Origin of the sequence: Pseudomonas sp. MYb185 (assembly GCF_002979975.1) — a bacterium.
Lineage (GTDB): Bacteria > Pseudomonadota > Gammaproteobacteria > Pseudomonadales > Pseudomonadaceae > Halopseudomonas.
Genome location: NZ_PCQD01000005.1, coordinates 121,133 through 178,803 on the forward strand (window position 1 = coordinate 121,133; position 57,671 = coordinate 178,803).

A 57,671-nucleotide genomic window follows, 5' to 3' on the forward strand; every position below is an offset into this window, starting at 1 on the left:
CCGCAGATATCAATCCCGTTCAGGATCTTGGTTTTATGTATAACCGTAACCTTGCTGATCCCGACAGCCACGTCTGGGAGGCAATGTGGATGGACCCGGCGGCGATGCCTCCGAAAGACCCAGCAAGCTGAAGTGAACGCGCATAACATCGCGCTCCGGCCGACCGCTTTACGTTACATCAGAGGAGGGTGCTGCATGAATCTCCGGGCCTCCCGTCCGGCTACAAATCAAGGGTAATTGACGGGTTTCCCAGCGTTAGCACGGCAAGCAGCTTTCCTGCCACCTCGCAGCCCAAGCTGGCCCAGGAGGCGGGCGGTTAGGTACAACTGAGTCGTCGCCAGATGGTACCATCACGCCCCAACACGGCACCTTCGCCTCCTCCATTGCCTCAAGCTACAACCCCGGTACCCCGCCCATGGAAATCAAAGTCAATTTTCTCGACAATCTCAGACTTGAAGCCAAGTTTGACGATTTCACCGTTATCAGCGATCAGCCGATCCGTTACAAGGGCGAGGGCTCGGCGCCTGGGCCGTTTGATTACTTCCTGGCGTCGTCGGCGATGTGCGCGGCGTATTTCGTGAAGGTGTACTGCAACGCGCGCAATATTCCCACCGAGAACATCCGGCTGTCGCAGAACAACATCGTTGATCCGGAGGATCGCTACAAGCAGATCTTCAAGATCCAGGTCGAGCTGCCGGAGGATATCTCCGACAAGGATCGCCAGGGCATTCTGCGCTCGATTGATCGCTGCACGGTGAAGAAGGTGGTGCAGACCGGGCCGGAGTTCCAGATCGAGACGGTGGGCAATATCGATGAGGATGCCCAGGCGCTGCTGATGGTGGGGGCTGCGGGGGAGGGCAGCACCTGGGTGGAGGGCAAGGACCTGCCATTGGAGCAGACCATCGCCAATCTGACCGGCGCGCTGGCGAATCTGGGCATGAAGATCGAGATCGCGTCCTGGCGCAATATCGTGCCGCATGTGTGGTCTCTGCACATTCGCGATGCCGCCTCCAACATGTGCTTCACCAATGGCAAGGGCGCTACCAAGGAGAGCGCGCTGTGCTCGGCGCTGGGCGAGTTTATCGAGCGGCTGAGCTGCAACTTCTTCTATAACGACCAGTTCTTCGGCGAGGAGATCGCCGGTAGTGCCTTCGTTCACTACCCCAACGAGAAGTGGTTCCAGCCGGGCCCGGATGACGAGCTGCCGTCGGATATCCTCGATGACCATTGTCGGGAGATCTACGATCCGGAAGGTGAGCTGCGCGGTTCGCACCTGATCGATACCAACTCGGGCAATGTGGCGCGGGGTATTGTTTCCCTGCCTTTCGTGCGGCAATCGGACGGTGAGGTGGTGTATTTCCCTTCGAACCTGATCGAGAACCTCTACCTCAGCAATGGTATGAGCGCCGGTAATACCTTGTTCGAGGCCCAGGTGCAGTGCTTGTCGGAGATCTTCGAGCGGGCGGTGAAGAAGCAGATCATCGAGGAAGAAATCGCGCTACCGGATGTGCCGATGGCGGTGCTGGAGAAGTACCCGGATATCCTCGAGGGTATCCAGGCGCTGGAGGCCCAGGGCTTTCCGGTGCTGGTCAAGGATGCCTCGCTGGGCGGGCAGTTCCCGGTCATGTGCGTCACCCTGATGAACCCGAGAACGGGCGGCGTCTTCGCCTCCTTCGGCGCGCACCCGAGTTTCGAGGTGGCACTGGAGCGCAGCCTCACCGAGCTGTTGCAGGGGCGCAGCTTCGAGGGCCTGAACGACTTCCAGCCACCGACCTTCAACTCCCAGGCCATCACCGAGCCGAACAACTTCGTCGAACACTTCATCGATTCCTCGGGGTTGGTTTCCTGGCGATTCTTCAGTGCCAGGGCGGACGTCGAGTTCGTCGAGTGGGATTTCTCCGGGACCAACGAGGAGGAGGCGGCGACCCTGTTCGGCATTCTGGAGGAGTTGGGGCTGGAGGCATACATGGCCGTGCATGAGGACTTGGGCGCGCCGGTGTGCCGTATCCTGGTGCCGGGCTACTCCGAGGTGTATCCGGTGGAGGACCTGATCTGGGACAACACCAACAAGGCCCTGGATTACCGGGAAGATATCCTCAACCTGCATGTCTTGAGTGACGATCAACTGGCCGCTTTGCTGGACCGTCTGGACGAGAGCCAGCTTGACGAGCATATGGATATCAGCACCCTGATCGGTATCGAGTTCGACGAGAACACCGTCTGGGGGCAGCTCACCATCCTCGAGCTGAAGCTGTTGATCAACCTGGCGTTGCGGCAGCATGAAGAAGCGCTAGAGCGGGTCGAGATGTTCCAGCAGTACAACGACAATACTGTCGAGCGTGGGCTTTTCTATCAGGCCATGCAGGCGGTGCTGGAAGTGGTGCTCGATGACGAACTGGAGCTGGAGGACTATCTGCATAACTTCGGGCGCATGTTCGGCGCGGTGACCCTGGAGGCGGTGGTGGGCTCGGTGACGGGGGCGGTGCGCTTCTATGGCCTGACGCCGACCAATATGCAGCTCGAGGGTCTGGACAAGCATCTGCGCCTGATCGAGAGTTACAGGAAGCTGCATGCGCACCGTGCGGCTGGGGCAGCCCGGAGTTAACCGGAATGATGGATCCTCGGCCTTCGCCGAGGATGACGTGCAGTGGGGCCGAGGATGACATGTACGAAAACAAGAATGAGCCTTTGATTGCCCGGCGGGACTTCAGTAGACGCATGTTCTTGCATGTGCTCGCGGCACTGGTGCTGGTGCTTGCGACATTGGTGGCCGGCATTGCGGGGCATATGTACTTCGACAATATGGAGCCGGGCAGGGCGCTCATCGCCTCGGTTACGCTGAGCAGTGGGCTGGGACTATCCATTTTTCCCGAAAGCACCTCGGGGCAGGTGTTTGCCAGTCTCTATGGGTTCTTCTCCAGCTATGTGTTCATTGCCACCAGCACGATAGTCATTGCGCCGGTCCTGCACCGGATTCTGCACAAATTTCATCTGGATGAAGAGTGATCTACCGCCTGAGCGTCGCTGCGGTTGAGTCGCGGGCGGGCTGATACGGTATACTCCGCGCAGCCATTCACTACCGGGGCATTTCCATGTATTCCACCTTGCGTTCCCTGATGTTTCGCCTGCCGGCGGAGACCTCCCATGATCTGGCGCTGGACCTGATCGGCGCTGCCGGCCGCCTGGGCCTGGCGTCTCGCCTGGCGCGTCCGGTGCAGTCTCAGCCGGTGCGTTTGCTGGGGATGACATTCGATAACCCGGTAGGTCTGGCAGCAGGTCTGGACAAGAATGCGGTGGCGGTGGATGGCTTCGCTGCCCTGGGCTTCGGTTTTCTGGAGGTGGGCACGGTCACGCCGAGGCCGCAGCCGGGCAACCCCAAGCCGCGCCTGTTCCGCCTGCCGGAGGCCGACGCCATCATCAACCGCATGGGTTTCAACAACCTGGGCGTGGATGCCATGGTGGAGCGCATTGCCCGGGTGCGGTACAAGGGCGTGCTGGGCATCAACATCGGCAAGAATGCGGTAACGCCGGTCGAAAACGCGGTGGACGATTATCTCTACTGTCTGCGCAAGGTCTATCCCCACGCCGGCTATGTGACGGTCAACCTGTCGTCACCGAATACCCCCGGTCTGCGCACGCTGCAGTACGGTGACACGCTCAAGGTGCTGCTCGGGCAGATCAAGAGCTGCCAGCAGGAGCTGGCCAGCCAGCATGGCCGCTATGTGCCGATTGCCATCAAGATCGCACCGGACATGACGCCGGAGGAGTTGGTACTGGTGGCGCGTACGCTGCGCGAGCAGGGTATGGATGCGGTGATCGCCACCAATACCACGCTGGATCGCCAGCGGGTCGAGGGGCTGGAGCATGCGGATGAGGCGGGCGGTCTGTCCGGAGGCCCCCTGACCGAAGTATCCACCGAGGTGATTCGGGTGCTCGCCGGGGAGCTGAATGGCCAGATGCCGATCATTGGTGTTGGCGGTATTCTCACTGGTGCCGATGCGGCAGCCAAGATTGCCGCCGGGGCCAGCCTGGTGCAGTTGTACAGCGGCTTCATCTATCGTGGGCCGGAGCTGATCCGTGAGTGCGTGGATGCGATTGCGGCGATGAGGCAGGAGCAGGCTGAATAAAATGGCCCCCGGTGTACGGGGGCCTTGGGCCTCGCAGGCCCGACGCTTGGAGTAAGCGCCCTGGGAGAAAAGAGGTAGCGAGGGGATTACCCTACAGCACGCATCTCGTTAAGGCGATGCACGCCAGAAATTCCGGTATAACCTGCCCAGTGATCGGCTCTGCCTTCACGCCAGCCATTGATCCAGTTCTGTCTGGTGGCGCTACTGTTAAAGGGACAGGAGTCTTGAGACTTGCCTTGAACGCCGTTCTGATATCCGCGCAAAAATGCTCGTTCCATCGGATCACGCTTTAGTCTTCTCATAAAGTACAGCCCTCGTGTGGTATGACAACCCGTTCCATCCGGAACGGGGTTTGGTGCCGGGATTGCCCTCAGCACCCCGGAGTCCGCGCGGATCGCGGGCTCCTTATTCGGTTTACCAACGCAAAGTCTTGGGTCTGTTGTACCCTATTGCGTGTGGATGAGAAAGATCAAATCGGCATACCAGGCTCGATGCTTAGAAGCCTGGATGTAACATGAATGCAATACACCTGTGGAAATCAATGAGATGCGCCAGACCCTTGAATTTTTTATTACCTGTCCGAAGGGCATCGAGGGCTTGCTGCTCGACGAGTTGCGTGAACTGGGCGCTGAGTCGGCGAAGGAAACCGTAGCCGGTGTCCATGTGCAGGGGGATCTGGAGCTGGGTTACCGCATCTGCCTGTGGTCACGCCTGGCCAATCGGGTGTTACTGATCCTGCAGCGCTTTGCCGCCAGTGATGCCCAGAGCCTGTATGACGGCGTGGCGCAGGTCGACTGGGCTGAGCAGATGGCGGCGGATGGCAGCCTGGCGGTGGATTTCAGTGGTCAATTGCCGGGTGTCGACAATACCCATTTCGGTGCGCTCAGGGTCAAGGACGCGATCGTCGATCGGCTGCGCACTCCCGAAGGCACGCGTCCTTCGGTGGACAAGGTCAATCCGCACCTGCGCATCAATGTGCATTGCCGTAACGGCGAGGTGCAGCTGGCGCTGGACCTGTCCGGCAACAGTCTGCATCAGCGTGGCTATCGCCTGCAGCAGGGCGCGGCACCGCTCAAGGAAAACCTGGCTGCGGCGGTGCTCATTCGTGCCAACTGGCCAGCGCTGGCGGCCCAAGGTGGCGCGCTGGCCGACCCCATGTGCGGCTCCGGTACCTTCCTGGTCGAAGCGGGCCTGATGGCGGCCGATATCGCGCCGAACCTGCACCGCCAGCAATGGGGGTTCAGCCGCTGGTTGCAGCATGTGCCGGCGCTGTGGCAACGCCTGCATGACGAAGCCACCCAGCGTGCCGAGGCCGGATTGGCCCGCCCGCCGCTGTGGATTCGTGGCTATGAAGCCGACCCGCGGTTGTTGCAGCCGCTGCGCAACAATATCCAGCGCGCCGGGCTGAGTGAATGGATCAAGGTCTACCAGGGTGAGCTGGCGACCTTTGCGCCCAGTCCTGATCGCGGTCAGCACGGCCTGATCGTATGCAACCCGCCCTATGGCGAACGCCTGGGGGATACCGCGAGCCTGGTCTATCTGTACCAGAAACTCGGGGAAGTGCTGCGCCGCGAATGTACCGGCTGGCAGGCGGCGGTGTTTACCGGTAATCCGGAGCTGGGGCGGCGTATGGGCATTCGCAGTCACAAGCAGTACGCGCTGTTCAATGGTGCGTTGCCGTGCAAGCTGCTGATGATGGATCTGCAACCGGAGCGCTACATTACCGGCAGCAGCCCGACCCCTGCCGAGCGGAGCGGGGAGGCCGATGTCGACAAGGCAGCTCAGCCGGTGGAGGCCACTGCGCGCCTGAGCGAGTCGGCACAGATGTTCGCCAACCGTCTGAAGAAGAATCTCAAGACCCTGGGCAAGTGGGCCCGCCAGCAGAATATCAGTTGCTACCGGCTGTACGATGCGGACATGCCGGAGTTCGCCGTGGCGATCGATCTGTACGATGGGTGGGCGCATGTGCAGGAATATGCGGCGCCAGCCAGTATCAGCGAGGAGAAGGCCCAGGCGCGCCTGCAGGATGTACTGGTGGCGCTGCCGCAGGTGCTGGGAATACCAGCCAGCCGGGTGGTGCTCAAGCAGCGCCAGCGCCAGGCCGGCAAGCAGCAATACCAGCGCATGGACCGTCGTGGTGAGTTCCTGACCGTGCAGGAAGGACAGGTGAAGCTGCTGGTCAACCTGACCGACTACCTGGACACCGGGCTGTTTCTCGATCATCGCCCGATCCGCCTGCGCATCGCCGAGGAGGCGCGCGGCAAGCGCTTTCTCAACCTGTTCTGCTATACCGCCAGCGCCACCGTGCATGCGGCGGTGGGTGGGGCGCGCAAGACCACCAGTGTCGATCTGTCGAAGACCTATCTGGACTGGGCGCGACGCAATCTGTCGTTGAATGGGTTGTCCGACTTGCATCAGCTGGTGCAGGACGATGTGATGAAGTGGCTGGAGCAGGACCGGGGCGAGTACGAGCTGATCTTCATCGATCCGCCGACCTTCTCCAACTCCAAGCGCATGGACGATGTGTTCGATGTGCAGCGCGATCACGTGCAACTGCTGCAGATGGCCATGGCGCGCCTGGCGCCGGGCGGGGTGCTGTACTTCTCCAACAACTTCCGCCGTTTCCGGCTGGACCCGGTGCTGGAAGAGACGTACCAGGTGGAGGATATCTCGCCGCAGACGCTGGACCGGGACTTCCAGCGCAATGCGCGGATTCATCGTACCTGGCGCTTGACGCGCTGACCTGAGGGCTGGCCCGGGTTGTCGAGCGCCGCTCGACGACGGAGCCCCAGCGTGCTGCGGGTCTGCCGGCGTAGCGCAGGCGCGCTACACCCCGTTGAACTCTGCATCGACTGTCAGACTCGAGGGGTGTCTTGGGTTGTCGAGCGCCTCGGGCCGCGATCGGACTCGACGACGGGCTTCCAGCGGGCTGCGGGTCTGCCGGCGTAGCGCAGGCGCGCTACACCCCGTTGAATTCTGCATCGACTGTCAGGCTCGGGGGGGCTTGGGTGTCGAGCGCCTCGGGCCGCGATCGGACCGGGGCGCGATCGACTCGACGACGGGCTTCCGGTGGGCTGCGGGTCTGCCGGCGTACGCAGGCGCGCTACACTCCGTTGAACTCTGCATCGACTGTCAGACTCGGGGGGGCTTGGGTTGTCGAGCGCCTGCTCGACGACGGGGCCCCAGCGTGCTGCGGGTCTGCCGGTGTAGCGCAGGTGCGCTACACCGGCAAGTATCAGCGGCGGTCAGCCACATCCGTCGGGCCGCGGCGGTAGACGTCGCCGAGCAACTGGTCCAGTGCCTCGCGGCTGGCACCGGCGGAGGGGTGGTTGACGATGGCGGTTACCGCCCAGCTCTGGCCATTGTTGTCCCGGGTAATGCCGGCAATTGCCCGGACATTGCGCAAGGAGCCGGTCTTGATATGCGCCTGCCCGGCCACCGGGGTGTTGCGCAGGCGTCGACGCATGGTCCCATCCATTGCCGCCAGCGGCATGGAGGCGATGAATTCCGCAGAGTAGGGGCTGTGCCAGGCATGGCTCAACAGTTGCGCCATGTCGCGTGCGGTCATGCGTTCCAGGCGCGACAGCCCCGAACCGTTATCCAGTACCAGCCCGTTGGGCTGAATGTCCTTGTCCGCCAGCCACTGGTTGATGATGCGGGTGGCCGCCTTGTGGTCGTCGGTGTCCGCCGCGCTGCGCTGCTCGCGGCCAATGGTCAGGAACAACTGCCGGGCCATGGTGTTGTTGCTGTACTTGTTGATATCGCGCACTACCTCGACCAGATCCGGCGAGGTGCTACGCGCCAGCAGCCGGGCTTCGGCCGGGGAGGGCCCGATACGGTTGCCGCCATGGATGCGCCCGCCCATTTCGTGCCACAGGGTACGGATCAGGCTGGCGGTGTATACCGGGGCGTCGAGTAGCGACAGATAGCGTTCGGCGTTACAGCCCTGGTGCAGCGAGCCTGTCAGGGTGATGGTGGCGCGCTTGCCATCATCCTTGATGGCATAGGCCACGTTTGGCCATGGGCAGCTCTTGGCTGCTGGCAGCAGGGTCAGCTGGTTATCGATACTGACTTCAGGCAGGGCTGGTTCCAGATGGATGCGCACGCCGCCGGCTTCGGCATAGCTTTTCAGCGACAGCAGCTTGAGGTTGGTCAGCAGCGGATCGGGCTCGACCAGAAAGGGTTTGCTCGGATCGTTGCCATCATCCTGAAAGGGTGCCAGGTCCTTGGGCAGGCGAATGTCCGCTGGTTGCAGCACCAGGTCGCCACGCACTTCGCGCACGCCGGCGGCGCGCAGGTCGCGCAGCAGCAGCCATACGCGCTCCATGGTCAGCTTGGGATCGCCGCTGCTGCGAAACACCAGGTCTCCCTGCAGTTCGCCGCCGCTGATCGGTCCGGTGCCATACAGGTCGGTATTCCATTGGTAGTTCGGGCCAAGCAGCTCCAGGGCGGCGTAGGTGGTCACCAGTTTCATGGTCGAGGCCGGGTTGACCGGTTGATCGGCATTCACATACTGCGCCAGCCCCTGGCCTTCCAGCGGAATCACCGCCAGGGACATGGCATTGGCCGGTATCTTGGCCGCCGTCAGTGCCGAGCTGACCTTGGCGGGCAGGGTACCGCGATCGGTTTCAGCGAAAGTGGCGCCACTGGCAAGCAGACCGGCAAGGGAAAGGAAGCAGCACAGGGATAGTTTTTTTAGACGCAGCATCGAGCGCGACTCCCAGGGAAAGGCGGGTGGGGCTGCGCGGAGTGTCCCTTCCCATGCTGACAGCCAGTTGCCTGACAGGATAGCGCAAGCACGGGCTGGAAAACTACCGGTGGGCGGCGGTTGGGTTGTTTTGGGACGAGGGGGGGGCTTTGCTGAGACCTGATTTATTCCCCTGGGGCAGGGACGTGTCTTGGAGGTACCTACGGCAGCCGAAAGAACTCCCGCGCCGTGGCCGTGGTATGTGCCGCCAACTGTTCCAGGCTTTCCCCGCGACATTGAGCAACCATGCTCGCCACTTCCGGCAGCCAGACCGGTTCGTTGCGGCGGTTCTTCGGCTTCGGTGACAGGGTGCGCGGCAGCAGCCAGGGGGCGTCGGTTTCCAGCATCAGGCGACCGGTGGGAATATCCCTGACCAGCGACTGCAGGTGGGTACCACGACGTTCGTCGCAGATCCAGCCGGTAATGCCGATGTGCAGATCCAGATCGAGGTAGCCGTACAGGGCCTGCTGGTCGGCGGTAAAGCAATGCACCACCGCGGCCTGCAGCCGGTCGCGGAAGTCGCGCAGGATACCCACCAGGGTGTCGCTGGCTTCGCGTTCATGCAGGAATACCGGCAAGCCCAGCTCCACAGCCAGCTCCAGTTGCTCTTCGAGCGCCTTGATCTGTTGTGGGCGGGGAGAGAAATCCCGGTTGTAGTCCAGCCCGCATTCACCGATGGCCCGCACAGAATCCGCACCGGCCAGCAGGCGCAGGTCGGCCGCCTGGGCATGGTTCCAGTGGCGTGCTTCGTGGGGGTGGACACCGGCGGTACAGAAAAGGCGGAGCGGGTTTTCAGCGCACTGGGCCTGGATGGCGGTGCAGCTGTCAACCGAGGTGGCGGTCAGTATCATCTGACTGATACCGGCCGCCCAGGCTCGTTCGAGAACGGCTTCACGGTCCTTGTCAAAGGCGGCGTCAAGCAGGTTGACGCCGATATCGACCCATTCCATGAGGAGCCCCTCGCTCAGCTGCGCCGTGGCGGCTTGGCTGAGCGGGGTTTGCCGGCAAAGTCCTTGCGCGGCGGACGGGGACTGCGGGGACGCTCGGTTTCACCGGGCGGCAGCGGCCAGGCACGGATCTGCAGGGCCACGCCGTTGATCTCGATGCCGGCCAGCTTGGCCAGCGTCGCTTCGTCCAGCGGCGGCAGATAGACACCGGTATGCTCGGTGAACATCTTGATGTGCCCGATCTGCTGACGCTGTACGCGACCATGCTTGACCAGCGCATCGACCAGCGGCTTGGGCATCAGGCCATTGGACCGACCACCTTGCACCTTGTAGCGCACCAGCCCACTGTCGCGGTCATCGCTGACTTCGCGGCGCGGTGGGGCGACGGGCAGGTCGACTACCGGCTCGACCAGGGTCTTGGCGCTGGGCAGGATGGCCAGCAGGCTGGCAGCCAGTTCCAGTGGGTCCATGTTGGTCAGTTGCAGCAGGTCGTCGACCAGTTGCTGATGCAGCGAGCCGGTGGATTCAGCAGCTTTCTGCAGGCGCGTACCCAGTTTGCTCAGGCGACCGTTGCGTACCGCGTCGGCGCTGGGCAGGGCTTGCTGTTCGATCTTCTGGCCGGTGGCCTTTTCCAGCACGTGCAGCATGCGCCGCTCGCGTGGAGTGACGAACAGGATCGCGGTGCCCGAGCGACCGGCACGACCGGTACGGCCGATGCGGTGCACATAGGACTCGCTGTCATGCGGCAGGTCGTAGTTGAGGACGTGGGAAATACGCTCGACATCCAGACCACGGGCGGCCACGTCGGTGGCGACGACGATATCCAGCAGGCCGCGCTTGAGGCGGTCGACCACCTGCTCACGCAGTTGCTGGCTGAGGTCGCCGTTCAGCGCCGCAGCGGCGAAGCCACGGGCTTCCAGGCGCTCGGACAGCTCCAGGCTGGCGGTCTTGGTGCGCACGAACACGATCATCGCTTCCACCGGCTCGACTTCGAGCAGGCGGGTCATGGCATCCAGCTTGTGGTGGTTGGCCACTTCCCAGACTTTCTGGGTAATGGTATCCAGGCTGCTACTCTTGCCACTGTGCAGGCGGATTTCCTTCGGCTCGCGCATGTGCTTGCGGGCCACGGTACGTACACCGGCAGGCATGGTGGCGGAGAACAGCGCCTTCTGGGTTTGCTCCGGGACCTTTTCGAATACGGCGTCGAGGTCGTCGGCAAAGCCCATCTTGAGCATCTCATCGGCTTCGTCGAGCACCAGGAAACGCATGTTGTCGAACTTGATGCTGCCCCGACGCATATGGTCGGTCAGTCGTCCGGGGGTGGCCACGACGACATGTGCGCCGCGCTCCAGCGCCTTGAACTGAGGAGCGAAAGGGGAGCCGCCGTACAGCGCCAGCACGGAAAAGCCGGGCAGGAACTGGGCATAACGCTGCAGCGCTTCGGCGACCTGCAGGGCCAGCTCACGGGTGGGGGTCAGGATCAGCGCCTGGGTGGCGCGCATGCTCACGTCGATGCTTGCCAGCAGCGGCAGCGCGAAAGCGGCGGTCTTGCCGGTGCCAGTCTGGGCCAACCCCAGCAGATCATCACCGGCCAACAGAGTCGGAATAGCCTCGGCCTGGATAGGAGAGGGTGTTTCATAGCCGAGGCTGTTCAGAGCCTCAAGGAGCGGTGCAGGCAAGCCGAGATCGGCAAACTGCGGTGCCGCCGGAGCGGTATCGGACATACGGGAAGTAAACCTTGGGGGATTGAAGATCGCGTAGTATACGCTCATTCAGCGCAAATTGCCGCAAGGATTTTCATATCGTGCCGCAGTGGTTGCCGCACTCCAGATCAACGATGCAAGGAGAACGGATATGGGACGCCTGGTAAAGGGTACTTGGCATGACGAGTGGTATGACACCCGCTCCACCGGCGGTGCCTTCGTACGCGAAGACACCGGTTATCGCAACCGGATCGAGGAGGGTGGTCGCTTCACGCCGGACAGTGGCCGTTACCATCTGTACGTATCGCTGGCCTGCCCCTGGGCCCACCGTACGCTGGTGCTGCGCAAGCTCAAGGGCCTGGAACCGCACATCGATGTGACCGTGGTGCATCCGCACATGCTCGACAAGGGCTGGACCTATGACCCGGTCGAGCCGCTGTATGGCTTCGAGTTCCACTATCAGCTGTATACCCTGGCCAAGCCGGACTACAGCGGTCGGGTGACGGTGCCGGTGCTCTGGGACAAGCAGGAGAAGACCATCGTCAATAACGAGTCGGCGGAGATCGTGCGTATCTTCAACAGTGCCTTCAACGGCCTGACCGGTAATACCGATGACTATTATCCCGAGGCGTTGCGCGGGGAAATCGATCGGCTGAACAAGCGTATCTACGACGAGGTGAACAACGGCGTGTACAAGGCCGGTTTCGCCACTGCCCAGGACGTCTATGAACAGGAATGTGCGACGTTGTTCGCTGCGCTGGATTGGCTGGATGAGCTACTCGGTGAGCGTCGCTATCTGGCTGGCGAGCGCATCACCGAGGCGGACTGGCGGCTGTTTACCACGTTGGTGCGTTTTGATCCGGTCTACCACGGCCATTTCAAATGCAATATCCGGCGCATCCAGGATTATCCGCACCTGTCCGGCTATCTGCGCGAGCTGTATCAGTGGCCCGGTGTGGCGGAGACGGTCGACTTTCACCACATCAAGCAGCATTACTACTACAGTCACGAGACCATCAACCCGACGCGGGTCGTGCCCCTGGGCGAGGGGCAGGATCTGACGTTGCCACATGGGCGTGGGGTGCGGCCAGCGGAGTGGCTTGGGTTGTAGGTTCTGGTTTCTGGCCGGATCTGTTGGTGTTCTGTGCATGGCCTGGGGTAAGGGACAGGTCATGCCGACACGCTGCAAGTACATCCCTGTAAGCTCGTTGATGACATCCCTGTCATCAAACGGTCGGCCTGACCTGTCCCTTACCCCAGGCCGGAGACAATGGTGCTGCTGATGAACAAGCCTTACTGTTCCAGGGGAGTGCGTCAGTACTGGATATCGACTACCCAATACAGCCGCTCACCCGCCGGCGCCTGCACCAGCACCTCGTCATCCACCCGCTTGCCCAGCAGTGCGCGGGCCAGGGGGCTGTCGATGCTGATGTGCTGTTGCTTGGGGTCGATCTCGTCGGGGCCGACGATGCGGACCTTCAGTGGTTGGCCGTCTTCGTCCTCCAGTACGACCCGGGCGCTGAAGAAGATCTTTTCGGGGTCGCTGGGCGGCTGGTCGATGACTTTGAGGTTTTCCAGCCGCTTGCGTAGAAAGCGCACGCGGCTGTCGATCTGGCGCAGCATCTTCTTGCCATAGGTGTACTCGGCATTCTCCGAGCGGTCGCCCTGGGCGGCAGCTTCGCTGACCGCGCGGGTGACTTCCGGGCGTTGCACATTCCATAGCTGGTGCAGTTCATCGCGCAGGCGTTGTGCGCCCTCGGCGGTGATCAGTGGCGTGCCGGCAGTACGGGGCGGGCGATAGCGGCTCATGTTCAGGCTCCCCGGTTGATCAGTTTCATCGGGCTCTGGTTGACCACGGCACGAGTGCCCAGGGCACCGGCGAAGCCGATCAGCAGGGCACCGGCCAGTGGCACCAGCAGCCACAGCAGGAAGTGGGGTTGCCAGGGCAGATCCAGGGCAAAACGATACAGCAGCCAGGTAACCAGTTCGGCGGCGACGATTGCCAGCAGGCCGGCGAGGGCGCCCAGCAGACTGAACTCCAGCCGGTTGGCCTGGCGCAGCAGCTGGCGTCGGGCGCCCAGGGTGCGTAGCAGTGCGCCTTCGTACAGGCGGGTATCCAGGGTCGATTGCAATGAGGCGAACAGCACGGTGAAGCCGGCCAGCAGTACGAATATCAGCACGTACTCCACGGCCAGGGTGACCTGGTCGAGGATGTCGCGCAGTTGCTGCAATATGGCTTCGACCTCGAGCAGCGTCATCGCCGGGAAGGTCCGGGTCAGTTCGCGCAGGCCGTCGCGCTGGTCGGCGGGCAGGTGGAAGCTGGTCAGCAGGGTGCTGGGCTGGCCTGCCAGTGCGCCGGGGGAGAACACCATATAGAAGTTGGGGGTGAAGTTATCCCAGTTGACTTCGCGGATGCTGCTGACCTCGGCCTCCACTGTGGCACCGCCGATGACGAAGCTGAGCTGGTCGCCGAGCGCCACGCCGAGGCTGTCGGCCAGTTCCGCCTCGACCGATACGTGATGGCCATCGCCGGGTGGCAACTGGTCCCACCACTGGCCTTCCCGCAGCAGGTTGTCGGGCGCCAGTTCGGCGGCCCAGGTCAGGCTGAGATCACGGTTGATGGCGCGTTCGCCGGGGCTGTCCTTGGTGACCTGCTCGCGTACCGGCTCACCGTTGATCGCCGTCAGCCGGCCTGGGGTGACCGGATACAGTGGTGCACTGCGGGCACCGATATCATCCAGGGCCTGGCGGAATGCCGGTTCCTCGTCGGGCAGAATATTCAGCGCGAAGTGGTTGGGTGCATCGTCCGGCAGCTGTGTCTGCCAGGTCTCCAGCAGTTCGGTACGCAGGATGAAGATCACCACCATCGACATCAGGATCAGGCCGAAGGCCAGGATCTGGCCAGCGGCTGCGGCGGGTTGCTTGAGCAACTGGCCACTGCCCAGGCGCCAGGCCAGTCCGGCATTGCGCAGGCGTTTGCTGCTGGCGCGCAGCAGCAGCCAGGCCAGGGAGCCGAGCAGCAGTGCGGCAATGGCGCCGCCGAAGATCACCGCCAGGGTCATCGGCAGGTTGCCGGTGAATTGCCACATCAGCAGGCTCAGGCCGGACAGCGCCAGACCGTAGATCAGCCAGGCGCTGCCGGGTAGCGGAGTCAGCTCGCGGCGCAGTACCCGCAATGGCGAGACCCGGCCCAGGCGCAGCAGGGGCGGCAGGGCGAAGCCCAGCAGGCCAACCATGCCGGTGGCGGAGCCGACCAACAGCGGCTTGAGCCCGGCATTGGGCAGGTCCGGTGGCAGCAGTTCGCGCAGCAGATGAATCAGACCCCATTGCATCAACCAGCCGGCGAACAGGCCGAGCAGGGTGGCGATGATGCCCAGCCCCAGCAACTGGATGAGGAACAGGCGTAGGGTGCGTCGGCGGCTGGCGCCGAGACAGCGCAGGAGGGCGCTGGTGTCGTAGTGGCGGCTGGCAAAACGGCTGGCCGACAGCGCCACTGCCACGCCGGCCAGCACCACCGCGGCGATGCTGGCCAGACCGAGGAACTGGTTGGCGCGCTGCAGGGCGCTGCCAATCTGGCGGTTGTCATCGGCTACCGAGGTTAGGCGCTGATGGCTTTCCAGGCGTGGCTCCAGCCATTGACGATAGCGTTGCAGGTCCGCTTCGCTGCCGCTGAGCAGCAGTCGATAGCGTACCCGGCTACCGGGCTGCACGACACGGGTGGCGGGCAGGTCGTCCAGGTTCATCAGCACCCGGGGAGTGAGACTGTAGAAGTCCCCGGCGCGATCCGGCTCATGGGTCAGCAGTGCGGCGATCCGAAGCTGTGCATAGCCGATCTCCAGGGCATCGCCGACCTGCAGTTCCAGCACATTGAGCAGGCGCGGCTCGATCCAGACGCTGCCGGCATCGGGAATGCCGGTGGCGACCTGCTCGGTGCCGAACGGCTGCTGGCTGGTGCGTACTTCACCGCGCAGCGGATAGCCGGGGCCGACGGCCTTGATGCTGGATAACTGCATCTCGGCTTCACTTGAAGTGACGCTGGAAAAATCAACCAGATCAGTATGTTGCAGGTTGTTGTTGAGAGCTTCCTGAAGAAATTCCTGCGGTAGCGGCTCGCGTGATGAGATGCGCATGTCGGCCCCGAGGAACTCGGCGGCGCGGGTCGCCATGCCTCGTTGCAGGCGATCGGTGAAGAAGCTGATGGCGGTACTGACCAAGACGGCGATCAGCAGCGCCAGCAGCATCACCCGCAATTCGCCGGCACGCCATTCGCGCAGCAGCAGGCGCGAGGCCAGGGGCAGGTCGCGTCCGATCATGGCTGGTCTTCCTTGAGGCGGCCGGCTTCCAGATGCAGGGCCGCGGCACAGCGCGCGGCCAGGCGTTCGTCATGGGTGACCATGATCAGGGTGGTGCCCTGTTCGCGGTTGAGCTCGAACAGCAGGTCGGTGATATGCGCCCCGGTTACCGCGTCCAGGTTGCCGGTGGGCTCGTCGGCGAACAGGATGGCCGGTTCGCTGGCGAAGGCGCGGGCAATCGCCACGCGTTGCTGTTCGCCGCCGGACAGTTGCCGTGGGTAGTGGCTGAGACGGTGGCCCAGGCCGACACGTTCAAGCAATTGCCGTGCACGTGCCGAGGCATCCCGGCGACCTTCCAGTTCCAGCGGCAGCATGACGTTTTCCAGGGCGTTGAGGCTGTCCAGCAACTGGAAGGACTGGAATACGAAACCCACCTGTTCGGCGCGCAGGGCGGCGCGCTGGTCCTCATCGAGGCTGGCGAGCGACTGCCCGGCCAGAATGACCTCGCCACTGCTCGGCAGATCGAGCCCGGCGAGCAGGCTGAGCAGGGTGGACTTGCCCGAGCCGGAAGCGCCGACGATGGCCACGCTGCCGCCAGCGGCGATGCGCAGGCTGACATCATCGAGGATGGTCAGCTTCGCTTCCGGGGCATCGACGACTTTGCTAAGGTGGCGGGCAATGATAACGCTGTCTGACATGGGTATCGGCCTTGATGAATGTCTGGAAAAAATGCGCTGCCGGGCTGTTCTGTTGTGTGCTGGCATTGCCGGCCCTGGCACAGAATGTTCTGCTGGTCGGCGATAGTATCAGCGCCGCCTTCGGTCTGGAAATCGAGCAGGGCTGGGTAAAGCTGCTGGAACAGCGTCTGGCCGAGAACAATCAGCCCTACTCGGTGGTCAACGCCTCGGTCAGTGGCGATACCACCGCAGGCGGCCTGGCCAGGCTGCCCGCGCTGCTGGAGCAGGTCGAGCCGGAGCTGGTGGTGATCGAGCTGGGTGGTAACGACGGGCTGCGAGCGCTGCCGGTGGGCAATATGCAACAGAATCTTTCCGCCATGGTTCGGCTGAGCCGGGAGGCCGGCGCCGATGTGATTCTGCTGGGTATGCGCATTCCGCCGAATTATGGCCCACGCTACTCCGATGCCTTCGAACAGGCCTTTGTCACTGTGGCCGAGGAGCATGATGTGCCACTGGTACCCTTTCTGCTGGAGGGCATAGGCGGGGTGGAAGGCAAGATGCAGAGCGATGGCGTGCATCCAACCGCTGCAGCCCAGACGCTTTTGCTGGATAATGCCTGGCCGGCCATCAGCCAGTGGCTGAAGTCACGGTGATGGCGTTGATTCAGTGTGAGGAGCAGGTTGGTGACAGTGTCCTGGATGGCCAGACGATGGTGTGTAGTTGAGCAGGACGAGCAGCAAGACCTGTTCGTGGGAGATCCCTGGCATGTGCATCTGGTGGATATCAATTTGCGGTTGGATGCGCCGCTGGAGCGTTCGTTGTGTGGTGATCTGCTGCCGTCGCGCCCGGTATACCGGGAATTGCAGCGCAAACTGTTGAAAAGCCTGTGCCCACAGTGTGTGGACATGGCGCAGACGCTGCGTGATGCCGGTCGGCGCCCGGCTGCCCGAAGGGGAACTGTGGCAGCGCCAATGGTTCAACAGTTTGATCTGTATGCGGCGGCCGGAGGGTGAGGGCATGAGGTTGCTTGGCGGGATGACGGCAGGTGCTCTGGGTCTGTGGCTGGCGGTCACGGCGACGGCTGCCGATTACCCGCTGGATTCGGCCGAGCAGCAACTGGTCGGTTCGCTATCCAGCGTACAGGCAGTCTACGAGGATACCTTTGCCGACCTGGGCGACCTCCATGGTTTCGGTTTTCTGGAAATGCAGGCGGCCAACCCCGGCGTGGACCCCTGGTTGCCCGGTGCCGGCACCACCATCCGCCTGCCCGGCCAGCACATCCTGCCCGACGCCCCGCGCAGCGGCATCGTGATCAATCTGCCGGAGTACCGGCTCTATCATTACCCGGATGATGGGGGCAGGGTCAGCACCTGGCCGGTGGGTATCGGCCGTGAGGGCTGGTCCTCGCCGATCGGCCAGACCCGGGTGGCGCGCAAGGAGGCCAACCCGTCCTGGTACCCGCCGCAGTCGATCCGCGAGGAACATGCCGCAGCGGGAGATCCGCTGCCGGCGGTGGTGCCGCCGGGGCCGGACAATCCCATGGGGCCGTTCAAGATGAACCTGGCGATGAGCGGCTATGTGATCCACGGCACCAACAAGTCATTCGGTATCGGCATGCGGGTCAGCCACGGCTGCTTTCGCATGAACAATCGGGATGTCACCGAATTGTTCCCGCAGGTGCCGGTGGGGACGTCGGTGACCATCGTCAATCAGCCCTACAAGCTCGGCGTACTGGACGGCAAGCTGTATCTGGAGGTGCATACGCCGCTGGATGAGCATGGTTTCCCCTCGTCGCTGGACAAGCTGGCGGCGATCCAGGAGCTGTTGCAGGCGCGCAGTGAACTGGTCAGTGGCTACCGACTGGATTGGCAGAAGATACGTGACATGGTATTCGCCGAAGAGGGCATTCCGGCGGTGATCGGCGAGCCATATAGCTCAACCGGAGCGTTCTGAAAAGCTGCGAAGGCGCCATGGCCGCAGCTGGGCGCCTTCGCAGTGGTGCTGCCTGGTGTTACTTGCGACTGGCTCTTTCGAGCATGCGCAGCGCACGCTCGTTGGCTTCATCTGCAGTTTGCTGGGCGCGCTGTGCGGCAGCCAGGGCTTCTTCGGCCTTGCGGTTGGCCTCGTCAGCGGTGGACTGCGCACGGGCCGCGGCATTCTCATTGGCGGACAGGCGGGTGCCAGTTTCTTCCTGATACTGGTTGCTGCTGCAACCCACAGCCAGCAGCGCGACCAGAGACAATGCCGAAAGTTTCAGTGCAGTATTCATTTCGATACCCCTTTGTTGACGATAGTGTCGTTTTGCCGACATAGGGTCTGTTCCCGTTTCATTTGCCACCGCGTTGCTGCGTAAAAACTCGCCAGGCTAGGCGTGGGACGCAGGGAATGGTATTCCCTTGCCAAGTCCCACAACGACGCATGGCGAGTTTTTACGCGCAACCCGAAGGGCCGGGCCTGTTTTTGCGCGATGCTGCGTTACTCGTCGTTCATTTGGAATAACCAAATCTCTCTCCTCGCGCCTTGCCTCGCGCAAAAACAGGCGCCGGCGCGGTGGCAAATGAAACGGGAACAGACCCAACAATGCTAGCAGTTTTCGGACGGATGGTGATTGACGGGCGTCATAACTCCCATGCCTTTGTCGACATTCAGCACAGTGACTGGACGCCTGGTGGCTTTGTTCCCATTCGGGGCTGGGTTAGTGTGTTCGGCGCAACATCATAAAAATACAAAAGGATTGCATCATATGCTGGGATACCTGGGTTTGTTCGCGGGGCTCGCACTGCTGATCTGGTTTGCGCTCAGGGGTGTGAACATCTTTCTGGCTTCGGTTATCTGCGCTCTGGTGGTGGCGATTCCCAACGGTATTCTGTTGCCCGCGGCGCTGCTCGAGCACTATCCGTTCGGCCCGCTCGGTGCCTTCACCTTCGCTGGCAAATTCTTCCTGTTGTTCCTCTGCGGCGCCATCTTCGGCAAGGCCATGGCCACCAGCCAGGCGGCCAAGAGTATTGCGGTGGCCATTACCCGGGGGCTGGGCGTCAGGCACACGCTGTTGGTCGGCATGGTGGTGTGTGCGCTGCTGACCTATGGCGGGGTCGTGGTGTTCGTGGTGGTGTTTACCATGTATCCGCTGGGCATCACCCTGATGCGCGAAGCCAACCTGCCGAAGCGTATCTGGTGTGCGGCTACCGCGATTGGCGCCGGTACCTTCACCATGACCGCGCTGCCGGGCTCTCCTTCGATCCACAACGTGATCTCCGCCAGTGCCCTGGGTACCGACCTGTTTGCTGGCGGCTGGATCGGCTTGTTTGCGGCGGCCATGATGGCCGGCCTGGGCATGTGGTACGTGGAGCGGGAATGGCGCCTGGCGCGGGCCAGTGGTGAAGGCTTTGTGGAAAATGCGCAGGACCTGCGCATGGAGCAGTTGATCGGTGATCCGAACGAGGCGCCACCCTGGGGATTGGCGCTGGTGCCGCTGATTCTGGTGTTGGCGGTGATCATGTTGCCACGCCTCATTCTGGGGATGGCCGACTGGTCGGAAACTGAAGGGTTATTCGCTCAGTTACTGCGTTTCAGTGCCAGCCAACCGATCATCTGGCCGAGCATCGCGCTGATCGTCGGCTCGCTGGCCTGCGCGGCGCTGTTTGCCAATGCACGGCGTCAGATCGGTCAGGTCTTCGGTCAGGGGGCTGAGGACTCGGTCATGCCGCTGCTCAATACCGCTGCGGTGATCGGCTTCGGTGGGGTGGTTACCCAGACCGCCGGTTTTGGTGAGTTCGCCCAATGGATCCTCGGCGTGGACCTGCCGCCGCTGCTGTCGGTATTTGCTTCGATCAGCACGCTGTCGGCCATTGTCGGCTCCTCCTCGGGCGGCCTGCAGATATTCATGCAGACACTGGCTCCCAGCTATCTGGAGATGGGCATACAGCCGGAAATCCTGCATCGTATCGCGGCGATTGCCTCGGGTGGCCTGGACTCCCTGCCACACTGTGGGGCGGTGATCGCCACCTTCATGATCATGGGCCTGACCCACCGTGAGGCCTACAAGGACATGTTCGTGGTCACAGTGGCAGTGCCGGTGGTGGCCTGTCTGCTGTCCATTGCCCTGCTGATGGTGCTGGGTGTGGGCGTCACGCCGCCGGCATGATGCTCAATCTGACGGGGGTGGAATCTTCTGCTAATGTCGCAGGTCAATGGTATTCCAGCAAACCCGGGGTGGGAGGCAGCCCATGACGTCCGATGTTGCGGTTCGGCACGACCCTCAAAACAAGATGTTCTATATCGATGGCGATGGTGGCCGGGCTTACCTCAGCTATATGGATCTGGGCAAGCAGACCATGGACATCTACCGGACCTTCGTCCCCGATGCCCGGCGTGGCCATGGGCTGGCAGCCAGGCTGGCGGCAGAGGCGCTGAACTATGCCCAGGAACGGGGCTACACGGTGATTGCCTCCTGTTCCTATGTCGAGCGCTACATGCAGCGTCAGCAGGAGCGTGGCTGAAGGCATGAAAAAACCCGCCGCGGCGGGTTTTTCAGTCGCGTGGAATCACTGCCCGCGCTTGCGCGTCGGCAGTACATCCTTGATCTTCGCGTGCATGCTGCGTACCGCCTGGACGGTGGTATCCCAGTCGATGCAGGCATCGGTGATGGAGACCCCATATTCCAGCTGCGACAGGTCCTTGTTGATCGCCTGGTTACCCCAGCCAATGTGGCTTTCGACCATCAAACCGACGATCGAGCTGTTGCCCTCGACGATCTGGTTGGCGACGTTGTCCATGACCAGCGGCTGCAGGGCCGGATCCTTGTTGGAGTTGGCGTGGCTGCAATCGATCATGATGTTGGGCACGATGCCGGCCTTGTCCAGTTCCTTCTCGCACAGCGACACGCTCACCGAGTCGTAGTTGGGTTTGCCATTGCCGCCGCGCAATACTACATGACCGTAGCGGTTGCCACGGGTGGTGACGATGGAGACCTGGCCTTCCTGGTTGATGCCCATGAAGCGGTGCGGGCTGGAAACCGACTGCAGGGCGTTGATCGCCACGCCGAGGTTGCCGTCGGTGCCGTTCTTGAAACCGACCGCCGAGGACAGCCCCGAGGCCAGCTCGCGGTGGGTCTGGGACTCGGTGGTACGCGCGCCGATCGCCGACCAGGAAATCAGATCCTGCAGATACTGCGGAGAGATCGGGTCCAGCGCCTCGGTGGCGGTGGGCAGACCCATGTCGGTCAGATCGCAGAGCAACTGGCGGCCGATATGCAGGCCGTCTTCAATCTTGAAGGTGTCATCCAGGTAAGGGTCGTTGATCAGGCCCTTCCAGCCCACGGTGGTGCGTGGCTTCTCGAAGTACACGCGCATCACCAGATACAGGGTGTCGCTTACCTCGGCCGCCAGCGTCTTCAGGCGCTGCGCATAGTCCTTGGCCGCTTCCACATCATGGATGGAGCAGGGGCCAATGACGATGAAAAGGCGGTGGTCCTTGCCATCAAGGATATCGCGAATGACCTGGCGGCTTTCCACTACGGTAGTTTCCGCTGCCGGGCTCATGGGGATCCTGGCCTTGAGTTGGGCAGGGGTAATCATCACTTCGTTGGAAGCAACGTTCAGATCATTGATAGGTAAATCGGCCATCTTCCTTCCCAGCGAGTCTGCAAGGCCGGCAACCTGCCAGCCTGTCAATAATGGGCGACAGCTTAAAGCATGGATGGCGGCTCCGGCTACCCTGTAACGTGCTATCGGAGGGATTGACCCTGGTTATCAGAAGGTTATCGCCCGGTTTGTCGCCTGGCTGACTGTTGCCTGTGGTGCGCAGCGATTACCATGGGACGGATTTTTGCGCATCGTTCAAACAAGAGGGGAAAGGCGAATGACAAAACCACGTATCGGCGTGATCGGCACTGGCGCCATTGGCGGCTTCTATGGCGTGATGCTGGCCCGTGCGGGCTACGATGTGCATTTTCTGCTACGCAGCGAATACGCAGCGGTACAGCAGCACGGCATTACCGTGGAAAGCCGGGTGCATGGCGAGCTGAACCTGAGCCCGGTGCAGGCCTATGATGATGTTGCGGCAATGCCACCCTGTGACTGGCTGCTGGTCGGTGCCAAGTCCACCAGCAATGACTCGCTGGCACCGATCATCGCTCGTGCTGCCGCTCCGGGCGCACGGGTAGTGCTGTTGCAGAACGGCCTGAGCAATGAAGCGCACCTGCGTGACCAGCTGCCGGCGGACCTGCATCTGATCGGTGGCCTGTGCTATGTCTGTCTGTACCGCAAGGGACCTGGTGTGGTGGTGCATCAGGACAACGGCATGATCGACCTGGCCTACCATTCCGGTCCGGCGAGCGTCGAGGAGCAGCAGCAGATGATCGCCGACGGTGCGGCCATGTTCCGTGAAGCCGGGCTGAAAGCGCGGGAGCAGGGTAACCTGGAGGGTGCGCGCTGGCAGAAGCTGGTATGGAATGCGCCATTCAATGGTGTGTCGGTGATCCTCAATGCCGGTACCGAAACGTTGCTGGCCAATCCGGCGAGTCGCCAGTTGATCCGCGACCTGATGCAGGAAGTGGTCGATGTGGCCGAGGCCTGTGGGCACAGCATGCCCGAGTCACTGGCGGAGAAGCTGCTGGTCGGCACCCAGCGCATGCCCGATTACCTGCCGAGCATGTACCACGACTGGTTGCACAAGCGGCCGATGGAGCTGGACAACCTGTACGGCGAAGCACTGCAGTTGGCCGCTGCTGCCGGCTGCAGCATGCCCCGTACCGAGGCGCTGCGGAACATGTTGCAGTTCATCCAGGATGGTTATCTGGCCGACGCCTGAGTATCGATGGCTGGGTTCCATTCTGGCCAATGGGGGGCGGGTTCCCATCTCGATCCAGGGGTGGTCTGGGACTCTGCTGGTCGAGATGGAACTCGACCTTCCAGCAACTGCGAATGTATACCTCATTGAGCAGATCGTGGCCTGCGGTTCTGCTGTCGTCGAGCAGGGGCTCGACAACCCGGGCAGGGCGAACCTCAATGGTCTCGGGGTGTAGCGCGCCTGCGCTACGCCTTGGGGGCCGCCCAGCAGCTGACTAACCGACCAGCGGCAACGTAAATTCCTCACTGCACCTTCGCTTTTATCATTCTTCGTCTAACCTCAGCGTTGTATCTATGAATTTGGTTATAAACGGTCCATGATGTATCGCTTGTTTCAACAGGGAGATGACATCGATGAAATTGCAGCAGCTGCGCTATATCTGGGAAGTGGCTCACCATGGTCTCAACGTCTCCGCCACGGCACAGAGCCTGTACACTTCCCAGCCGGGCATCAGCAAGCAGATACGTCTGCTCGAGGATGAACTGGGGGTCGAGGTCTTTTCCCGCAGCGGCAAGCACCTGACGCGTGTCACACCTGCTGGCGAGCGCATCATCCAGACCGCCGGCGAGATCCTGCGCAAGTGCGAGAACATCAAGCAGATTGCCCAGGAGTTCAGCCATGAGCGCAAGGGCACCCTGACCCTGGCCACCACCCATACCCAGGCGCGCTATGCCTTGCCGTCGGTGATCCGCCGTTTCATCCAGAACTACCCTGAGGTGTCCCTGCACATGCATCAGGGCACGCCGACCCAGATCAGCGAGATGGCGGTGGACGGTACCGCCGACTTCGCCATCGCCACCGAGGGCATGGAGCTGTTCAATGAACTGATCATGATGCCCTGCTACCGCTGGAATCGCTGCGTGATCGTGCCCAAGGGCCATCCGCTGCTGGAAGCTGGTCCGTTGACCCTGGAGTTGCTCAGTGAACAGCCGCTGGTGACCTACGTGTTCGGCTTTACCGGCCGCTCCAAGCTGGACGATGCCTTCAGCCACCAGGGTTTGTCACCCAAGGTGGTGTTCACCGCGGCGGATGCGGACGTGATCAAGACCTACGTGCGGCTTGGACTGGGCGTGGGTATCGTGGCGAAAATGGCGGTTGACCCCGAGCTGGATGATGACCTGGTGGTCATCGATGCTGGTCACCTGTTCGAATCCAGCGTAACGCACCTGGGTTTCCGCCGTGGCACCTTCCTGCGTGGTTTTATGTACGACTTCATCGAGGCTTTCGCCCCGCACCTGACCCGGGAGCGGATCGAAGAGGTGTTGGGCTGTCAGAATCGCATGGAAGTCGAGGCGCTGTTCGAGTCGGTGGAGCTGCCGGTGTACTGAGCACGGCTGAATAATTGCTGCATGGGCCTGCCTGTGATAGTTTGCGAATGTTTATCATTCACTATTGCAGGGAGGGGGCATGCAGCTTCGTGCGGGAAGCGAGAGGGACAGGCCAGCCGCCGAACTCATCGGCATGCTCGAGCGCACCCCCATGTTCGCCAGGGTCGATCGGCAGGTCCTCAGTCCTCTACTGGTCGGCGCCGAGCCATTGCACCTGCACGGCCGCCAGCACCTGTTCTACATGGGCCAGCAAGCGACGCATTTCTACCTGGTCAAGGCCGGCGCCCTTACCCTGTATCGCCCCAGCTACACCGGCGATAACAAGGTATTCCGCACGGTGGAGAAGGGCGACCTGCTGGTGGAAACCGCGATGTTCCTCAGCCAGCCCGAGTATCCGCTTTCGGCCCAGGCGGCGACCGATGTCATCGTCTACCGCATCCCGCGGGACAACCTGCTGCAGCTGTGCCGTGCATGCCCCGATTTCAGCCTGGCCATGCTCAGCGGCATGGCTGAGCGCATTTCCCAATCACTCAACCGCATAGACCTGCTGACCATCGGCAATGCCGCCCAGCGCCTGGTGCTGTACCTGATGGACCTGTACATACAGCAACGCCGTGCCTGGCTGGTGCTGCCGGTGGCCCAGAGCGTGCTGGCGCGTCAGCTCAATATCACCCCGGAAACCCTGTCGCGGCAGCTCAGTAGCTTCCGGCGCAGCGGACTGATCGGCGACAACCACCCGGACGTGGTATTGCTGGATATCGAAGGCTTGTGTCGCTCGGTCGGGCTGCCACCACCGGATCTCAAGTTCGAGGGGGAATCGGCCGCCCGGCGGCTGGGCAGCAGTCTGTTCGACTGCTGCAACTACGCCAGCCAGGTACTCGGCAAGCGCTGAGCCCGGTTCAGCAACCGCCACCCCCGGAGGCATGGCCACCGCTGCGCGCCAGCGGCTCGGCACAGCCCTCCTGGCCATCGCTGCGTGGCCCGCTCAGGACCACCCAGGTAACGCCCAGATAGAGCGCGAAGCAGGCGGCCCACAGCGTACCGGAGGCTGCATGCAGCAGCGTCATCCAGGGTGCCAGCGCATACAGCCCGGCAGCGGCGCGAAGCAGGGCGGCCATCACCAGCAACGCCGCGGTGACCGGTAGCCAGCGACGGCGATCCAGCCACAGGCCGGCGTGGATACGACCAACCACCACCATGATGGCAAAAATCGACAGCCCCATGGCGCCGGCCATCAGCAGATGCCGGCCAGCCGATGGCAGCAGAGGAGCGCCGAGCCAGGCGGCGCCCATCAGGCCGTAGCCCAGGGCGATCAGCCAGTAGCTGGCATACAGCATCAGGGCCCAGCGGGTGAACAGTGCCCGGCCGATATGCCAGTCATTCAGCAGGTTCAGCATCGCTGCCGCTGCAGCCAGTGCGGTCCAGCCGGTGATGATGTCATGGCCCAGCGCGAACTCGGTAGCGCTGCAGATGACGATGGTGACGATGGCCAGATTGCGCCGGGGCGGGCGGGCCAGGTAGCCGACCTCGTCTGTTTCCTGGCGGTCGGGATGGCCCTGTTCGACCAGGCCGTTGACCACGCTCATGGATACCCGGCTGGTGGCGATGATGATCAGTATCATGATCATGCCGACTGCCGCATACAGCCAGGCCAGGGAATTGCCGCCCAGGCTGGCCGCCGTGAAGAAGCCGACCTGCAACAGCGCCAGGGCGGCGAGGGCCCAGGCGAAACTGACATGCTGGCGCTGCGGGGCGTTCCATACGCGGGGCAATACCTCAACCAGCAGCAATACCCATAGCGCCAGGTTGCATAACGCCGCTGGCCACAGGCCGATGACCGCCGGCCAACTTCCGGCCAGCGCATAGGCCAGCCGCGCGGCCAGCCATAACAGCAGCATCCGTAGCAGAGCGTGCCTGCCAGGGGGAGCGGTACGGGTGAACTCCGGCACCGCGGTCAATACAAAACCGGCAATGGCGGCTGTCACGAAGCCGAACAGCATTTCATGGCCATGCCACAGCACACTGCCACCGGGCATGCCCGCCGGCAGTATGCCCCGCAGCATCAACAGCCAGACCAGGGTCAGCAGTACCGCGCTGGCAGCCGTCAAGATGAAGAACGGGCGAAATCCGCACATGAACACCGGCCAGTCACCACGCAGGGCGCCCTGCAGCCCGCCAGGCGTGCGACTCATACTGCGCACCCTGAATGCTGGGCATGCCCATGGCTTGATTGCACCGGCAGTTCGCCTTCGGCAAGGCCAAAACCGATACGCACCTCGTTCACCTGCATCAGCTCCGCGGTGGTCTGGTACACCCAGTTGCTGCTGCGCTCGGCCTGCGGTTGCTGCAAAGTGAACTCGTAGACCATGCGCCCGGGCGCGGGCACCATCATCAGGATGCGGTCGGCCAGGCGCACGGCCTCCATCAGGTCGTGGGTGATCATCAGTACCGCCGTGCCATGCCGGTGCACCTGATCCTCCAACTGCCGGTACAGCTCGCCTTTCAGGCCGATATCCAGCGCCGAGAAGGGCTCATCCAGCAACAGCAGGTCGGGGTTGATCGCCAGCGCACGGGCCAGCGATACCCGGCTTTGCATACCGCCGGACAGCTCATGGGGATACTTGCCCAGATCCTCCACGCTCAGCCCCATGCGCTCGGCCAGGGTGATTGCCTGGCGCTGGCGGGCAGCTTTTGGCACACCCAGCGCCTTGAGGCCGAGGGTGATGTTGTCCGCTGCGTTTTTCCAGGGCATCAGGCGTGGTTCCTGGAACACGCAGGCCACCCCACGAAAGGTCGACTGCATGACCACCTCCGAAGGTGTCAGCAGGCCGGCGACGATATGCAGCAGGGTACTCTTGCCGCAGCCCGAGGGGCCGACCAGTGCCAGGGTTTCACCGGCGTACAGGTCCAGGCCGACGTCGGCCAGCACCTCGGTGATACCGTAGCGGTGATACAGATGGCGGATATGCAGTTCACTCATGGGCCAGGCTCCGTACGCCAGCGTTCCACCCGTCGTTTGATCGGTTCCAGCAGCAGGTATTCCAGTGCCAGCAGCAGACCCAGCACCGCGACGATCCAGCCCAGCGAGGAGGCAGTATCCAGTTGTGCGCGGGATACCGCCAGCGCCGCACCGACGCCATCCACCGTGGTCAGCAGCTCGGCCATCACCACCACCTTCCATGAGGTGCCCAGCGCGGTGATCCAGGCGGGAAACAGGTAGGAGGTGATATGCGGCAGATAGACATCGGTCAGCACCATGCGCCAGGGCAGGCGGTAGGCCAGTGCCACATCCTTGAGTTTGTTGTCCAGCGTGCGGCCGCCTTGCATGGCGCCGGCAAAGGCAATCGGAAAGCAGGCGATGAACACGGTGAACACCGGTGTGGCATCGCCCATGCCGAACCACAGCATCGCCAGTACCAGCCAGGCGATCGGCGGCATGCCCAGCAACAGAGTGACCAATGGCCGTGACATCATCGCGGCGGTCAGTGAACGCCCGGCCAGCAGGCCGAGCAGGGTGCCGATACCCAGCGCCAACCCCAGACCATAGAGCGTACGGCGGGCGGAAATGATCAACTCCGGCAGCGCCTGGCCGCTCTCGAACATGCTCGACAACTGCTGCAGGGTGGCCACCGGGCCGGGCAACACCAGGTCGCCATATACCCGTCCGCCGAACTCCCACAGGGCGCAGAACAGCAGGATACTGGCTACCGCGCCCCAGCCGCTCCACAGATAAGCCAAGGTCGCCCCCAGCGCTTTACGCACTGGCCGCAGGAACAACGTCATGGATGCAATCCATAGAACGCTGCGTCCGGCAGCTTGCCGCCGACACTGGCAGGCTGGCGCTCCAACAGCAGATGCAGAAAACGCTCCAGTTCCGGGCGTGCCTCGGCGGCACTGGCATAGTGAGCGGGCAGGTTGTTGATGGAGTCGGTGGCTGCTTCGGCGGTCAGCATATCGATATGCCGGGCGGCCAGCTCGCCGCAGGCCTCGGGCTGTGCCAGACACCATTGGTGCGAAGCGGCATAGGCTGCTTCCAGTTGTTGCACCAGTTGCTCATCCTGCCGCGCCGCGCCCAGTACCACCATGCCCGCCTGGGGAATGCGCGCTTCGGTTTGCAGCAACCGACCCCACTCGGCCTGAAGGTCAACACTGCGGTACAGCTCCGGAGCCACCACCGACACCGGGAACGAGCGGGTCTTGCGCAGCGCCATGGATACCGCGGGCTCGGCCAGCAGCGCATGATCCAGCCGGCGCATGATCAGCAGCTGCATGGCATCCATCGGCGTCGCCGTATAGCGCACGGTGAAGTCCCGGCGCGGGTCCAGACCAGCGCGCTCGGCAAGGAAGGTGAAGACGATATCCGGCATGTCCGCACGAAACGGCACGGCAATCTCCTGACCCTTGAAATCCGCCAGGGTTTTCAGCTCCGGGTTGCGCGACACCAGCCACAGCATGCCCCATACCGAGACGTTGACCAACTGCAGCGGTACCTTCCGGTTATACAGATTGGCCGCCACATTGGTCGGCATCGCGGTGAAATCGGCGCCACTCTCCAGCGTCAGCGCCCGCAACTGGTCAGGGTTGCTCCACAGCCGGAACTCCACTCGTTCGGCAAGCTGTTGCAGAGCACCACTTTCCAGCATATGCAGCAGTGGGTAGGACACCGTGGTGGGCGGGCCAGCCAGAATCAATTGCGACCGGCGCGGTGCATCGGCAGCAGCGGGCAACGGCAGGAGGGCAATCAGGAGCGCGCCAATAGCGCTGCTCAGGGTGTTTCTGAGAATGGTTCGCATGGACTCAGAGTATATTTTTTCCGTGGCCGCAGCGACATGACAAATATCAAGATGCGCGAAAAATAGATGGGAGCAGCAAGCTTGTCAGCAGCGCATTCCCTCTATCCGCCGAGCCCAGCAAGCCTCGCAGCGAGCGATATCGTTACCGCACGACTGCCTGGTCAATTATTTTTCCCACCTCTTGATAAATATCAAGAGGGTTTTTTCTGCGCGCTACCAATAATAACGATTCTCATTAAGGCGGTGACGCGCCATCACATTGGAAAGGGGACCGGGGAGCATAGGCAGCGCAGAACCGGGAGCTGGGGAGAAAGCGGTAATGCCATTCAAACAGAAAAAACTGGCAATCATCATATCGACGCTGTGTCTGGCGGGGCCCGCGAGCCTTGCCTTGGCACAGGATAGTGCCGAGGTGCAGGGGGAATCGACAACTCAGGAAGAGAGTGCGCTGCAATTGCCAGCGATGAGCGTGCGTGGGCGATACCTTTCGCAGGATGAGCAGGGCCATAACAACGTCTACCAGGAAAACGTCACCAGCGTTTATCAGGGCCGTGAAGAATTGCAACGCTTCCAGGTCACCAACCCCGGCGACGTGTTCAAGGGCATGAACGGCGTCTACAGCATGGATACCCGCAGTAGTCAGGCTATTACGCCGAATATCCGTGGCATCACCGGCGAGGGGCGTACGCCGCTGACCATTGATGGTACCGAGCAATCGACCAACGTTTGGCTGCATATGTTTGGTGCTGGCAACCGCAGCTACGTTGATCCAGCTCTGTTTCGCAGCATTGAAGTGGAAAAAGGCCCGTCACTGAGCCGGGGAATAAAAAGCGGTGTGGGCGGGGCGGTGAATATCCGCACTATCGAAGCCAGCGACATTATTCCGGAGGGGGATAGCTGGGGTATCGAAGCCAATCTGAAAACCTCGGGTAATACCAGCAAGCCTCGTTTCGATGCTGCCGGTGTATATGGTCAGGATTGGCGTGATGTGCCTGGCGGGCAGGTAGCAGGTGATGGCGCGACTGTTATTGTTCCGACGCCTGCCGCACGCACCAAAGGTGGTGGAGAAAACCTCAATTTCGATGACCACTCGGAAATGCTGGCTATTGCTGGGCGTAATGACTTCATGGATATCCTGATTTCGCGTAGTGAGCGTACCTCTGGGAATTACTATGCAGGTAAGCGCAATGCGGATCGTTACTTCGGGCATGACGTATGGGATGAAAGTAGCACTGATCGTTATATTCCGAACCTGAAGAAGCTGTATGGTGCAGGAAGTGAAGTTTTTAACACGGCCAGCGAAACCGAAACCACGCTGCTGAAGAATAATCTTTATCTACCTAATGGGCAGCGCCTGGGCTTGCAGTTCATGCGCACCGATACGGTTTTCGGAGAAACAACGCCGGGGGCTTCCGTATTGGCATGGGGGTATATGGAAGGGGCAGACAAGACCAGACCCGACCGTGACCGCTCACAGGATCGATATGTTTATGAAGGGCCGCACTCGGAACAGCGGCTGGACAGTTACAAGATAAGCTATGACTTAAAGCCTGGAGGCTCGGATTGGCTGGATATGGAAACCAGCCTTTGGCGTACCAAGTTGGATGGCGTTCGCTACCAGACCGGCTCTTCTCCTTTCAGCATTGACATAGATGCGGCGACGCAGCAGCAACTTAAACTTTGGTCTTTGATGATGGAATATGGCTATTACCCTCCAGGGACACCGCCGCCAGCACATGACGGCACCATCGTTCCCAATGGTAGGCAATGGACCAGCCATGACCGAACCGGCTTTGACCTGAGCAATCAAATTCGTTTGAGCGAAAGCCTGCAACTAACCCTTGGTGGTAGTTATCAGCAGGAAAAACTGGATGATCGTGTACAACAAAGTCGCTCCGTTACCAATGGTATTGGTCCGGATGGCTCCCAGTTGAGTGCAGGTACTGACCTGCTTGGCCCGCGCTCGGGGGAGCGTAAGGAATATACGGCGCTGATGAATCTGGCTTGGCAGGCCACGGATTGGTTGTCCCTGACGGCGGGTGCTCGCTATATGAATTACACCGGTAAGGATACCGGCACGGCCAAGCGTCGTCGTCAGCAAGATGAGTTCTATAAGGCACAACAGCGTCTTGCTGGATTGCAGCTGGAATACAAGGAAAAGATGACGCCGGATCAGTTGGCTGAGTTTAACCGGCTGCAGCAGGCTGTTATTGATGCTAACAATAATATAGATCGCAGTGATGATGGCAATTTCAAGATCTGGCAGCTGTATCTTGAATATGGTGATAATCGCCCTTTGCAGCCACAGAGACTTGCGACGGAGAACCCGGCGTTTAGGGCGGCCGCCAAGGAATATCTGGACTTTTTGACTGCCAACGATGCCAACCAGTACTTTCAGCATGCTGGGAAACTCCACGATGCCACGGAGGCAGAGGGTGCCGCGATTGCATATTTGCTGCGCGTGGGGATTACTGGATCAACTTTCCGGCCCGTTCAAGGTGATAATTTTATAAAGAAAGTACTGCTGCCTGCCAAGGATGGGAAATTCGATTCTTCTACGAACCCATTTGTTAGTGGGGCGGTAGATATGAGCCGGATAACCATTGACAACCCTTATGGGAGTCGGGTCTACGCACGGTTGGGTCAGGGGCGGGCTTGGGAAATGCCGGAGGAGCAGTCTGGCCATGCCTGGAGTCCGGTGCTGGGGGCGACGGCGCGGGTTACACCCTTTGGCACGATGTTTTTGCGCTATGCGCAAACGACTCGCTTCCCTAGTGTCAATGAGTTGACTTCCGGCGCGATAATTGATGGGGCGGGTACCGTTGGGAACATGGTTGTCAATGGTGCCAGAAAACCAGAGCGCAGTATTAACTGGGAAGTGGGTTATGCCCATGATTTGACCGAGTTTTTCCCTGGTCTGGGTGTGGCCGATGCACGTATCAGTTACTACGACACACAGATCAAGGACTTTATCGACCGTGGCCTACTGTACGATGTAATTCAGTTTGACCAGAAGAAAAGCCGCGGTGTTGAGTTGCAGTCACGTTTCGATAACGGCAGGTTTTTTGGAAACTTGTCTGGCACCTATCGACTGGAGCAAAAACTTTGCGACAAGGATTATGCATCCGGGATGGATCCGTACTATAACCGCATTCCAAGCTGTATGACGGGGGGCTTCCCTGGCACCTATAGCGGAAACAGCCTTCAGCCCAGATACTCCATTGATCTGGGGCTTGGTACGCGCTTGTTCAACGAACGACTGGAATTGGGGTGGCGCAGCGTATATCACGCAGGCGCACAGAATAAACAACTGGATAAGTTGCTGGGATCGGAAGAAGGGTCAGCCGATTATCTGGCCCGGGATGCCTGGTTCAGGGGCGGACTGGATACATTTCTTTGGCGTTCGGTCTTATTGCACGATGTGTATGCCAATTTCAATGTCACCCAGGAGGTGGCCTTGAATCTGGGCGTTACCAATATCACCGATGAATACTATCTGGACCCGATGTCGAAAAACCTTTTGCCGGGGCCTGGGCGTACGGTAACCGCTGGGCTGAAGATCAATTTCTAGGTTTTTGCTTGTTTTTGTTGTGGGAAAAACAAGCGTCTTGTGAAGTAAAACTCAAATGAGAGGAAAGCAATATGAAAAAGACAATTCTGTCTTTGGCCGTTATGGCCGCAATGAGTAGCGGTGTTGTGTTGGCAGCCTCCCCTAATGTGAAGGGTGGCTCATCCAATGATACAAGAGTCGACGTAGATACTCCGTCCAATCACTTCATGTTTGGTGGTGGAAACTCTGGCTTGAACTTCAATGGGAGCATTTTGGGGTTCATTGATATTGCCGGCGGGCCAATTAATGGCTCCAATAGCGCTATTGATGCACGTGGTAATGGCACCATCATGACGCCTGCCGATATGGGGCTGATTGGCTCGAACAAGATTGCTCAGGTATGGCGGTCCAGTGCGGCGACGAATGGTACTGGCGACTATGCGAACTTCATGGTCAATGCAATTCGCCAAATCGACCCTCCATTCTTCGCTCCGCAATTCGGTGGTCTGGTCATTGGCCAAGTAGGTGAGACCAGTACGGGTGCCCCTGCTGATCCGGTAGACCTGCTCCCCGTGGGAGCCGGAGTTTATTTTGGTGAGTGGGCTAACTCGATAGCTTCGCCTCCAGACCATAGCACTGACCTGAATATGGCTGATGCCAGCCATACTGTTTGGTATGTGGGTGACAATGCAGTTACCACCATGCCAGGTGAGGTCGACGCGACCTATGGTGTGATTGGTATCAGTGGAACTGGCACAGCGGCAGGTGGTTTGCCGGATAGCCCGAACCTGTACAAAGGCAAGCTGGACGTATACTACTCCAGTATCGCAGGGACAGGAACTATCGGTGCGGGTCTCACTAATAACAGCATCAGTCGTGATGTGGGTGGTGTAACTCACACTATCAGTTTTGCTGGCACTACTATCGACAGCGATGGCACCTTCAGTAACTCGGCATTGAGCAATACCATTGAAGGTCGTTTCTACAATGGTGCTGAAGCCTTGGCTGGTATGTATACCAATGGCACATATGCTGATGCCGCTTTCGGCGGTAGCAAAATCGATGGCACCATCACCCCGTAGGGTTTGACCACTCTCCACTGGCGGCCACCAGTGAAGAGCGTCAAACAGGGCAATCCGGGTGGTTTCCACTTGGCATTGCCTGTACGGAGAGTACCTGTAGTACCTGATGGAGGCCGGTTCACCGGCCTCCATTCTATGACGCCATCACTCAGAATGGAAAAATTTCTATGTCTTGCCGTTCCACAGCCCTGTGGCTGTCGTTTATGGCGTACCTTGTTGCGCCTGCAATCTGGGCCGATGACGACGATACGCGCTTTCTGCAGGATCAGACCCGTCGCGCCATCGAACAGCGGTCGCAAGCCGAGGAGGTGCTGGCGGCGCCACCTGGCACCCTGATGTATGAAGGCCAGCGTTACCAGGTGCCGAGCACCCTTGAGTCGCTGACGCCGGCCATCTATGTGGCGATCAATACCAATCAATGGACCCAGTTGCCGGATTTCATCGCCCGTTACCGTGAGCTGCCGGGGCATCGACCGGCGCTGGTGAGCATGGCGGAAAGTCTGCTGGCGCGTTTCGAGGGGAATTATCCGCTGGCGCTGCAGCGTATGGAACTGGCCAGCGAGCAGGAACCGACTGATGCGCGGGTGCTGCTGGAGCTGGCGCGGCTGTGGTTCGAGGATCATCAGGAGAAGCGTGCGGAGCAGGGCTTTGCCAGGGCACTGGATGCCGGGCTGCCACTCGAGGTGCAGATGCTGATCCAGCAGTACCACCAGGCCATGGATATTCGTGCCGGCTGGCATGGCAGCGCGGCACTGGGCGTGGGCTATAACGACAATATCAACCAGGCCAACGGCTATTACAGCTGCCTGAACTATTTTGCCGGCATCTGTTTTTTCGAGCGGCAGATGCCTGACCCAATCGAGTCGGAATTGGTCAGCTATGAACTGTCCTTGCAGCGCCGCTACAACCTGTCGGGTAATCACAACCTGCAACTGCGGCCGATGAGTTATGGCACCTATTATGCGGAAACCAATCCATCCCGTACGGCGACCATGCAGGATTACAGTACCAACCTGGCGATATTGCAGGTGGGTTACCAGTACCTGGACGCGCGCAACAGTATCAGTCTGATGCCCTATGTGGAGCATTACTACCGCAACCGCGCCAGTGACTACCTGGCCCACGGGCTACAACTGGAATGGCGGCGTACTTTGAGCCGCAAGTGGCAGATCGGCACCAGCCTGGATACCAAGCGCTACGAGTACACCAGCAAGGGCCAGCGTACCGGTGCCGACTATGAGATGCATCAGTGGGGGTTGACTGCCTCCTTCATGCCACAGCCCAATACCAGTCTGTATACCGGACTGACCCTGAGCCGGCGCAAATACGAGATCGAGCAGGCCAGCAGCAAGGATTGGGCGGCGCGTGTTGGGGTATATCATGGCTTCTCCGGCAGGGCCGGGTTGTATGTCAATGCGCTGGGTATCTACCGCGACAGCCGCAATGATGCCCATGACTTCTTTCTCGGAGACCGGCGGCGGGATCGGCAGCAGGTGTATATCCTCAGTGCCGGGGCCAATGGTTGGAAGGTTGCAGGGCTGACGCCGGAGTTGCGGGTACGGCACAGCATCAACCACAGCAATCTGGATTGGGCGTTCGGGTTTGAGCAGACAGAGGTGAGTTTGATGTTGCGGCGGCAGTTTTGAGGGGAAGGTTGCGGTGGGTTTTCATCGAGCAGGCACTTGCCAACCCTGGCGGGCTTGCCGGTTTGCTGCACGCATACAATCAATCCACACACCACCGGCCTGCAGTCTTGGGGTGTAGCGCGCCCGCGCTACGCCTGCAATTTTGAGCTGCTGATGGCTGTCGGCGAGCAGGCGCTCGCCAACCCCGGCGTTGTCAGTTCTTTGCGATCAGGTTACCCGCGTGCAGGCCACATTCCTTCTGGGTGGCTTCTTCCCACCACCAGCGGCCTTCACGCTCGTGCTGATTGGGCAGGACGGGGCGGGTGCAGGGTTCGCAGCCGATGCTGATGAAGCCGCGTTCGTGCAGCTTGTTGTAGGGGATCTCCAGCATGCGGATGTAGTTCCATACATCCTCGCTGCTGTAGTTGGCCAGTGGATTGAACTTGATCAGCGTGCGCTCGGCGCTGGAAAACGCCGCATCGGTCTCGAGCACCGGTACGTGGCTGCGGGTACCGGGGCTCTGATCGCGGCGCTGACCGGTGATCCAGGCGTCCACGGTGCTCAGCTTGCGGCGCAGCGGGGCGATCTTGCGGATACCGCAGCACTCGCCGTGGCCGCTTTCATAGAAGTCGAACAGGCCCTTTTCCTTCACATAGGCTTCCAGCGCCTGCTGATCCGGGGATAGCACCTCGAGCTGGATACCGTAGTGCTTGCGCACTTCCTCGAGGAAGCGGTAGGTTTCCGGGTGCAGGCGGCCGGTGTCCAGGGTGAAGACCTTGATGTTCGGGTTGATCTTCCAGGCCATGTCGAGCACCACGATATCGTCGGCGCCGCTGAACGACAGCCACAGATCATCGAACTGCTGTATGGCCAGCTTGAGAATATCTTGCGGCGACTTGCTCGCGTATTTCGCAGCCAGGGTTTCTACATCGAACACATTGGTGGACATCAGGCTCTCCCGCTATGCGGCCCGTGCAGGCGGGCCATCTCTAATCGCGGCATTTTAACAAGGCCCGCTTAGTACTTCTTCCCTTATTTGGTTATAGTTTTATGCCTTTTGGCTATCAATCGAGGCCGTCCGGTCAGCTCATCATTGCGCCGGGCAAGCGGAGCCGGTAGATTGTGGCGCCAGTTCAATCACTGCTTCAGGAGTAATCTGTGGAAATCGCCTGCCTTGACCTCGAAGGTGTTCTGGTCCCCGAAATCTGGATTGCCTTTGCCGAGAAAACCGGTATCGCCGAGTTGCGCGCGACCACCAGGGATATTCCGGATTATGACGTGCTGATGAAGCAGCGTCTGCGCATTCTCGATGAGCATGGCCTGAAGCTGGCGGACATCCAGGAAGTCATCGGCACGCTGAAGCCGCTGGATGGCGCTGTGGAATTCGTCAACTGGCTGCGCGAGCGTTTCCAGGTGGTGATCCTGTCCGATACTTTCTATGAGTTCTCCCAGCCGCTGATGCGTCAGTTGGGCTTCCCGACGCTGCTGTGCCACAAGCTGGTGACCGATGACAGCGACCGGGTAGTGGACTACCAACTGCGCCAGAAGGATCCCAAGCGTCAGTCGGTGCTGGCATTCAAGAGCCTGTACTACCGGGTGATCGCCGCTGGCGACTCCTACAATGACACCACCATGCTGTCCGAGGCCCATGCCGGCATCCTGTTCCATGCGCCGGACAACGTCATTGCCGAATTCCCGCAGTTCCCGGCGGTGCATACCTTCGAGGACCTGAAGAAGGAGTTCATCAAGGCCTCGAATCGTCCGTTGACGTTGTAATTGGGGGAGTGTCGAGCACTTGCTCGACGTATTGCTGGCTATGAGGCCGCAGGCGTAGCGCGGGTGCGCTACACCCCAGGGCTGAGTGTGTCGAGCGCCCGCTCGACGCATGGCCGGCTGAGAGCCTGCAGGCGTAGCAAGCTGCTACTCACTAACTACCTTCCGCTGATTTTACAGCTAACCTGAAAACCCCCTTCGATCCCGGAGACTCCTTCGTCCTCCGGACTCACCTGATAATGCCTCCAACGTCACAGCCGGCGGTCTCGATGCGCCGGCCATAACAGGGGGCTGCATGCATTCTTTCGATGTAATCGTACTTGGTGGTGGTAACGCCGGGCTCTGCGCCGCGTTGGCGGCGCGGGAGAGTGGTGCCAGGGTGGCGCTGCTCGAGCGTGCGCCCGAGCAACTGAAAGGCGGCAACTCGGCGCATACCGGCGGGGCCTTCCGCGTCGCTTATCACGGCAACGACGACCTGCGGGTACTGATGCCCGATCTGCTGGACAGCGAACTGGAGAACAGTGACTTCGGCAGCTACAGCCAGGATGACTTCTTCGGTGAGCTGGCCGCCATGAGCCAGTACCGGGCTGACCCCGAGGTGCTCGACACCGTGGTCACCCAGAGCCTGGATACCCTGCGCTGGATGACCACCAAGGGCGTGCGCTTCATGCCCATCTACGGTCGTCAGGCGTTCAAGGTCGATGGCAAGTACAAGTTCTGGGGTGGTCTTACCGTGGAAGTCTCCGGCGGCGGCCTCGGTCTGGTCGATGCGCTGAGTCGTCGTGCGCAGCAGGACGGCGTCGAGCTGTTCTATGGTGTGCGCGCCAAGCGTTTGAACCGCTGTGGCGATGGCCGTTGGCAGGTGCTGGCCGCCAATGGCGAGGTGTTTGCGGCCCCAGCGGTGATCGTCGCCACCGGTGGTTTCCATGCCAACCTGCGTTGGCGCGCCCAATACCTGGGCCCAGGCTGGGATCTGGCCAAGGTACGCGGCTCACGTTTCAACACTGGCGATGGTATCCAGATGGCGCTGGACATCGGCGCCGCCGCGCACGGCAACTGGTCCGGCTGCCATGCGGTGTTCTACGACCTCAACGCCCCGGCGATGGGCGATATCGACCTGCTCAACATGCAGAAGAACTACTTCCATCTGGGTGTGGTGGTGAATGCCGAGGGGCGTCGCTTCGTCGATGAGGGCGAGGATTTTCGCAATTACACCTATTCCGGCATGGGCGAAAAGGTACTGCGCCAGCCAGGCGGTGTGGCCTGGCAGATATTCGACCAGCACAGCGAGCAACTGCTGCCCGACGAGTACCGGGTACGCCAGGCTACGCGCATCCAGGCCGACAGCCTTGAAGAGCTGGCCGGCAAGCTTGAGGGCATCAATGCCCGGGCGCTGCTGCAGACCCTTGACCAGTACAACGCAGCGGTGCGTACCGATATTCCGTTCAATCCGGCGATCCGCGACGGTCGCTGCACCGAAGGGCTGAGTTTGCCCAAGTCCAACTGGGCCAACCCGCTGAGCAAACCACCCTTCGTGGCCTACGCGGTGACCTGCGGCATTACCTTCACCTTCGGCGGTTTGCAGGTCGACAGCCAGGCGCAGGTGCTGGATGAGCAGGGCGAGGCGATCGATGGCCTGTACGCCGCCGGCGAGCTGGTCGGCAACCTCTACTACGTCAAGTATGCCGGTGGTGCGGGCCTGACCTCCGGCTCGGTACTGGGGCGGCTGGCCGGTGCCGGGGCGGCGGCGCGCAGCGATGAGTGGCAGCGGGCCTGAACGGAACAACAATGACAACAAGAGGTTTCACTATGCGACATTCCCAAGGACCCTGGGCGCTACGGCGCCAGGCGCTGAGTTGGGCCTTGCTGTGCGGGCTGGGCATAAGCTGGTCGCTGCCGGCTGCTGCCGCTCCGGTCGACCGCGCGGCCATCAGTGCCGAGTTGCCGGGCAACGATTGGCTGGCCTACGGGCGCAACTACTCGGAGCAGCGCTTCAGTCCGTTACAGCAGATCAACAGCCAGAGTATCCCGGAACTGGGACTGGCCTGGGCGCTGGACCTGCCCGAAGCGACTTCGCTGGTATCGACACCGCTGGTGAAGGAGGGCGTGATCTACTTCAGTGCCACGCACAGCGTGGTACACGCGGTGGATGCACGCAGCGGCAAGCAGCTGTGGCGCTACGACCCCAAGGTCACCGAGGCGTTTCGCGACAATAATCCGCGCCGCCAGCGGATGTACTGGGGGATGAACCGTGGTCTGGCGATGTGGGGCGACAATATCTTTGTCGGCACTGGCGATGGTCGCCTGATCGCGCTGAACATGGCCAGCGGCGAACCGCAGTGGTCGGTGCAGACCACCGACCCGCAGAGTCCCGCGATCATCACCGGTATGCCGCTGGCGTTCAACGGCAAGGTGCTGATCGGCTTCGGCGGCGCCGACAATGGCCCGCTGCGCGGCTATGTGAGTGCCTATGACGCCGAAACAGGTGAGTTGTCCTGGCGCTTCCATACGGTGCCCGGCAATCCGGCCGAGGGTTTCGAGAACGAGGCCATGCGCATGGCCGCCGAGACCTGGAGTGGCGAGTGGTGGAAGCACGGTGGTGGTGGCACCGTATGGAACTCCATGACCTACGATCCGCAGTTCAACCGGGTGTACCTGGGTACCGGCAATGGCGCGCCCTGGAACCGCAAGATCCGCAGCCCGGAAGGGGGCGACAACCTGTTCCTGTCGTCCATCGTCGCGCTGGATGCTGACAGCGGCGAGTACCAGTGGCACTACCAGACCACCCCCGGCGAGACCTGGGATTTCAACTCCTCGATGGACATGGTGCTGGCCGAGCTGGAGATCGATGGCGAGCCGCGCCAGGTACTGTTGCACGCACCGAAGAACGGTTTCTTCTATGTGATCGATCGGGCCAGCGGCAAGCTGATCTCCGCCGAGAAACTGGGCGAGGTTACCTGGGCCGAACGCATCGATCTGGCCACCGGCCGGCCGGTGGAGGTACCCGGCGCACGCTACGAAAGCGGCGAGGCATTCATCTGGCCGGGCCCACCGGGTCGGCACAGCTGGCATCCGATGTCGTTCAACCCACAGACCGGGCTGGTCTATGTGCCGGCGCTGCATATTCCCGGCTACTACAACGACATGGGCATCGACCCGAAGAAGTGGCTGCACCGCAGCCATACCTATGCTTTCGGCCTCAATCTTGGCGCCGGCGATGCGCCGCGCGAGGCTGGCAGTTCATCGCTGATCGCCTGGGACCCGTTGCGCCAGCGCGAGGTCTGGTCGCAGCCCACCGCCGGCGCCTGGCCGGGCGGTACCCTGACCACCGCTGGCAACCTGGTGTTCCAGGGCCAGGCCGATGGCTACCTCAAGGCCTTCGATGCCGCCAGCGGCGAGCCGTTGTGGCAGTTCCAGGCCCAGCGCGGCATCAGTGCGCCGCCGGTGAGTTACAGCGTCGACGGTGTGCAGCAGATTTCTGTGCTGGTCGGCTGGGGTGGCGGCGGTCCGCTGGTGGGCGGCTCGCTGTTCGCCCAGCACGGCTGGGGTTATCGCGACCAGACCAGGCGCCTGCTGACCTTCCGTCTTGGCGGCGAGGCCAGGCTGCCACCGGTGACCAGCACCGTGCTGCAGCTGCTGGATAACCCCGAGCTGCAACTGGATGCCGAGCGGGTGCAGCAGGGCCGGGATCTGTACGTGCGCAACTGCCAGACCTGCCATGGCAGTGATGTGATCAGCGGCGGCGGTGCGCCGGACCTGCGCGCCTCGGCCCTGGCGCTGAGTCCGGAAGGCTTCGATCAGGTGGTGCGCGGTGGTGCTCTGCAACTGCGCGGCATGCCGGTGTTCGATGACTTCGACCAGGCGCAGCTGCAGGCGCTGTACCAGTTCATCCGGGATCGCGCCCGGGCCAGCCAGCCGGCCGAACCCGGTCTGGTGATGGAGGCCAGCCGTTCCAACCAGCAAATCGACAAGGACCAACCATGAGTATCCGCATCTGGCACCAGAGCTTTACCGTCCTCAGTGATCTGGGGGCCTACGACGCCGCACTGCGCGCGCATTTTCAGAAGGTTGCGCGCCCCGACACGGTGATCGACATGCACGGCATGCAACAGGGCACCTACCGCAGCAACTATCCGGGCAACGATATCAAGCATGCCGTGCTGCAGTACCTGCATGGCCTGCAGTTCATGGCCAATGGCATCAATGCCGAGGCTCAGGGCTATGACGTCTACGCCATCAGCACGCTGCCGGAGCCGGCGCTGCGCGAGATCCGCAGCCTGCTACGGATTCCGGTGGTGGGCTATGGTGAGTCGGCGATGCTGACCGCCTGCATGCTGGGCCGCAAGTTCGGAGTGCTGGTGTTCATCGACGAGCTGGCCGAGTTGGTCGCCGACAACGCCGAGCGCCATGGCCTGGGCCAGCGCCTGAGCAGCGTGCGGCATGTTGGCTTCGGCTTCAACGACGTGTTGGCCGCCTTCGAGCAGCCGGACGCGCTGATCGAGCGTTTCCAGGCCGCAGCCCGTGGCCTGATCGAGGTCGGCGCCGAGGTGATCATTCCCGGCGAGGCGCCGCTCAACGTGCTGCTGGCCACCCACGGCATCAACCAGGTGGACGGTGTGCCGGTACTGGACTCGCTGGGCGCCTGGATCAAGCAGGCTGAGAGCATGGTCGATCTGCAGCGCGCCAATGGCACCAGCAGCTGTGATCGCAACTACTTTTCCGCTCGCCCGGACCCGGCCCGGGTACGTGAGATCTTCGACTTCTATGGCCTGGGCGAGCGTCTGCTCGACCCACGCTGAGGGATTGTGACATGAATGATTATCTGACCACCCAGTTGTTGGTGATCGGCGGCGGCCTGGCTGGATTTGCTGCCGCGTTGAGCGCTGCAGAGGCGGGGTTGAATGTACTTCTGCTGGAAAAGACCGCTGCCACCGGCGGCTCTTCGGCGATGAGTGGGGGCTGCCTGGCGTTTGCCGGCACCGACCTGCAACAGGAGCGCGGCATCGAGGATTCGGCCGAGCTGCTGTTTAACGATCTGGTGGAGGTTGGCAAGGGCGAGTGTGATGAGGCGCTGGTCAGGGCCTACACCGACAACCAACTGGCCACTTATGCCTGGTTGAAGCGCCACGGCGTTACCTTCCAGCCGGTGATCGAGACTGCCTCCGGGCAATCGGTACCGCGGGTGCATAACGTCGATCCGGCGGACATGGTGCGCCAACTGGAGCAGGCGGCGCTGGCCAGCGGCAAGGTCGAGATCCTGTACCAGACCCGTGCCCGCAGGCTGCTGCGCGATATCAGCGGCCGGGTGATCGGCGTGACTGCCGAGCAGGCCGGGCAGACCCTGGAAATCCACGCCGAGCGGGGTGTGGTGCTGGCTTGCGGCGGCTTCGTGCATGACCGTGAAATGATCCACCGTTTCGCCCCGCTGTATGACGATGCGGTGTTCATTGGTGGCGAAGGCAACGAAGGCGATGGTCTGCGCATGGCCTGGGCGTTGGGTGCCGATGTGCGGGATATGGTGCATATCAAGGGCACCTTCGGCAAGCACCCGATGGATGAGCACAACCATCATGCCTGCCTGGCGGTATACAAGGGCGCGATCGCGGTCAACCAGGATGGCAAGCGCTATGTCGATGAGTCGTTGTCCTACAAGCTGCTGGGCGATGCCTGCATGCAACAGCCCTATGGTGTGACCTATCAGATTCTCGACCGGGACATCATGCAGAGTGGTGACAACCGGGTGCGCATCCTCGACTTCGAACGGCGCCTGGAGGAAGGGCTGTTCGTCAAGGCCGACAGCCTGGAGCAACTGGCCCGGCTGCTGGAACTGCCGGAGCAGACCCTCGTCGATGAGGTGAATGCCTACAACGCTGCAGTCAATGAGGGGCATACCCCCGAATTCGGGCGCCAGCATCTGGTGCATCAGTTCGGCGAATTGCGGCCGATCGTACACCCGCCATTCTATGCCTACCCCTCTACCGCGGCGGTGTTCGGTACCTACTGCGGGGTGCGGGTGGATGCGCAGATGCGGGTGCAGGATGTGTTCGGCGAGCCGATCGAGGGGTTGCTGGCGGCGGGAGAAATGGTCGGTGGCTTGCATGGCGCGGCCTATATGACCGGCTCGGCGCTGGGCAAGGCGGCGATCTTCGGCCGCCTGGCCGCCGCCACTGTGGTCAACGGCTGAGCCGGGGAGGCAGCATGAATATTCTGGTATTGCTGGCAGGGGTAGCGGACAGCCGCTATCCGCTGCACGAGGTCGGTCTGGACAACGGCCAGGTCCGCGAAAGTGGCCAATCGCGGCGCATCCTCAGCCCATTCGACGAGGGCGCCCTGGAGCTGGCGCTGAAACTGCGCGACCAGCACGATGACTGCCGTATCGAGGTGCTGGTGCTCGGCGGTAGCAATCAGGACAACCTGTTGCGCACGGTGGCCGCGTTCAAGCCGGATCGCCTGCGTTGCCTGCAGCTGCAGCCGTATTGCCCCTGGGATGCCCGGCTGAGCAGCGAGCAGATTGGCCAGTTGCTGCGCGGGGAAGGCCAGCAGCCGGATCTGCTGCTGATCGGCCGCGAGTTCGGTGATCTGGACGAGGGCGGGCTGCCGGTCATGCTGGCGGCGCGTCTGGGGCTGCCGCTGTTCTCCCTGACCCAGTATGCCGAGTGGCAGAACGGCCAGCTGAGCCTGTTGCGCGAGCGCGGCACATCCCAGCAGTGGCATCGTCCACAGGGAGCGTTGGTCGCCACGGTGACCAACGACCGGCGCAACAAGCTACGCCATCCGTTGATGAAGAACGTGATGATGGCGAAGAAGATGAGCTTTGACACCGTCATCGCCCAGGCCGAGCCTTCTGCCGCACTGGCGCTGGAGCAATTGCTGCCGGCACGGGAAGTCCAGCGCGGCGGCAACTGTCGCATGCTGGATGGGGATGTGAACAGTCAGGCGGCGGCTTTGCTGGCGTATCTGCAGGGGGGGAAACAGGCATGAGTGATGCACATCGGATCGTTGCGGTGATACCGCTGGCCTGGGGTGAGGAGGCCATGCTCGCCACACTGGGCGCGGCGTTGCAGGTGAGCGCCAGTGCCGGGTGCGGCTTTGATGTGCTGCTGCTGGGGGGCAGCGCGCAGCCGCCGAGTCTGCAGTGGGAAAGTATGGCTGGCGCGAAGACGGTGCAGTTGGTGGCGCATGAAGCACTGGGTGATGCGCAGAACCTGCCGGCAATGGCTACCGCTACCGGACAGACACTGAGGGAGCAGGCCGGTCAGCGTGTGCTGCTGGTACCACCGGGAGCCGACGGTGAGGAGCTGGCCGGCCATCTGGCGGCGCAACTGGGTGCCCAGTTGCTTGGGCGTTGTAACCAGCTGCGCTGGGATGGTGCCGGTTGGCTGGCCGAACGGGCGGGGTGGGGTGGACGCAAGACCCTGGAGCTGCGCCTGGCGGCGCCGCTGGGTGTGGCCTGTCTGCGTCTGGGCAAGGCCCAGGCGGTGGCCGGCGCTGTAACTGTCGAACCGCAGGTGATGGCGCTGCAACACTCGCTGCCACCTGCCATGGCCATCGAGCAGAGCCAGAGCGAACAGCGTCTGGCGCCGGTACAGGGTGCGCGGCTGGTGGTATCCGGTGGTCGGGGCGTCAACGAACAGGGCTTTGCCCTGCTCGAGGAACTGGCATCCAGGCTCGATGCCGCACTCGGCGGCAGCCTGCCGGCGGTGGATGCCGGGCTGGTACCGGTGGCGCGTCAGGTGGGCATTTCCGGCAACTTCGTCAGTGCCGATATCTATCTGGCCGTCGGTATCTCGGGCACACCGCAACACCTGGCCGGGATCGGCAGCGAGACCTGCATCCTGGCGGTCAACAAGGACCCGGCGGCGGATATCTTCAAGGTTGCCAATGTGGGTGTGGTGGCGGAGTGGGAGGAGTTACTACCCGCGCTACTGGAACAACTACCAGCCTGATGCCCTCGGGTTGTCGCGTGCCTGCGGCTGTAGGCGTAGCGCAGGCGCGCTACACCCCGGTGGCTATTTCCGCCCATGCTCCAGACTCACCTGCACGCCGACCGGTATCCGCCGCTGGGCGTCCAGGCAGCCGGCCATATAGTCGATGAACGCCCGGGTGCGCGGTGCCACGAAGCGTGACTTGGGGGTAACGCTGAAGAAGGTCCGGCCGTAGGTACTCCATTCCGGCAGGATTTCCACCAGGACACCCTTCGAAATCAGTGGGTTGACGAATACATCCAGCACATAGATATAGCCCATGTCGGCCAGCGCGGCGTCGATCAGCGCATCGGTGCTGTTGAAATGCACCGGGCCCTCGGGCAGCAGTTCATGATGTTCACCATTGCGGCTGAACGACCAGACCGCCGGGCTGTAGCTGGCCTTGCGGAACAGGCCAAGGCAGCGGGCCGCGCGTAACTCACCGGGATGCTGCGGGGTGCCGGCCAGCTGCAGGAAGCTGGGTGTGGCGCAGGCCACGTAATGGGCCTGGTACAGGGGGCGGGCGACCAGATCGGCATCATTCACCGAGTCGATGCGAATCGCCACATCGGTGCCGCTTTCGATCAAGCCTTCGGGATGGTCGGTCAGGCGCAGGGCCACCTGCAGCTCCGGATGCTGTTGCCCGAACTCGGCCAGCAGCGGGGCGATGACTTCCTTGCCGAACGCCGCTGGTGACTCGATGCGCAACTGGCCGGCGATGCTGCCGGTCTGCTCCATGACTTCCGCCTCGGCCTCGGCTACATGCCGCAACAGTTCCACGCACTGATGAAAGAAGCGCTCGCCCGGATCGGTCAGGCGCAGGGTACGGGTATTGCGGCTGAGCAGGGTCACGCCCAGGTAGGTTTCCAGGTTGCGCACGCTGGCGGTGACGGTAGCGTTGGCGATGTCCAGGGATTCCGCAGCGCGGCTGAAACTGCCGCATTCAACCACTCTGGTGAACACCTGCATGGCCCAGAGCTTGTCCATTCGGTTCTTCATGTTTTTCTAAAACCCCATTAGCCCAGCCAGCCTCGAACCCATTCGAGCGGGTTCCTATAGTAGCAACCACCTGAGGGAGGTACAAAATGACTGAACTGAACTTTGATCTCATTGTGGTGGGTTGTGGCGCGGCGGGGTTGTCCACGGCAGTGTCGGCAGCCGAGCGTGGTTTGAAGGTGGCGGTGCTGGAACGTTCCCGGATCGAGGAACGCGGTGGGCAGACGCGTTGGACCGAGGCCTATCTGCGTATGCAGAGCCATGAAGAGGTCACCGATGACTTCGATATCTTCCTTGCCGAGAATGCCGGTTTCTATCAGGACCCGGACTTCGTTGCCGAGACCCTGGGCGAGCGTGCGGACTGGTCGGTGCAGACGCGCAGCCAGCCGTTCATCGATGCCAACGTGATCGCCACCTTCGCCGACAGCGTACCTGGCACCATCGCCTGGCTGAAGGAGCAGGGGGTGCGTTTCGACTTTCTGCCGACCCAATTCCTCACCAGCACCCAGCCGCGCCTGTTGCCGGTGGGTGGCGGCGAAGCCATCGTCGAGTGTCTGGCCGCCCGTGCCGAGGCAATGGGTGTCGAGTTTTTCTACCAGACCACCGCCCGTAGCCTGATCAACCCGGAACTGAACCGGGTCACCGGGCTGCACGCCTGGTCCGCCGAGCGCGGCGCACTGCAGTTCAACGGTGCGGTGATGCTGGCTTGCGGCGGTTTTCAGGGCAACCTGGAAATGCTCAGTCGCTACCTGGGGCCGAAGGCGGCGTTTATTCGTCCGGTCTGCAAGGGCGGTTATTTCAACCGTGGCGAGGGCATCCGCATGGCGCTCGAGATCGGTGCCGCCGGGGCCGGTGAATTTGGCAACTTCCATGCCGAACCGGTCGATCCGCGCTCGGGTATCTCCGAGCCGTCGATCTTCATCTTCCCCTACGGTGTGTTGCTGAACAAGGAAGGCAAGCGCTTCACCGACGAGGCTGCCGGTACCGTGGATGCCTGGTACGAGCGGGTGACCCGGCAGATCCTGGCGCAGACCGAAGGTATCGCCTGGGTGATTCTCGACCAGAAGGTCAGGCAGATCCCCAACTACACCCTGGGTATCCGTACCGACCAGCCGGCCATCGAGGGCGCGACCCTGAGTGAACTGGCGGGCAAGCTGGAACTGCCGGTGGAGCAGGTCGAGCGCAGCATTGCCGACTACAACGCCGCCTGCCGTCCGGGCAACTGGAAGCCGCTGGAGCTGGACGGTGTCGCTACCGAAGGCCTGCAGCCGCCGAAGAGCAACTGGGCGCTGCCGCTGGATACCGGTCCCTATTTTGCCTACCCGATCATCTCCGCCAACGTGTTCACCTTCGGCGGCCTGAAGATCGACGAGCAGGCCCGGGTGATCAATATCGATGGTGCGCCGATCGACAACCTGTATGCCGCCGGTGAAGCCGCGGCGATGTACTTCAACAACTACTGCGGTGGGACCTCGGTGTTGCGTGGCCTGGTGTATGGCCGCCGTGCCGGACAGAACGCAGCACAGGTGCTGGCATGAGCATTGATCGGGGGCTGGCGCTGGTGACCGGTGCCTGTGGTGCGATCGGCAAAGCCTGCTGTGAGCGGCTGCTGGCTGAAGGCTACCGGGTGCTGGCGACGGATATGCAGCCAGGTTCGTCCCTGCCCGCCCAGGTATCGTTCCGTGGCCTGGATGTGACCGACGAGCAGGCGGTAGCCAGGCTGGTGGAGGAGGGTGAGGCACGCTATGGGCAGATCACTGCGCTGGTCAACGTGGCTGGCGTGGTGTCCCGGGGCCGGGCGATTGATCTGCCGGTGGCAGAGGTCGAGCGGGTCTGGCGCATCAATGTGCTGGGTACGCTGATTGTCTGCCAGCAGGTGGGTCAGCGCATGGCGGCGCGGGGGCGGGGCGCCATCGTCAATATTGGCTCGGTGGTTGGCAAGAATGCCGGCAATGCCAGGCCGTGGCTGGATCCCAGCGAACTGGAGCGCGCCGGTAACGTGGCCTACGGCATGTCGAAATCGGCTATTCATACCCTGACCGGTTTTCTGGCCAAGGAACTGGCATCGCAGGGAGTGCGGGTCAATGCGGTGGCCCCTGGCCCGATTGCCACGCAGATGACCGACAGTTTTCCTGAAAGCCTGCGGGCGCTGGTGCCGGCAGGGCGTATGGGCACGCCAGAAGAAGTTGCCCATGCAGTGCACTTTTTACTCGATGAACGCTCCGGCTTCATCAGCGGCGAGATTATTGATGTCAATGGCGCACTCTGGTGCGACTGAGTTCACCAACCAAAGGACGATTTCAACAATGAAGAGTATTTATCTGGTTCTGGACATGCAGAACGACCTGGTTCATGCCGATGGCGCCAGTGGCAAGGCACCGATGCAGGCCGATATCCAGGCCCGGGAAGTGATCCAGCGCACCGCCAACGCCATTGCGCGGGCCCGCGCCGAGGGCATGCTGGTGGCCTATGTACGGGTGGCTTTCTCCGATGACCATCGCGAGGCCAACCCCAACTCCCAGGTATTCGGCCCGATTGCCAAGAATGGCATTCTCAAGATGAATGCCTGGGGTGGTCAGATCCACGAGGCGCTGGCACCGCAGGCCGGCGACTGGGATATCGTCAAGCACCGGGTGTCGCCGTTCTACCAGACCAGGCTGGAGCTGCTGCTCAAGCGCGAGGGCATCGAGCGCATCTACTGCAGCGGTGTCAGCACCCAGGCGGTGGTGCAGGCCACCGTGCGTGACGCCCATGACCGTGATTACGATGTAGTGGTTCTCGAGGATTGCTGTGCTGGCCCCAACGAGCAGGAACATGCCAACTCCCTGGCCAGCATTGCGCGCTTCTGTTCCGTGGCCACTTCCGAGTCGGCCTTTGCGTAAATCACCACCTGTCCCGAAGTGGTGATTTGCAGCCCGGTCCCTGTATGGGAGACCGGGCTTTTTTTGTCACTGCTCAGAGTCTGCTGCCTGCTAATCTGCAGAGCCCGCCCAGTTTCAACTCCACCATAAACACTGTGAATAGGTGGTTATGGGACTGCTTTCCGTGGTTCAAAGTGTCTCGTGAGCAATGCGGGTAATCAATTCAGGATTCTGCTCTGCAGCGATGCATGTTGAAAACATGTTTTTCGAGAAGCTGATCGCTGAGGCTCAGCATTGACCTCTCTGTATTTTTTGCTCCCTGTTTTCATACTTGCTGGATATGAATGGTCTATATATGACCTTTGAGTCATTTTTGTGTTCTGTCTCTGCGGAGATGCACTGAAGGTTCTGTGAAATGGGATTCATTGCGATCAGTTCATGACTACATTCATTTCTGAATGATTTCACCAGATGGATTTCTGGAAGTCATAAGGGGGCCCCGATTGTATCGGGCAAGGCAACACGCCGTCAGTTAATAAAAATAAAGGTGGTACATGATTACGCGTCAATCTCAGTATGCAAACCTCAGAAAATCTCTTTGTCTCATTTCCGCTGGCGCTATGACGATAATCGGCCTTAGTGGTTGCCTAGGCGGTAGTGGTAGCGGCGGTGGCTCGGCAACCCGTACGGGAGTATTCACTGATAGCCCGGTAGCTGGATTGCGTTATCACACTGCTACCCAGGAAGGCATCACGGCAGCCGACGGCACCTTTCGGTACCAGGATGGTGAAACGGTGACCTTCCATTTGGGGGAGCTGCAACTTGGGAGTGCTACAGCAGCTGAGCAGTTGAGTCCTCTGGACCTGGTTGATGGCGCAGAGATCACCGATAGCAGAGTTACCAACATCAGAGATCACCGATAGCAGAGTTACCAACATGTTGGTACTGCTGCAGAGTCTGGATGAAGACCGTGCGCTCAATAACGGCATCCAGATATCGGCGGCGATAGCCGATGCTGTGTCGCTCTGGGCTGACTCCATCCTGTTCGATCAGGATCCTGCCAGCTTCGCCAGCAGCACCCCGATCCAGTCGCTACTGGCTGATCTCAATGCCGCCGAGCCGCCGGTGTTTACCGAAAGCGACCCGCGACCACGGACATTGCGTGGTGCTGAGGATGCGCAAGCACATCTTCAACGCACTCTGAGTGAGCGGCGTATTGTCGACACCAAGTATGGAAAGGTGGCAGGTTTCTCGCCGGATGATAAAGCCTGGGCCTGGTACGGCATCCCTTATGCCAAACCGCCGATTGGCGATCTTCGTTGGAAGCCGCCTGTTGCACCGGACGCCTGGGAAGCTGTGCGTGAAGCCACCGACTGGGCGGATCAATCAGCTCAGGCGCCTTATCTTGAGGTATACGGCGAAGGCAGTATGAGTGAAGACAGCCTTTACCTGAATGTGGTGGTGCCCAAAGGTTACGACGGCGAGAAGCTGCCTGTCATGGTATGGCTGCACGGCGGTGGCTACGCGATCCTGACGGCTAACAGCCTGTCCTACAATCACACGGCGTTACCCAGTGAGGGAGTGATTGTGGTTACCGTGAATCATCGCCTGGGTGCATTCGGCTACATGGCTCACCCCATGCTCACCGCCGAGTCGGAGCATCGTTCTTCGGGTAATTACTCGCAACTGGACCAGATCGCGGCGCTGGAGTGGGTGCGCGACAATATCGAGGCGTTTGGTGGTGACCCGGCCAACGTAACCATTTTTGGACAGTCAGGCGGTGGGCTGAAGGTGATTTCACTGCTTAACTCGCCGCTCGCCGAGGGATTATTCCACAGGGCCATTATCATGAGTGCAGCTCCGCCACCTGATGATATCTCCCGCCCAATATACAACACGCTTGAACAGGAAGAAGCTGGCGGCCTTGCTCTGGCAGAAGAGCTGGGTATGCAGGACGAAGAGGATGTGTTGGCAGCCATGCGAGCAGTGCCATGGGTGGATTTGGCCAACGCTGCCAGCGTTGCTGCAGGTTCTTTTGGCGTCGATTACTTCAAGCCCAATGTGGATGGTTGGTATGTGAAATCCGATATTCGCGAAAATGGCTTCCATAACGATGTACCGCTCATTATTGGCACGCCACGCGATGATGCAGCTTGGGTAGTCGAGGGGCTCAAGTGGTATCTGCCTTTCTTGAAAGATAAGCATGAATCCGATGTGTTCGCCTATGTCTATGACCATGTTCCGGAAAACTGGGCCAACCGGGGAGTCGGTGCTTATCACGGCATTGATCTGACCTCGGTATTCGGTTATCCCAATACCTATTACAGCCACTACGTGCTGGGGCTGACCGGGCTACCAGATGCCACTGCCGATAATTACGCAGACAATTTGCCAGGCTGGGGGCCAGTGGATGAATCAATTGCCGCCGACAGCATGTCTCTGTGGGCGCAGTTTGCCAAAGCGGGCAACCCTTCCACGCCAGAAATCACCTGGCCCGCTTACACTGATCAGGCTGAAGAGTTCATGTTGATGAATTACGACATGCAGGCTCAGGAAGGCTTGCAGAGCTTCTTCCCCTGATCACAGATGACACTTGCTGAGCCAATCAGCTTCGTGGTCCAGTAGCCACTGCTTGCGGTGTAGCCCGCCGCCGTAGCCGGTAAGCGAGGCGTTGCTGCCAATCACCCGGTGGCAGGGGACCACGATGCTGATGGGGTTTGCGCCGTTGGCCAGACCGACAGCGCGGACCGCCGATGGCCGCCCGATCTGCAGCGCAAGGGCACCATAACTGAGCGGCTGGCCGGCCGGGATGCTACGCAGCGCCGCCCATACCTGCCGCTGGAAATCGGTACCGCCCAGTGCGACTTCCAGCGTGTCGATGACGCCAACCTCACCTTCGAAATAGGCCTGCATGGCACGTGTGGCGGCTGAGGCCTGGGTGGTTTCCCGCAGGGATATGGACAACCCCTTGTATTGGCGCCGCAGCAGCAGATGCAGGCGAGCCTCGTAGTCCTGCCAGTCGATGGCCCGCAAGCGTTGCTGGTCGTCGGTGACCAGCAGCATCTGGCCAAGCGGAGTCGAGACTTTTTCCAGTTGAAAGTGGTGTGGCGTCATCACAGGCCTGCCTTGAGAAAGTGAGGTTCATACGCGCCGTGGTAGGCGACACGTCAACGCTTAGCAACGCCATGTGCCCCCGGTTCTATCTTCCCCGCAGGTGCCCGGTCGGCAGTGCCGTGGTGTACTTGACCTGGTTGAGGGTAAAACTGGACCTGATGCTTGCTACTACCGGGATCTGCGTCAGGCAATCCAGTAGCAGGACCTGATACTTGGCCAGGTCCTCGATCACCACGCGCAGCATGAAATCCGCCTCGCCGCTCATGAGATAGCATTCCATGATTTCCGGTCGATTGGCTATGGCCTGGGTAAAGACCTCGAGCGACTCCTTGTCCTGTTGCTTGAGTACGACGTGGACGAACACGTTGACTGCAAGCCCCAGCTTCAGCGGGTCGACCAGGGAGACCGAGCCCCGGAGCACGCCATTCTGTTTCATCTCCGAGACCCGCCGCCAACAGGGTGAGGGAGACAGGCCTACCCGTTCCGCCAGCTCGGCATTGCTCAGTTCGGCGTTCTTCTGCAGCTCATCCAGGATGCGGAGGCTGGCTTCATCCAGGTCGACTTTGCTCAAGGATAATATCTCCTGGTTTTTTCTGTAATTGGGGGAATCTATTCGGTATTTGTCTTTTGGCAGGACATCTAGATAATTAATTCCGCTGGCGCAAGGGTAGCATGATCTTTCGAATCCTGGATCGATACCCTGATGAATAGCTCAAGAACGTCTGCCCATGTGTCCCGCTCCCAACCAGTCCCCTTCGCCAGCGTCAGCACCCTGGTCTGGCTCGGAGTCATGGTCCTGCTCTGGGGGCTGAGCTGGCCCGCCACCAAGCTTGCGCTGGATTCGGTACCACCCCTTTGGTTGGCTGCCATCCGTTTTGGCAGTGCCGCCCTGTGCCTGTTCATCCTGCTGGCGATCCGTGGCTCACTCGTGCTCCCGCCGCGGGCGGACTGGCCCATCATTCTCAGTATCGGGCTGTTGCAGATGATGGTGTTCACCGGTCTGGGCATGATCGCCATGACCCAGGTGGATACCAGCCGTGCGGTGCTGCTGGCTTACACCACGCCGTTGTGGGGAGTGATTGTCGGTTGGTTGCTGTTTCGCGACACGCCCACGGGCTGGCAACTTCTTGCTCTTGCAATGGGTTTGGGTGGTATTGGCCTGATCTGCTCGCCCTGGGAGATGGATTGGTCCGCACCGGGCGTGGTGATGGGATCGGTGTTCCTGATCATTGCCGCCATCAGTTGGTCGCTGGTGATCCTGCATATCAGACGTCATCGCTGGACGGCATCGCCGCTGTCGCTCGCGCCCTGGCAGATGTTGCTGGCTACCGTGCCGCTGGCTTTGTTCGCTGTGCTCCTGGAGGGCTCGCCAACCGCGATAGCCTTTGACTGGAAGCTACTGGAGTTGCTGTTCTTTATCGGCCCGGTGGCCACCTCGGCCTGCTTCGTTATTTCCGCCGAGCATGGGCGCCGCATCAGTACCTTTGCCATGTCCAACTTTACGCTGGGCGTGCCGTTGATCGGTATCCTGGCCTCGGTATTGTTGCTGGACAATCGGTTGTCGCTGATCTTCGTCCTGGGTTTGTGCCTGATTGTCTGCGGTATGGCGCTGGCTGCCGCAGCGGCCGCCAGCGCCAGTCGATCGGCGGGGCGTTGAACGCCTGTTCAGACCTAGCCGTCGCTGTTGGCCATCTTCTTCAGGCGATAATCCATCTGCGCCCGGGTCAGGCCGAGCAGGGCGGCGGCGCGGGTGATGTTCTGCTGTGCCAGGTGCATGGCGGCACGTACGAAGGCGTCTTCGATATCGTTGAGGTTGAGCGGCTGCTGCTGCAACAGGCGCAATGCGGTGTGGTCCAGGGAAGGGCCGCTGGCGCTCGCTTCGGCGGCGCCGGCAGGCGTGGCGCTGGGCTCGGGTAGGCGGATGCCGATACCCGGTGCCTGGTCCCAGCTGACGGTGCCGCGCTGGTGTTCGCGCTGGTTGTCCTCCAGGCCGGACAGGTGCCGCAGGTCGATGGTTTCACCGTCATCGGCAAGGATTACCGCGCGTTCGATGACGTTCTCGAACTCGCGAATATTGCCGGGCCAGGGATAGTCCAGAATCCGTTGCAGGGCCCGCGGGGTAATGCCGGCGAGCCGGCGACCATGCTGCTGGCAGAGCTGATTGACGAAGCGCTCCAGCAGCAGCGGCAGATCGTCCTTGCGTTCGCGCAGCGGCGCAATGGTCACCGGGAATACGTTCAGGCGGTAGAACAGGTCGCTGCGAAAACGCCCCTGCTTGACCGCTTCGGACAGATCCTCGTTGGTGGCGGCAATGACCCGCACGTCGATCTTCAGTGTCTTGGTGCTGCCCAGGCGTTCCAGCTCACCGCTTTGCAGCACACGCAGCAGCTTGCCCTGGGCGGTCATGCTCAGGGTACCGATCTCATCGAGGAAGATGGTACCGCCGTCGGCGATCTCGAAGCGCCCGGCACGGGCCTCGGTGGCGCCGGAGTAGGCACCGCGCTGCACGCCGAACAGCTCGGACTCGATCAGTGTATCGGGGATCGCCGCGCAGTTGATCTCGATGAACGGGGTGTCGGCGCGCCGGCTGTTGGCATGCACTTCATGGGCGAACATGGTCTTGCCGACGCCACTCTCGCCCAGGAGCAGCACGGTGGCGTTGGTCGAGGCGACCCGCAGGATCTTGTGCAGCACTGCGTGGTAGGCCGCGGAACTGCCAACCGGTCGGTCCAGCTCCACGACATCCTGTTGCTTGAAGGCCAGCCCGAAGGGCGCCTTGCCCGGCTGCATGCCGGCGAACTCGCTACGTGCCGGTGCTGGGCGGCGGCGCTGGCCGGATAGGCGCGGCTGGAAATATTGCAGGTCATCATCGGCGTCATCCCAGTCCTCCACCGGACGGGCCACCGCCCGGCAGACATCATCGCCCCGGGCCACGCACTCGGACTCGCGAACCAGGATGCGCTTGCCCATCAGTCGGGTCAGGAAGCCCGAGCTGTAGCCTGTTTCCATCCAGCACACCGGATCATGACTCTGCCCGAGGGTGGCCAGGTGCAGATCGCTCTCGATCGAATGCTTCCAGGTGAATTCGCCATACAGGTAGCCCTTGTGCTGGTCGACCTCGATACGCACCGGCTCGACCTCGATGATGCCGCACAGGGAGCGCAACTGCGCCCCGGCGGCGAGGATGTCGAGCTGGCTGCCGTTCTGCCTGGTCTTGATCGCCAGTTCGGCGTCGCGGGTACCGCTCAGGTAACCGATGCGGGTCAGCAGGCCGCGGGTCTGCTCGACGCCGAGGGTTTCCAGCAGCTCCTGGCGCAACGAGCCGAACGCCTCGGCATGCAGCATCAGCATGCGCTTGTCACCCAGCCAGATCATGCCTTTTTCCGGGTTGAAATACAGATGCTCGGCCAGGTCCTGCATATTGGGAAAGCGCAGGTCGGTGATCACGTCCTTGAGTGAGTGCGGGCGACTGTTCTTGCTGTCGGAGGAAGGGGACATGTGTTCACCATGGATATTGTTGTTGTAGGGGCGCAGCGATAGATCCGCGGATGAGGAATTTTAACAGAAGCGATACCTCCGCTGTCCGTCTCAGAGGGACATTGGTCAGACGAATAGACTATTCATCTTTCCTGAAAGGTATAGCGATTTTTTGTACGGAAAAATCGGGTGATGCAGAAAAACATGAAGTGATTATTTCGGCCTACGACCTGCGGAAGACCCGAAATGCTATTTCTATTATATCTATCTTGTTGTAATTAAAGGGTAAATAAGTTTTATCGTCCGGCTCGTGACTGACTGGCACAGCCGTTGCTATCTCTCTTGTACAACGCGACAGAGGTTCCCGGTCGCACCCCGTCCGCTGAGTCGGACTGGAAAACAAGAATAACGGAGATAGCACAGTGGCTGAGATTTCTTCTTTGGGCTACGTCGGTTTCGGCGTCAGTGACCTCGACAGGTGGCAGGTGTTCGCCACCGACATCCTTGGTATGCAGGTTGGCCGACGCGACGCTACCAGCATGACCCTGCGCATGGACGAATACTGCCAGCGCTTCTTCCTCGAACAGAACGATATCGATGACATCATCGCCGCCGGCTGGGAATTCACCAGCGAGCGGGAGCTGGAAGAATACGTTGCCGAGTTGCGCGACAAGGGCGTCGAACTGCGGGTGCTGAGTGCCGAGCACTGTGCCCGGCGGCATATCGAGAAGGGCTACAGTTGCCAGGATCCCAACGGCTTCGATCACGAGTTCTTCTTCGGTCACGGGGTAGCGCTGCTCAAGGACCAGTTCCGTTCGACAGTACTCAAGGGCGGCTTCGTCACCGGCAACCTGGGAGTAGGGCATATCCTGCCGTTCGCCAACCGTGGCAATGGCGCCGAGACCGTCGACTTCTACAGGAACGTGCTCAAGTTCCGCATCAGCGACTACATCCGCCAGGAAGTGCAACCGGGGATGATGGTCGAGGCGACCTTCTTTCACACCAAGACCGGCCGCCACCACTCGATTGCCACCGCCGAGGCGCCCACCGCCAAGGTGCTCAACCATTTCATGGTGCAGCTCGAGGATATGGACGATGTCGGCCTGGCCTATGACCGCGCCGTTGCCGCCGGCATTCCGATCGTCCTGGAGCTGGGCCATCACCCGAACGACAGGATGTTCTCCTTCTATGCGCAGACCCCGTCGGGCTTCAACTTCGAATTCGGCTGGGGCGGGATCGTCATCGATGAGAACGACTGGGAGGTCAAGACCTTCCACCAGATGAGCGACTGGGGCCACAAGCGCAACCTGATCCCGGTTCCGGAAACCGAAGAGCATCCCCTGTCCTGATCGCGGCCTTACCTGGAGAACAAGAACATGAGTATCTGGTTGGATTTTCTTGGAGCAGAGATACGTTTTATCGATCTGCCCACCTATGGCCGCACGCGCATTGCCGAGGCCGGTCACGGCAAGCCCGAGGCGCTGATCCTGATGCACGGCATCGGTGGTCATCTGGAGGCTTATGCCAGGAACGTGGTGGCGCTGGGTGAGCACTACCACGTGATCGCCTTCGATTACGTCGGCCATGGTCTGTCGGCCAAGAAGCTGGATATCGAGTATTCGATCAGCGATTACGTCGAGCAACTGCGCGAGCTGATGGATGTGCTGGGCATCGAGCGTGCGCACATCTCCGGCGAGTCGTTGGGCGGGGTAGTCACCGGCGGTTTCGCGGTGCGTTACCCCGAACGCATCCTGCGTGCGGTGTTC

General features: G+C 61.3%; 49 protein-coding genes (2 of these 49 running past the window's edge). 31 read left to right on the forward strand and 18 right to left on the reverse strand.

The window, feature by feature from the left end; genetic code table 11:
- From CQ007_RS09405 to CQ007_RS09420, 4 genes are all read left to right on the forward strand, one after another.
- A protein-coding gene (locus CQ007_RS09405) for a VOC family protein (protein ID WP_105645488.1) crosses the window boundary here: on the forward strand, positions 1–131 show its final stretch. Its footprint begins 289 nt before the window's first position; the window shows 131 of its 420 coding nt (coding positions 290–420); its start codon lies beyond the left edge, outside the window; it ends in the stop codon at positions 129–131.
- A gap of 284 nt (positions 132–415) precedes the next feature.
- The gene (locus CQ007_RS09410) at positions 416–2,605 is read left to right on the forward strand and encodes an OsmC domain/YcaO domain-containing protein (RefSeq protein WP_105645490.1); all 2,190 of its coding nucleotides are present in this window, start codon (positions 416–418) and stop codon (positions 2,603–2,605) included.
- Between the two features lie 59 nt (positions 2,606–2,664).
- Positions 2,665–3,006, forward strand: coding sequence for a hypothetical protein (locus CQ007_RS09415; RefSeq protein WP_105645492.1), 342 nt, complete (start codon positions 2,665–2,667; stop codon positions 3,004–3,006).
- 86 nt (positions 3,007–3,092) lie between these two features.
- The gene (locus CQ007_RS09420) at positions 3,093–4,127 is read left to right on the forward strand and encodes a quinone-dependent dihydroorotate dehydrogenase (RefSeq protein WP_105645494.1); all 1,035 of its coding nucleotides are present in this window, start codon (positions 3,093–3,095) and stop codon (positions 4,125–4,127) included.
- Between the two features lie 86 nt (positions 4,128–4,213).
- Here the strand turns inward: CQ007_RS09420 and rmf are convergent, their stop codons facing one another.
- On the reverse strand, positions 4,214–4,429 hold the full coding sequence (gene rmf, locus CQ007_RS09425; protein WP_105645496.1) for a ribosome modulation factor: 216 nt from the start codon (positions 4,427–4,429) through the stop codon (positions 4,214–4,216).
- A gap of 244 nt (positions 4,430–4,673) precedes the next feature.
- On the opposite strand from rmf, the gene rlmKL reads away from it, so the two are divergent.
- Complete coding sequence (gene rlmKL, locus CQ007_RS09430) at positions 4,674–6,869, forward strand: bifunctional 23S rRNA (guanine(2069)-N(7))-methyltransferase RlmK/23S rRNA (guanine(2445)-N(2))-methyltransferase RlmL (protein ID WP_105645818.1); 2,196 nt, start codon at positions 4,674–4,676, stop codon at positions 6,867–6,869.
- A gap of 493 nt (positions 6,870–7,362) precedes the next feature.
- Here rlmKL and dacB read toward each other — a convergent pair whose 3' ends face one another.
- The 3 genes from dacB to CQ007_RS09445 all read right to left on the reverse strand — a co-directional run bounded on the left by dacB (position 7,363) and on the right by CQ007_RS09445 (position 11,545).
- Entirely contained in the window at positions 7,363–8,835 is a 1,473-nt protein-coding gene (gene dacB / locus CQ007_RS09435) for a D-alanyl-D-alanine carboxypeptidase/D-alanyl-D-alanine-endopeptidase (RefSeq protein ID WP_105645498.1), read from the reverse strand.
- A gap of 200 nt (positions 8,836–9,035) precedes the next feature.
- On the reverse strand, positions 9,036–9,824 hold the full coding sequence (locus CQ007_RS09440; RefSeq protein ID WP_105645500.1) for a TatD family hydrolase: 789 nt from the start codon (positions 9,822–9,824) through the stop codon (positions 9,036–9,038).
- A gap of 14 nt (positions 9,825–9,838) precedes the next feature.
- On the reverse strand, positions 9,839–11,545 hold the full coding sequence (locus CQ007_RS09445; RefSeq protein ID WP_105645502.1) for a DEAD/DEAH box helicase: 1,707 nt from the start codon (positions 11,543–11,545) through the stop codon (positions 9,839–9,841).
- 130 nt (positions 11,546–11,675) lie between these two features.
- On the opposite strand from CQ007_RS09445, the gene CQ007_RS09450 reads away from it, so the two are divergent.
- Complete coding sequence (locus tag CQ007_RS09450; protein WP_105645504.1) at positions 11,676–12,635, forward strand: glutathione S-transferase family protein; 960 nt, start codon at positions 11,676–11,678, stop codon at positions 12,633–12,635.
- Positions 12,636–12,838: 203 nt separating this feature from the next.
- On the opposite strand, the gene greB is transcribed toward CQ007_RS09450, so the two are convergent.
- From greB to CQ007_RS09465, 3 genes are read right to left on the reverse strand one after another with little or no spacing between them, the layout of a single operon-like run.
- Complete coding sequence (gene greB, locus CQ007_RS09455) at positions 12,839–13,333, reverse strand: transcription elongation factor GreB (protein WP_105645506.1); 495 nt, start codon at positions 13,331–13,333, stop codon at positions 12,839–12,841.
- A 2-nt stretch (positions 13,334–13,335) separates the two neighbouring features.
- Complete coding sequence (locus CQ007_RS09460) at positions 13,336–15,837, reverse strand: ABC transporter permease (RefSeq protein WP_105645508.1); 2,502 nt, start codon at positions 15,835–15,837, stop codon at positions 13,336–13,338.
- Entirely contained in the window at positions 15,834–16,514 is a 681-nt protein-coding gene (locus tag CQ007_RS09465; protein WP_105645510.1) for an ABC transporter ATP-binding protein, read from the reverse strand. The genes CQ007_RS09460 and CQ007_RS09465 overlap by 4 nt, the downstream gene beginning before the upstream one ends.
- A gap of 14 nt (positions 16,515–16,528) precedes the next feature.
- Here CQ007_RS09465 and CQ007_RS09470 point away from each other — a divergent pair, with 14 nt between their 5' ends.
- The 3 genes from CQ007_RS09470 to CQ007_RS09475 are packed head-to-tail and all read left to right on the forward strand — an operon-like array spanning position 16,529 to position 18,446.
- A complete protein-coding gene (locus CQ007_RS09470; RefSeq protein WP_105645512.1) occupies positions 16,529–17,146 on the forward strand; it encodes an arylesterase in 618 nt (205 codons plus the stop codon).
- Positions 17,147–17,176: 30 nt separating this feature from the next.
- On the forward strand, positions 17,177–17,506 hold the full coding sequence (locus CQ007_RS18800) for a hypothetical protein (protein WP_146114563.1): 330 nt from the start codon (positions 17,177–17,179) through the stop codon (positions 17,504–17,506).
- 4 nt (positions 17,507–17,510) lie between these two features.
- The gene (locus tag CQ007_RS09475; RefSeq protein ID WP_105645819.1) at positions 17,511–18,446 is read left to right on the forward strand and encodes a L,D-transpeptidase family protein; all 936 of its coding nucleotides are present in this window, start codon (positions 17,511–17,513) and stop codon (positions 18,444–18,446) included.
- A gap of 58 nt (positions 18,447–18,504) precedes the next feature.
- On the opposite strand, the gene CQ007_RS09480 is transcribed toward CQ007_RS09475, so the two are convergent.
- The gene (locus CQ007_RS09480; RefSeq protein WP_105645514.1) at positions 18,505–18,762 is read right to left on the reverse strand and encodes an Lpp/OprI family alanine-zipper lipoprotein; all 258 of its coding nucleotides are present in this window, start codon (positions 18,760–18,762) and stop codon (positions 18,505–18,507) included.
- 474 nt (positions 18,763–19,236) lie between these two features.
- Here CQ007_RS09480 and CQ007_RS09485 point away from each other — a divergent pair, with 474 nt between their 5' ends.
- Positions 19,237–20,637 carry a GntP family permease gene (locus tag CQ007_RS09485; RefSeq protein WP_105645517.1) on the forward strand — a complete coding sequence of 467 codons (1,401 nt, stop codon included), beginning with the start codon at positions 19,237–19,239 and terminating at the stop codon, positions 20,635–20,637.
- A gap of 82 nt (positions 20,638–20,719) precedes the next feature.
- A complete protein-coding gene (locus CQ007_RS09490; RefSeq protein ID WP_105645519.1) occupies positions 20,720–20,992 on the forward strand; it encodes a GNAT family N-acetyltransferase in 273 nt (90 codons plus the stop codon).
- Positions 20,993–21,037: 45 nt separating this feature from the next.
- Here the strand turns inward: CQ007_RS09490 and CQ007_RS09495 are convergent, their stop codons facing one another.
- Positions 21,038–22,117, reverse strand: coding sequence for a 3-deoxy-7-phosphoheptulonate synthase (locus CQ007_RS09495; RefSeq protein ID WP_105645521.1), 1,080 nt, complete (start codon positions 22,115–22,117; stop codon positions 21,038–21,040).
- A gap of 235 nt (positions 22,118–22,352) precedes the next feature.
- On the opposite strand from CQ007_RS09495, the gene CQ007_RS09500 reads away from it, so the two are divergent.
- The 3 genes from CQ007_RS09500 to CQ007_RS09515 all read left to right on the forward strand — a co-directional run bounded on the left by CQ007_RS09500 (position 22,353) and on the right by CQ007_RS09515 (position 25,562).
- Entirely contained in the window at positions 22,353–23,303 is a 951-nt protein-coding gene (locus CQ007_RS09500; protein ID WP_105645523.1) for a putative 2-dehydropantoate 2-reductase, read from the forward strand.
- 392 nt (positions 23,304–23,695) lie between these two features.
- Positions 23,696–24,670 carry an HTH-type transcriptional regulator CysB gene (gene cysB, locus CQ007_RS09510; protein WP_105645527.1) on the forward strand — a complete coding sequence of 325 codons (975 nt, stop codon included), beginning with the start codon at positions 23,696–23,698 and terminating at the stop codon, positions 24,668–24,670.
- A gap of 79 nt (positions 24,671–24,749) precedes the next feature.
- Complete coding sequence (locus CQ007_RS09515) at positions 24,750–25,562, forward strand: Crp/Fnr family transcriptional regulator (protein ID WP_105645529.1); 813 nt, start codon at positions 24,750–24,752, stop codon at positions 25,560–25,562.
- Between the two features lie 7 nt (positions 25,563–25,569).
- Here the strand turns inward: CQ007_RS09515 and CQ007_RS09520 are convergent, their stop codons facing one another.
- Genes CQ007_RS09520 through CQ007_RS09535 form a run of 4 tightly spaced genes read right to left on the reverse strand, consistent with a single transcriptional unit; the run spans position 25,570 to position 29,463 of the window.
- Positions 25,570–26,862: an NnrS family protein gene (locus tag CQ007_RS09520; protein ID WP_105645531.1), complete on the reverse strand. Its 1,293-nt coding sequence runs from the start codon at positions 26,860–26,862 to the stop codon at positions 25,570–25,572.
- The gene (locus CQ007_RS09525; protein WP_105645533.1) at positions 26,859–27,650 is read right to left on the reverse strand and encodes an ABC transporter ATP-binding protein; all 792 of its coding nucleotides are present in this window, start codon (positions 27,648–27,650) and stop codon (positions 26,859–26,861) included. Before CQ007_RS09525 ends, CQ007_RS09520 begins: the two co-directional genes overlap by 4 nt.
- A complete protein-coding gene (locus CQ007_RS09530; RefSeq protein ID WP_371919824.1) occupies positions 27,647–28,441 on the reverse strand; it encodes an ABC transporter permease in 795 nt (264 codons plus the stop codon). The genes CQ007_RS09525 and CQ007_RS09530 overlap by 4 nt, the downstream gene beginning before the upstream one ends.
- An 8-nt stretch (positions 28,442–28,449) precedes the next feature.
- Positions 28,450–29,463, reverse strand: a complete 1,014-nt coding sequence (locus CQ007_RS09535; protein WP_105645537.1) for an ABC transporter substrate-binding protein — start codon at positions 29,461–29,463, stop codon at positions 28,450–28,452.
- A gap of 319 nt (positions 29,464–29,782) precedes the next feature.
- Here CQ007_RS09535 and CQ007_RS09540 point away from each other — a divergent pair, with 319 nt between their 5' ends.
- The 3 genes from CQ007_RS09540 (at position 29,783) to CQ007_RS09550 (ending at position 35,741) form a co-directional block, all read left to right on the forward strand.
- A complete protein-coding gene (locus CQ007_RS09540) occupies positions 29,783–33,034 on the forward strand; it encodes a TonB-dependent receptor domain-containing protein (RefSeq protein ID WP_105645539.1) in 3,252 nt (1,083 codons plus the stop codon).
- A gap of 71 nt (positions 33,035–33,105) precedes the next feature.
- A complete protein-coding gene (locus CQ007_RS09545) occupies positions 33,106–34,095 on the forward strand; it encodes a hypothetical protein (RefSeq protein WP_146114564.1) in 990 nt (329 codons plus the stop codon).
- 203 nt (positions 34,096–34,298) lie between these two features.
- Positions 34,299–35,741, forward strand: a complete 1,443-nt coding sequence (locus CQ007_RS09550; protein WP_146114565.1) for a porin family protein — start codon at positions 34,299–34,301, stop codon at positions 35,739–35,741.
- A 193-nt stretch (positions 35,742–35,934) separates the two neighbouring features.
- Here CQ007_RS09550 and CQ007_RS09555 read toward each other — a convergent pair whose 3' ends face one another.
- A complete protein-coding gene (locus CQ007_RS09555) occupies positions 35,935–36,669 on the reverse strand; it encodes a phosphoadenylyl-sulfate reductase (RefSeq protein ID WP_105645545.1) in 735 nt (244 codons plus the stop codon).
- Positions 36,670–36,878: 209 nt separating this feature from the next.
- Between CQ007_RS09555 and thrH the strand changes: the two genes are divergently transcribed.
- The 7 genes from thrH to CQ007_RS09590 all read left to right on the forward strand — a co-directional run bounded on the left by thrH (position 36,879) and on the right by CQ007_RS09590 (position 45,439).
- A complete protein-coding gene (gene thrH, locus CQ007_RS09560; protein WP_105645547.1) occupies positions 36,879–37,496 on the forward strand; it encodes a bifunctional phosphoserine phosphatase/homoserine phosphotransferase ThrH in 618 nt (205 codons plus the stop codon).
- A gap of 292 nt (positions 37,497–37,788) precedes the next feature.
- A complete protein-coding gene (gene tcuA, locus CQ007_RS09565) occupies positions 37,789–39,270 on the forward strand; it encodes an FAD-dependent tricarballylate dehydrogenase TcuA (protein WP_105645549.1) in 1,482 nt (493 codons plus the stop codon).
- Between the two features lie 32 nt (positions 39,271–39,302).
- Complete coding sequence (locus CQ007_RS09570; RefSeq protein ID WP_105645551.1) at positions 39,303–41,477, forward strand: PQQ-dependent dehydrogenase, methanol/ethanol family; 2,175 nt, start codon at positions 39,303–39,305, stop codon at positions 41,475–41,477.
- Positions 41,474–42,292 carry an aspartate/glutamate racemase family protein gene (locus CQ007_RS09575; RefSeq protein WP_105645553.1) on the forward strand — a complete coding sequence of 273 codons (819 nt, stop codon included), beginning with the start codon at positions 41,474–41,476 and terminating at the stop codon, positions 42,290–42,292. The genes CQ007_RS09570 and CQ007_RS09575 overlap by 4 nt, the downstream gene beginning before the upstream one ends.
- An 11-nt stretch (positions 42,293–42,303) precedes the next feature.
- Entirely contained in the window at positions 42,304–43,677 is a 1,374-nt protein-coding gene (locus CQ007_RS09580) for an FAD-dependent oxidoreductase (protein ID WP_105645555.1), read from the forward strand.
- A gap of 14 nt (positions 43,678–43,691) precedes the next feature.
- Positions 43,692–44,474 (forward strand): electron transfer flavoprotein subunit beta, encoded by a 783-nt coding sequence (locus CQ007_RS09585; RefSeq protein ID WP_105645557.1) that lies wholly within the window; start codon positions 43,692–43,694, stop codon positions 44,472–44,474.
- Entirely contained in the window at positions 44,471–45,439 is a 969-nt protein-coding gene (locus CQ007_RS09590) for an electron transfer flavoprotein subunit alpha/FixB family protein (RefSeq protein WP_105645559.1), read from the forward strand. Before CQ007_RS09585 ends, CQ007_RS09590 begins: the two co-directional genes overlap by 4 nt.
- Positions 45,440–45,502: 63 nt before the next feature.
- On the opposite strand, the gene CQ007_RS09595 is transcribed toward CQ007_RS09590, so the two are convergent.
- Complete coding sequence (locus tag CQ007_RS09595; RefSeq protein WP_256582256.1) at positions 45,503–46,456, reverse strand: LysR family transcriptional regulator; 954 nt, start codon at positions 46,454–46,456, stop codon at positions 45,503–45,505.
- 86 nt (positions 46,457–46,542) lie between these two features.
- Here CQ007_RS09595 and CQ007_RS09600 point away from each other — a divergent pair, with 86 nt between their 5' ends.
- From CQ007_RS09600 to CQ007_RS09615, 4 genes are all read left to right on the forward strand, one after another.
- Positions 46,543–47,991 carry an FAD-dependent oxidoreductase gene (locus CQ007_RS09600; RefSeq protein ID WP_105645563.1) on the forward strand — a complete coding sequence of 483 codons (1,449 nt, stop codon included), beginning with the start codon at positions 46,543–46,545 and terminating at the stop codon, positions 47,989–47,991.
- A complete protein-coding gene (locus CQ007_RS09605; protein WP_256582258.1) occupies positions 47,988–48,731 on the forward strand; it encodes an SDR family NAD(P)-dependent oxidoreductase in 744 nt (247 codons plus the stop codon). Before CQ007_RS09600 ends, CQ007_RS09605 begins: the two co-directional genes overlap by 4 nt.
- A 28-nt stretch (positions 48,732–48,759) precedes the next feature.
- Positions 48,760–49,335 carry a cysteine hydrolase family protein gene (locus tag CQ007_RS09610; protein ID WP_105645565.1) on the forward strand — a complete coding sequence of 192 codons (576 nt, stop codon included), beginning with the start codon at positions 48,760–48,762 and terminating at the stop codon, positions 49,333–49,335.
- Between the two features lie 915 nt (positions 49,336–50,250).
- Positions 50,251–51,894: a carboxylesterase/lipase family protein gene (locus tag CQ007_RS09615; RefSeq protein ID WP_158256748.1), complete on the forward strand. Its 1,644-nt coding sequence runs from the start codon at positions 50,251–50,253 to the stop codon at positions 51,892–51,894.
- Here CQ007_RS09615 and ogt read toward each other — a convergent pair whose 3' ends face one another.
- Positions 51,895–52,428: a methylated-DNA--[protein]-cysteine S-methyltransferase gene (ogt, locus tag CQ007_RS09620; protein ID WP_105645569.1), complete on the reverse strand. Its 534-nt coding sequence runs from the start codon at positions 52,426–52,428 to the stop codon at positions 51,895–51,897.
- A gap of 85 nt (positions 52,429–52,513) precedes the next feature.
- Positions 52,514–52,999, reverse strand: a complete 486-nt coding sequence (locus CQ007_RS09625; protein WP_105645571.1) for an Lrp/AsnC family transcriptional regulator — start codon at positions 52,997–52,999, stop codon at positions 52,514–52,516.
- Positions 53,000–53,131: 132 nt separating this feature from the next.
- On the opposite strand from CQ007_RS09625, the gene CQ007_RS09630 reads away from it, so the two are divergent.
- On the forward strand, positions 53,132–54,085 hold the full coding sequence (locus CQ007_RS09630) for a DMT family transporter (protein ID WP_105645573.1): 954 nt from the start codon (positions 53,132–53,134) through the stop codon (positions 54,083–54,085).
- Positions 54,086–54,099: 14 nt separating this feature from the next.
- On the opposite strand, the gene CQ007_RS09635 is transcribed toward CQ007_RS09630, so the two are convergent.
- Positions 54,100–55,926 carry a sigma-54-dependent Fis family transcriptional regulator gene (locus tag CQ007_RS09635; RefSeq protein WP_105645575.1) on the reverse strand — a complete coding sequence of 609 codons (1,827 nt, stop codon included), beginning with the start codon at positions 55,924–55,926 and terminating at the stop codon, positions 54,100–54,102.
- A gap of 401 nt (positions 55,927–56,327) precedes the next feature.
- Between CQ007_RS09635 and CQ007_RS09640 the strand changes: the two genes are divergently transcribed.
- On the forward strand, positions 56,328–57,254 hold the full coding sequence (locus tag CQ007_RS09640; protein ID WP_105645577.1) for a VOC family protein: 927 nt from the start codon (positions 56,328–56,330) through the stop codon (positions 57,252–57,254).
- Positions 57,255–57,281: 27 nt separating this feature from the next.
- Positions 57,282–57,671, forward strand: the start of a protein-coding gene (locus CQ007_RS09645) for an alpha/beta fold hydrolase (RefSeq protein WP_105645579.1). It continues 495 nt past the right edge of the window; the window shows 390 of its 885 coding nt (coding positions 1–390); its start codon is at positions 57,282–57,284; its stop codon lies beyond the right edge, outside the window.

Coding starts and splice junctions, on each gene's coding strand:
- CQ007_RS09410 (WP_105645490.1), top strand. CDS start 416: ATGGAAATCAAAGTCAATTTTCTCGACAATCTCAGACTTGAAGCCAAG.
- CQ007_RS09415 (WP_105645492.1), top strand. CDS start 2,665: ATGTACGAAAACAAGAATGAGCCTTTGATTGCCCGGCGGGACTTCAGT.
- CQ007_RS09420 (WP_105645494.1), top strand. CDS start 3,093: ATGTATTCCACCTTGCGTTCCCTGATGTTTCGCCTGCCGGCGGAGACC.
- rmf (WP_105645496.1), bottom strand. CDS start 4,429: ATGAGAAGACTAAAGCGTGATCCGATGGAACGAGCATTTTTGCGCGGA.
- rlmKL (WP_105645818.1), top strand. CDS start 4,674: ATGCGCCAGACCCTTGAATTTTTTATTACCTGTCCGAAGGGCATCGAG.
- dacB (WP_105645498.1), bottom strand. CDS start 8,835: ATGCTGCGTCTAAAAAAACTATCCCTGTGCTGCTTCCTTTCCCTTGCC.
- CQ007_RS09440 (WP_105645500.1), bottom strand. CDS start 9,824: ATGGAATGGGTCGATATCGGCGTCAACCTGCTTGACGCCGCCTTTGAC.
- CQ007_RS09445 (WP_105645502.1), bottom strand. CDS start 11,545: ATGTCCGATACCGCTCCGGCGGCACCGCAGTTTGCCGATCTCGGCTTG.
- CQ007_RS09450 (WP_105645504.1), top strand. CDS start 11,676: ATGGGACGCCTGGTAAAGGGTACTTGGCATGACGAGTGGTATGACACC.
- greB (WP_105645506.1), bottom strand. CDS start 13,333: ATGAGCCGCTATCGCCCGCCCCGTACTGCCGGCACGCCACTGATCACC.
- CQ007_RS09460 (WP_105645508.1), bottom strand. CDS start 15,837: ATGATCGGACGCGACCTGCCCCTGGCCTCGCGCCTGCTGCTGCGCGAA.
- CQ007_RS09465 (WP_105645510.1), bottom strand. CDS start 16,514: ATGTCAGACAGCGTTATCATTGCCCGCCACCTTAGCAAAGTCGTCGAT.
- CQ007_RS09470 (WP_105645512.1), top strand. CDS start 16,529: ATGAATGTCTGGAAAAAATGCGCTGCCGGGCTGTTCTGTTGTGTGCTG.
- CQ007_RS09475 (WP_105645819.1), top strand. CDS start 17,511: ATGAGGTTGCTTGGCGGGATGACGGCAGGTGCTCTGGGTCTGTGGCTG.
- CQ007_RS09480 (WP_105645514.1), bottom strand. CDS start 18,762: ATGAATACTGCACTGAAACTTTCGGCATTGTCTCTGGTCGCGCTGCTG.
- CQ007_RS09485 (WP_105645517.1), top strand. CDS start 19,237: ATGCTGGGATACCTGGGTTTGTTCGCGGGGCTCGCACTGCTGATCTGG.
- CQ007_RS09490 (WP_105645519.1), top strand. CDS start 20,720: ATGACGTCCGATGTTGCGGTTCGGCACGACCCTCAAAACAAGATGTTC.
- CQ007_RS09495 (WP_105645521.1), bottom strand. CDS start 22,117: ATGGCCGATTTACCTATCAATGATCTGAACGTTGCTTCCAACGAAGTG.
- CQ007_RS09500 (WP_105645523.1), top strand. CDS start 22,353: ATGACAAAACCACGTATCGGCGTGATCGGCACTGGCGCCATTGGCGGC.
- cysB (WP_105645527.1), top strand. CDS start 23,696: ATGAAATTGCAGCAGCTGCGCTATATCTGGGAAGTGGCTCACCATGGT.
- CQ007_RS09515 (WP_105645529.1), top strand. CDS start 24,750: ATGCAGCTTCGTGCGGGAAGCGAGAGGGACAGGCCAGCCGCCGAACTC.
- CQ007_RS09520 (WP_105645531.1), bottom strand. CDS start 26,862: ATGAGTCGCACGCCTGGCGGGCTGCAGGGCGCCCTGCGTGGTGACTGG.
- CQ007_RS09525 (WP_105645533.1), bottom strand. CDS start 27,650: ATGAGTGAACTGCATATCCGCCATCTGTATCACCGCTACGGTATCACC.
- CQ007_RS09535 (WP_105645537.1), bottom strand. CDS start 29,463: ATGCGAACCATTCTCAGAAACACCCTGAGCAGCGCTATTGGCGCGCTC.
- CQ007_RS09540 (WP_105645539.1), top strand. CDS start 29,783: ATGCCATTCAAACAGAAAAAACTGGCAATCATCATATCGACGCTGTGT.
- CQ007_RS09545 (WP_146114564.1), top strand. CDS start 33,106: ATGAAAAAGACAATTCTGTCTTTGGCCGTTATGGCCGCAATGAGTAGC.
- CQ007_RS09550 (WP_146114565.1), top strand. CDS start 34,299: ATGGCGTACCTTGTTGCGCCTGCAATCTGGGCCGATGACGACGATACG.
- CQ007_RS09555 (WP_105645545.1), bottom strand. CDS start 36,669: ATGTCCACCAATGTGTTCGATGTAGAAACCCTGGCTGCGAAATACGCG.
- tcuA (WP_105645549.1), top strand. CDS start 37,789: ATGCATTCTTTCGATGTAATCGTACTTGGTGGTGGTAACGCCGGGCTC.
- CQ007_RS09570 (WP_105645551.1), top strand. CDS start 39,303: ATGCGACATTCCCAAGGACCCTGGGCGCTACGGCGCCAGGCGCTGAGT.
- CQ007_RS09575 (WP_105645553.1), top strand. CDS start 41,474: ATGAGTATCCGCATCTGGCACCAGAGCTTTACCGTCCTCAGTGATCTG.
- CQ007_RS09580 (WP_105645555.1), top strand. CDS start 42,304: ATGAATGATTATCTGACCACCCAGTTGTTGGTGATCGGCGGCGGCCTG.
- CQ007_RS09585 (WP_105645557.1), top strand. CDS start 43,692: ATGAATATTCTGGTATTGCTGGCAGGGGTAGCGGACAGCCGCTATCCG.
- CQ007_RS09590 (WP_105645559.1), top strand. CDS start 44,471: ATGAGTGATGCACATCGGATCGTTGCGGTGATACCGCTGGCCTGGGGT.
- CQ007_RS09595 (WP_256582256.1), bottom strand. CDS start 46,456: ATGAAGAACCGAATGGACAAGCTCTGGGCCATGCAGGTGTTCACCAGA.
- CQ007_RS09600 (WP_105645563.1), top strand. CDS start 46,543: ATGACTGAACTGAACTTTGATCTCATTGTGGTGGGTTGTGGCGCGGCG.
- CQ007_RS09605 (WP_256582258.1), top strand. CDS start 47,988: ATGAGCATTGATCGGGGGCTGGCGCTGGTGACCGGTGCCTGTGGTGCG.
- CQ007_RS09610 (WP_105645565.1), top strand. CDS start 48,760: ATGAAGAGTATTTATCTGGTTCTGGACATGCAGAACGACCTGGTTCAT.
- CQ007_RS09615 (WP_158256748.1), top strand. CDS start 50,251: ATGTTGGTACTGCTGCAGAGTCTGGATGAAGACCGTGCGCTCAATAAC.
- ogt (WP_105645569.1), bottom strand. CDS start 52,428: ATGACGCCACACCACTTTCAACTGGAAAAAGTCTCGACTCCGCTTGGC.
- CQ007_RS09630 (WP_105645573.1), top strand. CDS start 53,132: ATGAATAGCTCAAGAACGTCTGCCCATGTGTCCCGCTCCCAACCAGTC.
- CQ007_RS09635 (WP_105645575.1), bottom strand. CDS start 55,926: ATGTCCCCTTCCTCCGACAGCAAGAACAGTCGCCCGCACTCACTCAAG.